The 57,671-nt window shown below is 44.2% G+C and carries 49 protein-coding genes, 1 tRNA gene and 2 pseudogenes; 30 read left to right on the top strand and 22 right to left on the bottom strand.

Features of this window, described 5'->3' with window-relative positions:
• The first annotated feature begins 27 nt into the window (after positions 1-27).
• From QUA74_RS06040 to QUA74_RS06015, 6 genes are all read left to right on the top strand, one after another.
• Positions 28-636 (top strand): Uma2 family endonuclease, encoded by a 609-nt coding sequence (locus tag QUA74_RS06040; RefSeq protein WP_333326106.1) that lies wholly within the window; start codon positions 28-30, stop codon positions 634-636.
• Between the two features lie 657 nt (positions 637-1,293).
• Positions 1,294-4,842: a PAS domain S-box protein gene (locus tag QUA74_RS06035; RefSeq protein WP_333326104.1), complete on the top strand. Its 3,549-nt coding sequence runs from the start codon at positions 1,294-1,296 to the stop codon at positions 4,840-4,842.
• A 124-nt stretch (positions 4,843-4,966) separates the two neighbouring features.
• Positions 4,967-5,040, top strand: a tRNA-Val gene (locus QUA74_RS06030).
• Positions 5,034-5,228: a hypothetical protein gene (locus QUA74_RS06025; protein ID WP_333326102.1), complete on the top strand. Its 195-nt coding sequence runs from the start codon at positions 5,034-5,036 to the stop codon at positions 5,226-5,228. Before QUA74_RS06030 ends, QUA74_RS06025 begins: the two co-directional genes overlap by 7 nt.
• Before the next feature lie 68 nt (positions 5,229-5,296).
• The gene (locus tag QUA74_RS06020) at positions 5,297-7,549 is read left to right on the top strand and encodes an AAA family ATPase (RefSeq protein WP_333326100.1); all 2,253 of its coding nucleotides are present in this window, start codon (positions 5,297-5,299) and stop codon (positions 7,547-7,549) included.
• A 328-nt stretch (positions 7,550-7,877) separates the two neighbouring features.
• The gene (locus tag QUA74_RS06015) at positions 7,878-8,084 is read left to right on the top strand and encodes a hypothetical protein (protein ID WP_333326098.1); all 207 of its coding nucleotides are present in this window, start codon (positions 7,878-7,880) and stop codon (positions 8,082-8,084) included.
• Here QUA74_RS06015 and QUA74_RS06010 read toward each other — a convergent pair.
• Both QUA74_RS06010 and QUA74_RS06005 read right to left on the bottom strand, forming a co-directional pair.
• Positions 8,052-8,213, bottom strand: a complete 162-nt coding sequence (locus QUA74_RS06010; RefSeq protein WP_333225806.1) for a hypothetical protein — start codon at positions 8,211-8,213, stop codon at positions 8,052-8,054. The two genes, QUA74_RS06015 and QUA74_RS06010, sit on opposite strands and share 33 nt — an antisense overlap.
• Positions 8,214-8,220: 7 nt before the next feature.
• Positions 8,221-9,219 carry a hypothetical protein gene (locus tag QUA74_RS06005; protein WP_333326096.1) on the bottom strand — a complete coding sequence of 333 codons (999 nt, stop codon included), beginning with the start codon at positions 9,217-9,219 and terminating at the stop codon, positions 8,221-8,223.
• Between the two features lie 360 nt (positions 9,220-9,579).
• On the opposite strand from QUA74_RS06005, the gene QUA74_RS06000 reads away from it, so the two are divergent.
• The 3 genes from QUA74_RS06000 (at position 9,580) to QUA74_RS05990 (ending at position 10,958) form a co-directional block, all read left to right on the top strand.
• The gene (locus QUA74_RS06000) at positions 9,580-9,861 is read left to right on the top strand and encodes a helix-turn-helix transcriptional regulator (RefSeq protein WP_333326094.1); all 282 of its coding nucleotides are present in this window, start codon (positions 9,580-9,582) and stop codon (positions 9,859-9,861) included.
• 230 nt (positions 9,862-10,091) lie between these two features.
• On the top strand, positions 10,092-10,364 hold the full coding sequence (locus tag QUA74_RS05995; protein WP_190732404.1) for a helix-turn-helix domain-containing protein: 273 nt from the start codon (positions 10,092-10,094) through the stop codon (positions 10,362-10,364).
• A 294-nt stretch (positions 10,365-10,658) separates the two neighbouring features.
• Entirely contained in the window at positions 10,659-10,958 is a 300-nt protein-coding gene (locus tag QUA74_RS05990; protein ID WP_333326091.1) for a helix-turn-helix transcriptional regulator, read from the top strand.
• A gap of 241 nt (positions 10,959-11,199) precedes the next feature.
• Here the strand turns inward: QUA74_RS05990 and QUA74_RS05985 are convergent, their stop codons facing one another.
• The 5 genes from QUA74_RS05985 to QUA74_RS05965 all read right to left on the bottom strand — a co-directional run bounded on the left by QUA74_RS05985 (position 11,200) and on the right by QUA74_RS05965 (position 20,606).
• Positions 11,200-14,031, bottom strand: a complete 2,832-nt coding sequence (locus QUA74_RS05985) for a PAS domain S-box protein (RefSeq protein WP_333326089.1) — start codon at positions 14,029-14,031, stop codon at positions 11,200-11,202.
• 42 nt (positions 14,032-14,073) lie between these two features.
• Positions 14,074-15,150, bottom strand: coding sequence for a BMP family protein (locus QUA74_RS05980; RefSeq protein WP_333326087.1), 1,077 nt, complete (start codon positions 15,148-15,150; stop codon positions 14,074-14,076).
• 131 nt (positions 15,151-15,281) lie between these two features.
• Positions 15,282-17,456, bottom strand: a complete 2,175-nt coding sequence (locus QUA74_RS05975; protein WP_333326085.1) for a glutamine synthetase III — start codon at positions 17,454-17,456, stop codon at positions 15,282-15,284.
• Between the two features lie 902 nt (positions 17,457-18,358).
• Positions 18,359-19,609 (bottom strand): alpha/beta hydrolase, encoded by a 1,251-nt coding sequence (locus tag QUA74_RS05970; RefSeq protein ID WP_333326083.1) that lies wholly within the window; start codon positions 19,607-19,609, stop codon positions 18,359-18,361.
• A gap of 151 nt (positions 19,610-19,760) precedes the next feature.
• Entirely contained in the window at positions 19,761-20,606 is an 846-nt protein-coding gene (locus tag QUA74_RS05965; protein ID WP_333326081.1) for a GIY-YIG nuclease family protein, read from the bottom strand.
• Positions 20,607-20,833: 227 nt separating this feature from the next.
• Here QUA74_RS05965 and QUA74_RS05960 point away from each other — a divergent pair, with 227 nt between their 5' ends.
• Entirely contained in the window at positions 20,834-22,615 is a 1,782-nt protein-coding gene (locus QUA74_RS05960) for an SWIM zinc finger family protein (RefSeq protein ID WP_333326079.1), read from the top strand.
• 57 nt (positions 22,616-22,672) lie between these two features.
• On the opposite strand, the gene QUA74_RS05955 is transcribed toward QUA74_RS05960, so the two are convergent.
• Together QUA74_RS05955 and QUA74_RS05950 are read right to left on the bottom strand one after the other, a co-directional pair.
• Positions 22,673-23,284, bottom strand: a complete 612-nt coding sequence (locus tag QUA74_RS05955) for a 2OG-Fe(II) oxygenase (protein ID WP_333326077.1) — start codon at positions 23,282-23,284, stop codon at positions 22,673-22,675.
• Between the two features lie 115 nt (positions 23,285-23,399).
• Positions 23,400-23,564: a hypothetical protein gene (locus QUA74_RS05950; RefSeq protein ID WP_333326075.1), complete on the bottom strand. Its 165-nt coding sequence runs from the start codon at positions 23,562-23,564 to the stop codon at positions 23,400-23,402.
• 10 nt (positions 23,565-23,574) lie between these two features.
• Between QUA74_RS05950 and QUA74_RS05945 the strand changes: the two genes are divergently transcribed.
• From QUA74_RS05945 to QUA74_RS05915, 7 genes are all read left to right on the top strand, one after another.
• Positions 23,575-23,757, top strand: a complete 183-nt coding sequence (locus QUA74_RS05945) for a hypothetical protein (protein WP_333326073.1) — start codon at positions 23,575-23,577, stop codon at positions 23,755-23,757.
• A gap of 413 nt (positions 23,758-24,170) precedes the next feature.
• A complete protein-coding gene (locus QUA74_RS05940; protein ID WP_333326071.1) occupies positions 24,171-24,962 on the top strand; it encodes a DUF3050 domain-containing protein in 792 nt (263 codons plus the stop codon).
• Between the two features lie 143 nt (positions 24,963-25,105).
• Positions 25,106-25,468: a hypothetical protein gene (locus tag QUA74_RS05935; RefSeq protein WP_333326070.1), complete on the top strand. Its 363-nt coding sequence runs from the start codon at positions 25,106-25,108 to the stop codon at positions 25,466-25,468.
• 247 nt (positions 25,469-25,715) lie between these two features.
• Complete coding sequence (locus tag QUA74_RS05930) at positions 25,716-28,052, top strand: glycoside hydrolase family 31 protein (RefSeq protein WP_333326068.1); 2,337 nt, start codon at positions 25,716-25,718, stop codon at positions 28,050-28,052.
• A gap of 158 nt (positions 28,053-28,210) precedes the next feature.
• Complete coding sequence (locus QUA74_RS05925) at positions 28,211-28,357, top strand: hypothetical protein (protein ID WP_333326066.1); 147 nt, start codon at positions 28,211-28,213, stop codon at positions 28,355-28,357.
• 160 nt (positions 28,358-28,517) lie between these two features.
• Positions 28,518-32,426, top strand: a complete 3,909-nt coding sequence (locus QUA74_RS05920) for a WD40 repeat domain-containing protein (RefSeq protein ID WP_333326064.1) — start codon at positions 28,518-28,520, stop codon at positions 32,424-32,426.
• 207 nt (positions 32,427-32,633) lie between these two features.
• Entirely contained in the window at positions 32,634-34,499 is a 1,866-nt protein-coding gene (locus QUA74_RS05915) for an ABC transporter ATP-binding protein (RefSeq protein WP_333326062.1), read from the top strand.
• Positions 34,500-34,538: 39 nt separating this feature from the next.
• Here the strand turns inward: QUA74_RS05915 and QUA74_RS05910 are convergent, their stop codons facing one another.
• Positions 34,539-34,961: a hypothetical protein gene (locus tag QUA74_RS05910; protein ID WP_333320833.1), complete on the bottom strand. Its 423-nt coding sequence runs from the start codon at positions 34,959-34,961 to the stop codon at positions 34,539-34,541.
• A gap of 290 nt (positions 34,962-35,251) precedes the next feature.
• Here QUA74_RS05910 and gnd point away from each other — a divergent pair, with 290 nt between their 5' ends.
• Positions 35,252-36,706 (top strand): decarboxylating NADP(+)-dependent phosphogluconate dehydrogenase, encoded by a 1,455-nt coding sequence (gene gnd / locus QUA74_RS05905; RefSeq protein WP_333326059.1) that lies wholly within the window; start codon positions 35,252-35,254, stop codon positions 36,704-36,706.
• Positions 36,707-36,772: 66 nt separating this feature from the next.
• Here gnd and QUA74_RS05900 read toward each other — a convergent pair whose 3' ends face one another.
• Positions 36,773-38,251 carry an alpha-amylase gene (locus QUA74_RS05900; RefSeq protein WP_333326057.1) on the bottom strand — a complete coding sequence of 493 codons (1,479 nt, stop codon included), beginning with the start codon at positions 38,249-38,251 and terminating at the stop codon, positions 36,773-36,775.
• Between the two features lie 345 nt (positions 38,252-38,596).
• Between QUA74_RS05900 and QUA74_RS05895 the strand changes: the two genes are divergently transcribed.
• Complete coding sequence (locus tag QUA74_RS05895; RefSeq protein ID WP_333326055.1) at positions 38,597-39,067, top strand: restriction endonuclease; 471 nt, start codon at positions 38,597-38,599, stop codon at positions 39,065-39,067.
• A 72-nt stretch (positions 39,068-39,139) separates the two neighbouring features.
• Positions 39,140-39,553 carry an alternative ribosome rescue aminoacyl-tRNA hydrolase ArfB gene (arfB, locus tag QUA74_RS05890; RefSeq protein WP_333326053.1) on the top strand — a complete coding sequence of 138 codons (414 nt, stop codon included), beginning with the start codon at positions 39,140-39,142 and terminating at the stop codon, positions 39,551-39,553.
• A 240-nt stretch (positions 39,554-39,793) separates the two neighbouring features.
• On the opposite strand, the gene QUA74_RS05885 is transcribed toward arfB, so the two are convergent.
• From QUA74_RS05885 to QUA74_RS05875, 3 genes are all read right to left on the bottom strand, one after another.
• Positions 39,794-40,510 (bottom strand): GUN4 N-terminal ARM-like repeat domain-containing protein, encoded by a 717-nt coding sequence (locus QUA74_RS05885; RefSeq protein ID WP_333326051.1) that lies wholly within the window; start codon positions 40,508-40,510, stop codon positions 39,794-39,796.
• A gap of 232 nt (positions 40,511-40,742) precedes the next feature.
• On the bottom strand, positions 40,743-41,315 hold the full coding sequence (locus QUA74_RS05880; RefSeq protein WP_333326049.1) for a hypothetical protein: 573 nt from the start codon (positions 41,313-41,315) through the stop codon (positions 40,743-40,745).
• Positions 41,316-41,588: 273 nt separating this feature from the next.
• Positions 41,589-41,798, bottom strand: a complete 210-nt coding sequence (locus tag QUA74_RS05875) for a hypothetical protein (RefSeq protein WP_333326047.1) — start codon at positions 41,796-41,798, stop codon at positions 41,589-41,591.
• A 974-nt stretch (positions 41,799-42,772) separates the two neighbouring features.
• Between QUA74_RS05875 and QUA74_RS05870 the strand changes: the two genes are divergently transcribed.
• From QUA74_RS05870 to QUA74_RS05830, 9 genes and pseudogenes are all read left to right on the top strand, one after another.
• Complete coding sequence (locus QUA74_RS05870) at positions 42,773-45,406, top strand: AAA-like domain-containing protein (RefSeq protein WP_333326045.1); 2,634 nt, start codon at positions 42,773-42,775, stop codon at positions 45,404-45,406.
• Between the two features lie 66 nt (positions 45,407-45,472).
• On the top strand, positions 45,473-45,727 hold the full coding sequence (locus QUA74_RS05865) for a type II toxin-antitoxin system RelN family antitoxin (protein ID WP_333326043.1): 255 nt from the start codon (positions 45,473-45,475) through the stop codon (positions 45,725-45,727).
• Positions 45,717-46,079 (top strand): type II toxin-antitoxin system RelE/ParE family toxin, encoded by a 363-nt coding sequence (locus tag QUA74_RS05860; protein WP_333326041.1) that lies wholly within the window; start codon positions 45,717-45,719, stop codon positions 46,077-46,079. The genes QUA74_RS05865 and QUA74_RS05860 overlap by 11 nt, the downstream gene beginning before the upstream one ends.
• A gap of 18 nt (positions 46,080-46,097) precedes the next feature.
• On the top strand, positions 46,098-46,721 hold the full coding sequence (gene ruvA, locus QUA74_RS05855) for a Holliday junction branch migration protein RuvA (RefSeq protein ID WP_015174486.1): 624 nt from the start codon (positions 46,098-46,100) through the stop codon (positions 46,719-46,721).
• A gap of 150 nt (positions 46,722-46,871) precedes the next feature.
• Entirely contained in the window at positions 46,872-47,141 is a 270-nt protein-coding gene (gene rpsO, locus QUA74_RS05850) for a 30S ribosomal protein S15 (protein WP_333326039.1), read from the top strand.
• A gap of 94 nt (positions 47,142-47,235) precedes the next feature.
• Positions 47,236-47,709 (top strand): PAM68 family protein, encoded by a 474-nt coding sequence (locus tag QUA74_RS05845; protein WP_333326037.1) that lies wholly within the window; start codon positions 47,236-47,238, stop codon positions 47,707-47,709.
• 212 nt (positions 47,710-47,921) lie between these two features.
• Complete coding sequence (aroF, locus tag QUA74_RS05840; RefSeq protein WP_333326036.1) at positions 47,922-48,983, top strand: 3-deoxy-7-phosphoheptulonate synthase; 1,062 nt, start codon at positions 47,922-47,924, stop codon at positions 48,981-48,983.
• 180 nt (positions 48,984-49,163) lie between these two features.
• Positions 49,164-49,724 (top strand): Uma2 family endonuclease, encoded by a 561-nt coding sequence (locus tag QUA74_RS05835; protein ID WP_333326034.1) that lies wholly within the window; start codon positions 49,164-49,166, stop codon positions 49,722-49,724.
• Positions 49,725-49,908: pseudogene (locus tag QUA74_RS05830) on the top strand (3-deoxy-7-phosphoheptulonate synthase); the annotation flags it as partial.
• 299 nt (positions 49,909-50,207) lie between these two features.
• Here the strand turns inward: QUA74_RS05830 and QUA74_RS05825 are convergent.
• The 7 genes from QUA74_RS05825 to QUA74_RS05795 all read right to left on the bottom strand — a co-directional run bounded on the left by QUA74_RS05825 (position 50,208) and on the right by QUA74_RS05795 (position 56,857).
• The gene (locus QUA74_RS05825) at positions 50,208-52,211 is read right to left on the bottom strand and encodes a hypothetical protein (protein ID WP_333326032.1); all 2,004 of its coding nucleotides are present in this window, start codon (positions 52,209-52,211) and stop codon (positions 50,208-50,210) included.
• 253 nt (positions 52,212-52,464) lie between these two features.
• Positions 52,465-52,581, bottom strand: coding sequence for a type II toxin-antitoxin system PemK/MazF family toxin (locus tag QUA74_RS05820; protein WP_333326030.1), 117 nt, complete (start codon positions 52,579-52,581; stop codon positions 52,465-52,467).
• Positions 52,575-52,775 (bottom strand): DUF2281 domain-containing protein, encoded by a 201-nt coding sequence (locus tag QUA74_RS05815; protein ID WP_333037627.1) that lies wholly within the window; start codon positions 52,773-52,775, stop codon positions 52,575-52,577. Before QUA74_RS05815 ends, QUA74_RS05820 begins: the two co-directional genes overlap by 7 nt.
• Before the next feature lie 50 nt (positions 52,776-52,825).
• The gene (locus tag QUA74_RS05810; protein WP_333326028.1) at positions 52,826-53,032 is read right to left on the bottom strand and encodes a DUF433 domain-containing protein; all 207 of its coding nucleotides are present in this window, start codon (positions 53,030-53,032) and stop codon (positions 52,826-52,828) included.
• A gap of 69 nt (positions 53,033-53,101) precedes the next feature.
• Positions 53,102-53,821: a DUF2786 domain-containing protein gene (locus QUA74_RS05805; protein WP_333326026.1), complete on the bottom strand. Its 720-nt coding sequence runs from the start codon at positions 53,819-53,821 to the stop codon at positions 53,102-53,104.
• Positions 53,822-54,004: 183 nt separating this feature from the next.
• Entirely contained in the window at positions 54,005-55,219 is a 1,215-nt protein-coding gene (locus QUA74_RS05800) for a DUF790 family protein (RefSeq protein WP_333326024.1), read from the bottom strand.
• 99 nt (positions 55,220-55,318) lie between these two features.
• Positions 55,319-56,857 (bottom strand): DEAD/DEAH box helicase family protein, encoded by a 1,539-nt coding sequence (locus QUA74_RS05795; protein WP_333326021.1) that lies wholly within the window; start codon positions 56,855-56,857, stop codon positions 55,319-55,321.
• Positions 56,858-57,288: 431 nt separating this feature from the next.
• On the opposite strand from QUA74_RS05795, the gene QUA74_RS05790 reads away from it, so the two are divergent.
• Positions 57,289-57,597 carry a hypothetical protein gene (locus QUA74_RS05790; RefSeq protein WP_333326019.1) on the top strand — a complete coding sequence of 103 codons (309 nt, stop codon included), beginning with the start codon at positions 57,289-57,291 and terminating at the stop codon, positions 57,595-57,597.
• Here QUA74_RS05790 and QUA74_RS05785 read toward each other — a convergent pair.
• Positions 57,567-57,671 (bottom strand): annotated as a pseudogene (locus QUA74_RS05785) (IS5/IS1182 family transposase); the annotation flags it as partial. The gene QUA74_RS05790 and the pseudogene QUA74_RS05785 overlap by 31 nt on opposite strands.

Raw genomic sequence — 57,671 nt, 5'->3', positions numbered from 1 at the left:
TGATATTAGAGCATTGGAGACTTTACCATGACTCAAGCGATATCGAAGTTAATGAGTTTTGATGAATTCCTGGAATGGAAACCCGAAAACGGACGCTATGAATTACATAACGGAGTTATTGTTGAAATGCCAAATCCAACTGGTAAACATTCAGCGAGCGCGGGTTTTCAGGCGATCGAATTAGGTTTAGAAATCAGGCGATTACAACTTCCTTACTTTATTCCGAAGGAATGTACAATTAAATTTAACGATAACTCTGGCTACGATCCAGATGTGATTGTATTAGATAAACAAGCCGTAGAAGCCAATGAGTCTCGATGGGAAAGAGAATCAGTTATTACTCAGGGAAATTCGGTTAAATTAGTTATTGAAGTTGTCAGCACAAATTGGCGTGATGATTATGCACACAAAATGATTGATTATGAAGGATTAGGCATTCCTGAATATTGGATTGTAGATTATTTGGGTTTAGGGGGTAGCCGTTATATTGGTTATCCGAAACAGCCGACTTTATCGGTTTATCAGTTAGTAGATGGTGAGTATCAAATTAAGCTGTTTCGGGGAGAGGAAAGGATTGAATCAGTGGTGTTTCCCGAGTTGAATTTGACCGCTAAGCAAATTTTTAACGGTGGATAAGTGATCAGGCGATCGCATAGCTCCGTTAGTTAGAGCACTACAATGCCATTGTAGGGGTCACTTGTTAGAGTCCATTTCTGTCCATAGCTAAAACCCGCCCCCAAAGCGGGTTTGGTTTTTTCTACAACCAAACTGGTAGATTTGGCATTCTCAATTAGGAATGACAGAATATGTCTAGCCAGAGATTTAGTACAGTCGCCACGTTTCGTCGAGGCTGTTGCTGAGCAGTTGCGTAGTTTGCATGAGTTCGCTGTTAAAGAAACGCTAGCTTGATTCTCGTAGACACCATCCCCATCCGTGAACAAAGCGCAAGCAAGCAGAACAAGAAAGAGAACAACTGTGAGAACGCGATCGCCTTGCACTGTCCCAAGCAGAAGCCGCTAACCGGATTAAAGACGAATTTTTAGCGGTGCTGTCCCATGAGTGGCGATCGCCCGTTTGCTTAAACACTGAATGGCTGAGGTTTTGGGCATACTATATATTAGGACTTACGCACCAAAAGCCTAAAACCTCGATCGCCCCTAGCCCCCTTTTTTAGGGGGGGGAACAGTCAAAGTCCCTTTTTTAGGAGGCTAAGGGGAGCTCTGCGTAACTCCTGTATATCTTGATTCCCTAACAATAGCTGGCATAATAGGTAAATAGGCAGGACTAACCGCAATGAATGTAGAACGTACACCCTCCTTGAATGATCGAGAAGAGCTTACTGTAAATTTTCCTCAAGAGCTATGTACGGACTGCAAAGCACTCGAAGCACGACGATTTGCGGTAATAGTCGATCACATGGCTGAGGCCTTTATTTCTATTAATTCAGAGTGGCACTGCACCTATGTCAACCATAAAGCAGAGCAGCTTTTAAACAGGAAGCGGCAACACCTGATAGGCAAAAATATATGGACTATATTTTCGGTCGATCTTACCTCTGAGCTATATAAGTATTGTCATCAAGCGATCGCAACGCCAACTGCGATCGAGTTTGAAGAACACTACCCCTCACTCCACAAGTGGTTGAGAATTCGCCTCATCAAGAGTGAAGATGGCTTACTTATTTACTTTCAAGACACGACTGAAACATCTCAACTCGCTCGACAATTGAAAGCCGAAATCACAAAGTGCCAGGAGGTAGAAGCCACTCTTCAGAAAGAACAGGACTTTTTGAAGGCAATTTTAAACAACGTTCAAGCTGGCATTGTCGCTTGCAATGCCGATGGCATATTGACGGTATTTAACCAAGCAGCTAAAGATTTTCATGGATTACCTCAGCAGCCAGTTCCACCGGAGCAATGGGCCCAGTATTATAACTTGTATTTGCCCGACGGCAAAACACCAATGAATACAGAGGATATTCCCCTGTTCCAGGCATTGCAAGGACAAAACGTTCGTGATGTGGAAATGATGATTGTTCCGCAGCAGGGAACTGCGCGAATGCTGTTAGCAACTGGACAGCCAATTATTGCAGCCAACGGCGAAAAACAGGGTGCTGTTGTCGTGATGCACGACATTACACAACGCAAGCAGGCAGAAACTGCTCTGCGTGAGGGTGAAGCGCAATTATCCAGCATCTTCCAAACTATTCCTGATGGCATCACTATTCTAGATTCTACCGGACAGATTATTGCCGCAAATAAGGCAGCAGAGAGGATTTTAAGATTAACTAGCAGCGACATTGTGGAGCGAGGCTATAACGATCCATCCTGGTTCATTACAACCGTGGAGGGTCATCCTTTCCCAGAAGATGAACTGCCGTTTGCGAGGGTTATGCAAACAGGTGAGCCTGTTTATGGTATTGAACATGGCATTAGCCATGCCGATGGAACTCGCAGGATTCTCTCGATCAATGCTTCCCCTTTGTTTGACGCAGAGGGGCAAATTATCAATATCATTGCTGCTTTCAGCGACATTACGGAACGCAAGCAAACCGAAGACGAACGAGTACAGCTTGTTCAAGAACAGGCAGCCCGTGCTGTAGCAGAGAATTCTCAGGAAAAATCAGCATTTTTAGCCCAAGTGAGTGCTGTCCTTTCCTCTTCACTAGACTATGAACAAACTCTCCAAAGCGTTGCAAAGCTGGCAGTTCCTTATTTTGCAGATTGGTGTAGTGTTGATCTGCTGAATGACGATCACACAATTGGTCGGGTTGCAGTGGCTCATTCAGATCCCGAAAAAGTGAAGTTTGGCTGGGAGTTGGCTCAACGCTTTCCCAGACATCTCGATGATGGGTATGGCATTGCTAAAGTCATGCAAACAGGACAGGTTGAAATTGGGATTGAGATTACAGATGAACAGTTAGTTGCCACAGTGCCGAATGGTGAATACCTGGAAATCTTACGTGGAGTTGGGTTAAAGTCCTGCATCATTGCACCGCTACAGGCACGCGGGCGCGTGTTGGGTAGTATTACGTTTGTGTTTACTGAATCCGATCGCCACTATCGCCTAGAAGACCTTGCCCTGGCTGAAGATTTGGCTGGGCGGGCAGCGATCGCCATTGATAACGCTCGTCTCTACAATGAAACACAACAAGCGAAATTAGCCACCGAACTCGCTGCTAACCGGACGGCTCGACTGCTGGCGGTGATGACGGCTTTGTCTGAATCGCTAACCTCGGCTCAAGTGGCTCAGGTCATTATTGAACAGGGAATGTCCGCACTGGGAGCAAGTTGTGGTTTGGTTGCGGTATTAAACCAGGAGGCAAGCGAACTGGAGATTATTCAAGCGATCGGGTATGAGCACGTAGGAGAATTTCCGCGCAGTTTTTCGATTCATGCACCCTATCCTCTGGCAGAAGCTGTGCGAACTGGGCAACCTGTTTGGCTAGAAACTATCGAAAACCGAATTGCCCGTTATCCTGATTTAGCCCAAGCTTATGCCAAGGTTGGTTCAAAAGCCTGGATTTCAGTGCCATTGTTGATTGAAGGACAAGCCGTTGGTGGACTGTCGCTGAGTTTTTCGACTGTTCCCCAACTTTCCGAGAGCGATCGCGCTTTCATTTTGGCGCTGGCACAGCAGTCGGCGCAGTCGATCGACCGAGCACGGCTCTACGAGTCAGAACGGCAAGCACGGGCACAATCCGAAGCAGCTAACCGAATTAAAGATGAGTTCTTAGCTGTCTTGTCGCACGAATTGCGAACTCCGTTGAATCCGATTCTGGGTTGGACTCGACTGCTGCGAAGGGGAACCCTAGATTCCAGCAAGACGGCGGTAGCTCTCGAAACCATTGAACGCAACGCCGAGTTGCAAGTTCAACTGATTGAGGATTTGCTGGATATTTCTCGCATTCTGCAAGGCAAGCTGAGTTTGAACTCTACTCCTATTAATTTGAAAACAACTCTTAAAGCTGCGATCGAAACAGTTAGTTTAGCCGCCGAAGCGAAAAAAATTCAAATTAAAACTCAGCTAGATCCCAACGTCGGCGATGTGTTAGGAGATGCTACCCGATTGCAACAGGTTGTCTGGAATTTGCTCACCAATGCCATTAAGTTCACCCCAACTGGAGGTAGAGTTGAAGTTGAGTTGAAAACGATTGATTCCTCTGCTCAAATTCAAGTCAGGGATACAGGAAAAGGGATTAAGCCAGAATTTATTCCCTATGTATTTGACACCTTTCGACAAGCCGATAGCAGTATTACGAGAACCTTTGGTGGGTTAGGGCTGGGATTAGCGATCGTGCGTCACGTCGTTGAGCTACATGGTGGAACTGTCAAAGCCGAAAGTTTTGGAGAAGGACAGGGAGCAACATTTACTGTCACACTTCCCTTATTAGCCAGAAGCAATGAGGTAAACAGTGACCAGCCGGACAATCTATCACTCAAGGCTCACACTTCACCCTTGGCTAGATTATGTATTTTGGCAGTCGATGACGAACTAGACAATTTAGAGTTAGTTCAATGTATATTGGAGCAAGCGGGAGCCACAGTGATCTCTGTATCTTCCGCAACAGATGCGCTACAACAACTCAATGAATATAAGCCAGATGTTTTGATTGCTGATATTGGAATGCCACAAATTGATGGCTATATGTTGATTCGTCAAGTCAGACAACTATCCACACAGGAGGGAGGAGAGATTCCCGCGATCGCCCTGACAGCGTATGCAGGTGAGACAAATCAACAGCAAGCACTAGCAGCCGGATTTCACAGGCATCTTCCCAAGCCTGTTAAGCCTGAAACGTTAGTGGAGACAATTGAGCTATTGCTTCATCAAATAGAGTAAGGCAGAGTATTAGACATCTGTGGAAATTAAGATTCAGCTACCTCGGTACAAAGATTTCAAGTTGATTATTGGAGATGTCTTTTGAGTATAGTCTGGGAAAATGTCATGAATTGAAGTGATTAACAGACGCATAGTTCAGTTGGTTAGAACACTACGTTGACATGGTAGGGGGTACTTGTTCGAGTCGAGTTGTGTCAATCAAAGAGTTTACGAGTCCAGTTTCGGCGGAGCGGTTTATGGTATGGTGGGATTTAAAAGGGCGATCGCTCGATCTGGTAGAGTTTGATAGGTCAAAGGCGATCGCATCCCTAAACTCTGGCGAGCCTGTGATTCGGGTTTGGTGCGATCGGATACATCAGCGTTTAACTAAAACTTTACGGGAATAGAGAAGCGATGTATTATTGTCAATAATGGTTACCAAAACTGCATCAGAAGCATTATAGGGAAAATCCTCATGAAACTAGAGTCTGTCTATATATCAAAATTCCGAAGTATTAAAAGTGTTGATATCATCAAGTGTGGTGACTTCAATGTTCTTATTGGCAAGAATAATTCTGGCAAGTCAAGTATACTTTCAGCTATAAATTCTTTCTTTAATTGTATTCAAGATGGTAACGTCGTTGCACTCAACCCACCCATCGGTAAAGAAATTGATTTCTTCAACAAAGAAACACATGAATCAATAGAAATTACTCTGACATTTTCGATGTCATCCCCAGATATAGATGGTTTAGTACAAGATATCGTTACCGAAGCGCCACAAATGAAAAACGCTGTAAGTGTTCTCGATCCAGCACTACAAATTTTTATATTTCTTTGCATTACTCCTCCCCCAAAAAGCTTTAGTTTTGTTAGGAAAATTTCTCTAGGCAAAACTCCTATCTCTAATTCATCTTATCCTGAAGCTGAAAGAGTTATATTAGCTGTTTCTAATGATGCTGCTGTAGAACTTTATGAAAATTTATCCAGCTATAGCCAGCAGAATAGTGATGCAGAGGATCTGAGCAAAATACTAAGCAAGATAATAGCTAATTCTAGACTTCGCAGAGAATGGAAGTCTGGGCGAGAATCAGGAATACCATTTATTTATTATAGTGACATTATTTCTGGTTCTGTTCGTACTCGTATAAGCCCTGACCTTCTTAAAGAGCTTGAAGATAAATATAGTGAAGCAGCTTCTTTTGATGAGTTTATAGAATTAGTTCAAACCCTTGCCGAGAAAATGAAAGAAGAGGCGACCAAAGTTCAAGAAAAACCTCTCAAAAGAAAGATTGATACGTTCACTGGTGAGGGTAATTCCCTACCAGATTATGCGAAAAAACTACTACAAAGAGTTTCTGAAATGAAAGTTCTTCACCTTACAGAGAGGCGTAAACCAATAGGTGAAGAGGAAGCAGAGCGGCTTCTTTCACTAAAAGTAAAGCGAGGAGGTGAAGAGGCTCTTGGTAATATAAAAGAAACCGTCTCGTCATTATTAGGAGTTCGTATAGATGCCTTTCAAAGTGAATCACCACAAGGAAGAATTGCTAAAATTGCGGAATTAGATGTTGATAACTTCTTGGTAGAAGTTAATGGTTCTGGAATTAAAGAGTCTCTAAGATTAGTTCTAGATGTAGAGTTTGGCAATCCCAATATTCTTCTTGTTGAAGAACCAGAAATTCATCTTCATCCCGCTCTTGAAACAAGTATGATGCGGTATCTAAAACGTCTTAGCTCACGCTGCCAAGTATTTTTAACAACTCATTCTACTAATTTTTTAGATACTGCTGAAATGCAGAATGTTTATTTGATATCCAAAGGGGAGTCAACTCAAGTTAAAAAGTTAAACATTGAGGAAGCAGAAGCTAAAATTCCCAAGGAACTAGGTATTAGATTAAGTTCTGTATTTATGTTTGATAGACTTGTATTTGTAGAAGGTCAATCTGATGAAGATATCCTTCGTGAATTGGCATCTACCTTAGAAATTAACTTCAGCCAAGCTAATGTAGGTTTTATTCCTATGGGAGGAGTACGTAACTTTGCTCACTTTGCCACAGAGGAGATTTTATCATTCTTAACTAAGCGTCAAGTCAAAATGTGGTTTCTCATGGATAGAGATGAAAAAGAAGACTCTGAAGTTTTGAAACTTCAAAATCGTTTGGGGCAAAAAGCCATCTTACAAGTTTTAAGGAAAAGAGAAATAGAAAACTATCTAATCTGTCCTAGAGCTATTATAGAGCTTATAAAATTTAAGAGACAATATTCACATGATTTAAATAATAATGAATTACCAACAGAAGCTGAAATTAATGAAAAAATAGAAAAATGTGCTGAAGAATTAAAGCAGTTAGCGATAGAAAAGCGCGTAGTAAAAGTTTTATGTCAACCAATTTATCCATCTAAAGATATTTGTGAGGGTGATGGCACTAAACCGGGAATTACTGACAGGGTAAAAGGAGAAATCGAGAGAATAATTAATCAGTTGGAAGCCGATAAACAAAAAGTGGAGTCAGTTTATCAAGAACAGTTGGAACAGGTTAGTAATTCTTGGAAAAGTGATAAACTAAATATGGTTCCTGGTGACATTTTAATTGATCTGGTGTGCCAAGAATATAATGTTCGTTTTAAAAAAGAAAGAGATGGCTCTCGATTGGCAGCGTTTATGAAAAAAGAGGAGATTGATCAGGAACTTAAATGTATGGTTAAGGACATAGGAACTTGTATTTAAATTTTGTAAATTTTCAAGGAAGGGACAATTAATTTGCCAAATGCTGACTATAGCTCGCTAATGCCATGCCAAAGCCTGATCGCACTTCTCGGGGTCAAGAGTGCAAGCCACAGCTCTGGCTTGCTACAATCCAGCTAGAAAAAGGGATTGCTGTGACAACTGCCGCCCCACGCGATCAACAAAAAACACGATTACCGAACTATTAGATCAGTCGCTTCCTATTGAAATCGCCACCAGGATCAAAAGCCGAGCTAAAAATTGCTTTGACAACGCTTGTAAGGCAGCCTTAGCTATTGAGGGGGCGCTATAAGTCCAAGGCTTTTTGGCGGTGCCCAGAGCGCCCTACAAGCCGATCGCAATCGCAACTAATGTCGATCGCCCCCTGCATCCCCAAATCATCTCAAATCCGATCGCCCACAGCCCCTTCCGGGACACGGCTGTGATGCCGTGTCCTCACCCGCAGCACTACTTGAGATGCTACAGGGAAAAACCCCCTGATAACTTACCTGCGACAGCCTTGGGCGATCGCCCTTAACACCGCTAGCCGCACTTCTGGATGAGATTTCTCAAGCCCGTTAGCCCGAAAAACCCAGTGTCCGCCGCCCGCGTGCTCGATCGCAATTTTCTGACCGTCAGGCAAAACTATTTGCCACCAATTCAACACACTGGCTTTAATAAGGTGGCACTGAATTTCGTTCAGTTGAACCTCCATTAATTTCAGTTGACGCATGATTGGATTTTGGGCAGATGACTTCATGATTTTTCTCATTAAATGAATTCGACTGTTTCTCGGCTTTGATTTCACTTTGCCGATTTTTGAACTTAACTTCACCTTCCGAAGTTTTTGGCTTAACTTTCCCTTCCGAAGTTTTCGCCTTAACTTCCCTTTTACCACCTTTAGGCTCAACTTTGACTCCAAAACCTTTAGACTTAACTTTTCCTGGGGCCGAAATTGAAGTCTGTTCCGTGGCCGGCTTCTTAAACTCCGCGTCTAATTGGTCTAAAATCTCCTCTTGTTCGGGAGTATGTTCCGCTGGCTGCTCTAAATTGCTGGGATTGTATTCGCCAACCAACCTTGCCAAGAATTCCGAAATTGACAGTCCGGCTGCGGCTGCTTTTTTTGTTAAAAGGGCGTAGGTGTCGGTTTTAATGCGAATTTGTTTGAGCCGGAGGTTGGGATTGTTGTCAACTGTTTCGGCAATAGTTACTGCGGTAATCCTTTCTTTGGGTATGACATCAACAACTTCTTGCCACTTTTCCTGTAAACGACAGTCGCCATATTGGTCGGTAATTGCGTGTTTGAACAAAGGAACAACTTGAGCAACGCAGCTAGGCAAAATCTCAAATCCTGCTTTAATTAAGCGCAGGCAAATACTCGCAGCTTTGATAATTTGTGTGCAGTAAAAATATTGCCTGCCTAATGCTTGTTCGCAGTAACTTTTAAAAGTTTTGAACTTGTCTTTGTACAATCGCAGCTTTCGGATCGCGTCCAGCATGATTCCTTGACGCACGTAGTCTAGGAATCCCCTTTTAATTTCGCCTGTCAGGTAGTCTAAATCGTGAAAGGGAGATTGATTCTGGATTTCTTCTTCAAAGTCTAGCAGCGGGCCTGCAAAGTGAAAGTTGGAGGCGACATCGCCTAGGTAGAAGTTGTCAATTGATGTGGACATGATCTGGAATGGTTCGAGAAAGGGCACGATAGCACGGAAGTTGTGCGATCGCAAAGTAGAAGTTTTGGTCTGGATCTTTGATACAATCTTGAGTTGGGCACTCTTGTGAGGTCGATCGACCTTTTACATAGCACCACCTCCTCGGCGTTGAGAAAAAAGGGGCTTGAGGTATGCGCCCTTGCCCCAAAAATACGCTTGGGTATGCAAGCACAATTGATAGACACTACAACTAAGGCGGTTATTCAAACCTGGACGTTTTGAATGTTCGGCTCGCCCGGCCGCCTTCTGTCATGTCCGTCACTTACAACTTTAGTTGGATAATTCATCTTTGTCAACTAAAGTTGTATAACTTTAGTTTAAATGAATCAAGATATAGACTATCTCAAACCAGAAACTATTCAAGAAGCTATCCAATTGGCTGAAGCTACTCAGGAACAACTAGCCCGAAACTTAGGAGTTTCTCTAAATACAGTGAACTCCTGGGTTAATTGTCGGAAAATGCCACGGGCGGATAATTTCTTCGCCCTATGCCGGGAGTTAAAGCTTTCGCCCAAAACCGTGGCTAGATTGCTAGGCATCGATATCTCCAACATCCCTGACGATATCCCTTTGATCAGATCGCCCTCGCGCGAGGACAACTAACCGACAGGGGTTCGTCCATGTAAGAGAGAAAGGAGCTTGAGGTATGCGCCCTTGCCCCGAAAATACGCTTGCGTATGCAGGCACAATTGATAGACACTACAAATCAGGCAGTTCTTCAAACCTGTATTTTGACCTTGGAGGCTCGCCCAACTGCTTTGCTGTGTCCATTTGTCGTAGTTTAGTCAGGCTTACTGCTTATGTCAAGGGTAAACTACGGAATATTCTGCACCATGAATCAAGAAGTACGGGATTTATACGAAATGAGCCTTGCAGAAATTAGAGAATACAGGGGCTTTAGTCGCCGAGAGCTTAGCCAGCAACTGACGGGGAAAGTCTCTGAAGATACTTTGTATTCAATAGAAAAAAGAAAACAAAAACCCAGAGTTGATACTGCAATAGCCATCTGTACAGCCCTAAATATTAGCTTGAAACAGTTCTGTCACTCGATCGGGCTAGATGTTTCAGGACTGGTTGATGATTACGTTCCGCCGAGGAACAGCTAACAAACAGAGCTAAATCATGGTCTTGATATTTGATACAATTTTAAACTGGGCTGTGAGGTCGATCGACCTTTTACATGGCACCACCTCCTCGGCGTTGAGGGAAAGGAGCTTGAGCTATGCGCTTTTGCCCCAAAAAAAACGCTTGGGTATGCAGGCACAATTGATAGACACTAAAAAATAAGGCGGTTCTTTAAACCTGCATTTTGACGAAAGTAGGCTCGCCCGGCCGCCTTTGTGTGGTCGCTCTACATGAAGTGTACTTCATCAAAACAACCAAGTCAAGAGGTTAGCTTCATGAAACAAACTTCATGTACTGTGCAAGAAAATTTGCAAGAAAAGGACAAGTCTCCATTAAGGCTTCTCAGAGAAAAAGCTGGGCTAACCCGCCCTCAAGTCAAACAACATATCGGCGTTTCTGAGCGGATGCAAGCTGACTGGGAATCAGGAAAGTCCATGCCAACAGTTGAAAACGTAGCTGCACTGGCTAACCTGTACCAGGTTTCTCTAAAAACTATGTTTGAGCTTTTAGGATTAGACGTAACCAAAATTCCCGATGACTTACCAAGTCTCGCGCCCTCACCGAACGAGAACTAACAAGCACAGCTAAATCATGGTGTTGACATTTGAGACAATTTTGAGTCAGGCTGTGAGGTCGATCGACCTTTTATATCAATTCCCGTTGCACCGGAATGATATAACAGCCCTCTCAAAACCCACAATGCCGTTCATCAAACCCTCACGAAACCTGTTCGATAAACTATCGCAGCGCGATTTGTAGCTAGCTTCATAGGTGTCTATCATGAGAAACGCTATATATAGAGGAATGTGATAGCAGTTATTTACCCACGAGTGCTACAGCACCGCTTTGCAAAACAGGAATTTCAATTAGGAACTCTGTTCCTTGATGGGGTTGAGAGAAGCACTCGATGGAGCCACCGTGCTTATCAACTACAATTTGATAGCTGATGGATAGCCCTAATCCAGTTCCTTTACCAGTTGGTTTTGTGGTGAAGAAGGGATTGAACACGTTTTGTCTAACAGTTTCCGTCATCCCAGAGCCATTGTCTTGAATTTGAATGACCACATTTTTTGAATGACCGGGCCCAGTTTCGTTTGTGACTAGCTTAGTCCGAATAGTGATGCGACTGGGATTCTTTTGGATGTCTTTTGGGGAACGCTGATTGTCATAGTTTTCTAAAGCATCGATCGCATTTGCCAGAATATTCATAAAGACTTGGTTCAACTGTCCGGCATAGCACTCTACTAGCGGTAAGTCCCCGTACTCTTTGACAATTTCAATAGCAGGATGAGCCGGATTTGCCTTCAGTCGATTTTGCAAAATCATCAATGTGCTGTCAATTCCTTCGTGGATATCAACAGGCTTCTTTTCTGCCTCATCCAGCCGCGAGAAGTTTCGCAGCGACAGGACAATTTGACGAATGCGATCGGCTCCTACCTTCATTGAAGTCAGGATTTTGGGCAAATCTTCACTAATGTAGTCCAGATCGAACTCTTCAATTTTTTCCTGAATTTGGGTATTAGTTGGATAGGTTTGCTGGTAAAGCTGAATCAACTTTAGTAAATTTTGCGTATAGTCGGCAGTATGGCTCAGGTTGCCATAGATAAAGTTGACTGGATTATTAATTTCGTGAGCAACACCAGCAACCAGTTGCCCCAAACCTGACATTTTCTCTGCCTGAATAAGCTGTGCCTGAGTTTGCTGTAAGGTTTTGAGTGCAACCTCAGCTTCCTCTTTGGCTTGCCTTAACGCAGCTTCGGCTTGCTTGCGCTCAGTAATATCCAGTGCCAAGGATGCAACTCCAACAATATTTCCACCATCCCCTACTAAAGGCGTATTGAACCATTCGCAAATAATGGTTTTGCCGTTTTTTGTAAAATTTTCATTGACGCTGTAGATTCCTTGGCTCTGCATCAACAGGTTGTTCATAATTTGATCGACGACATTTCGGGCAGATGCAGGCACAACTAATTCTGCGGGATGGTGTCCGATCGCCTCTGTAGCCGTGTAACCAAAAATCTGCTCTGCCGCTGGATTCCAGGCAGTGACTTTAAAGTTTAAATCCCATTCCACAACTGCCAGTGAAGTTTTACGGAATATAAAAGATAGCCGCTGTTCCGACGCTTTGAGTTCTTCTTCTACCTGTTTCCGTTGAGTAATGTCAATCCCTGTTTTGATGATGTACTCAATTTCACCTCGATCATCGACTAAAGCAGTATCTGACCAGGCAATGAGTCTGAGTTGTTGATCTTTGCTCACCCAACTGCCTTCATACTGCTGGGGAAAATTACCAGATTGTAAAGACTCAAAAGCAGTTTTGGCTTGTCCAGCTAAGTCTGAGTTCGGGAACAACTCCCAAATGTAGCGCCCCTTCACTTCACTAAATGAGTAATCAGTCATTTGTTCGCAAGCTCGGTTAAAGCGAACGATTTGTCCCTGCGGGTCGAGCACAACTACCAGCGCACCTGCAATTTCAAGAATTGCTGAAACAAAATTGCGTTCCACTTCAACTGCTTTAATCAGTTCCTCTAACTGGGTTGCCATATTGTTAAAGGCGATCGCCAATGTCCCCAATTCGTTTTGGCTATCACTGTTGACCCGCGTCTCTAATTCCCCCGCACTGAGTTGAGTAGCTGCCGTGGTTAAGCGCTGGAGCGGCACCACAATTTGCCGAATAAATAGATACCCAATGCCAACAGCGACGATCGTGACCAGCGTCAATGAGCCTCCCATAACTGAGAGCATTTGGTAAACTGGAGCATACGCCTCAGCCGTTGGCAGTTCTACCACCACATTCCAATTCACGCTCCGAACTAAGGCACTGGCTCCCAATACTTCTACCTGGTTTAGACCTTGATAAACGTTAAGGTGTTTAGTATCTTCGGAGGCTTTCAAAAATTGAAATAAGGATCGCTTAGAAAGATCTTGAATTTGAAACTTTTCTGGGTTACTACCCTTTTGAGCAATGAGAAAATTACGCTCATCAACTACATAGACATAACCCGTTTTGCCCACCTGCGTTTGGGAAACAATAAACCAGAGAAAGTTGAGATTTACCTGCGCTAATAGCACCCCATCCACCTCATCTCGCTCATTCCGAATCGGAACCGCCAGAATGGTGGTTGGTTGGTGAGTTTTAGGATTAATTTCTACAGGACTGACATAATCTTCCTGTTGTTTGAAGGCACGAATAAACAGTGGCGAAGTGGCGGGATTTTCTAACTTGAGCGGTTCGTAGGGTGAAACTGACGCGACAACTTGTCCCTTCCGGTTCAAAATGGCAACGGCTTCATAAGCATCATTATGACGAGTCAACCCTTCCAACAGGCTCTGCTGCGCTTGAGGTTGAAATTTTGTGAGTCCTTTGACCCTAGCTAAATAGCTCAGTTTTCGTTTCAAGTCATCTAGATAATTATCAATCTGCCCTGCTGCTGTCTGACTGCGCTCTTGTTGGAGCGATCGCGATTGCTGGATCTGCGCCTGAAAGCTGAGGTAGATCAGCAAGCCACCTGTGGGCAGTAAGCTCAGGAGAACCAAAAATATCAAACCATAGCGGAGCTGATTTGCAATAGAAAAGAAGCGTTGCCAAGGATGAGAACGGGAGCTTCTGGCAATCGGCAGAACGCGCTCGTTGCGTTGATTTTGCATCGGACTTAAGGATCAATATTGGTAAATCAATTAATGCGCGCACTAAGGAGACACATCAATTTTGCCAGTCGTCACAGCTTCTCGGATGGTCTTGAAAGTGTCCTCTTCCTGAGACGTGAGACTACCACGGAAAGGGGCAAAGTCGTAGATCTTTTCCTTGAGCCCAAACTTGTAAAGTTTTCCTTCCCAGCGACCTTGCTGGGTTAACACTGCCACATTTAGCACCAGATTGGGAATGTCCTGCAGAACGCTAGTTAGGACTTTGCCGGGAGCCACTTCGTACTGATCCTTTGTCCTACCAATCACCAAGACTCCTGGCTTTTGCGAAACGGCTTTTAGCGCGGCTAACCCTGCCTCACCCGCGTTGAAGGTCAAAACATCTACTCCAGAGGCAACCATATCCGTTGCAATTTTGGTGGCTTTTTCGGTATCAACCCAAGAATCGAGAAAAGCAGTCGAGGCTTGAACAGAGGGATTCGTTGCCTTGACTCCCCGCCTAAACAAGGCTTCTTCTTCTTGGTAAACCGGATAAGGTTCACCCACAATATAGCCAACTTTATTGGTTTTGGTCTTTATCGCAGCCAAAGCGCCTGTGAGGTACCCCACCTCACCCGATCGAAAGGCAACAGCCCCCAAATTTCTGTTATTCCCTGGATGCGTTGTAATCAGGGCAAATTTCGTTCGCGGAAATTCTTTAGCGACCTTTTCGGCAGTTGTGGAATAGGCACCACTGGCTGCAATTACCACGTCATAGCCTGACTGGGCATATTTGCGAATGGTAGGTTCACTATTTTCACCGTCAATACTGTCAGTAATGTCTACCTCAGCATTAAATTTATTTTTGATTAGATTCAATCCTTCAAAGCAAGCTTGATCCCAACTTTGGTTGTCTTTGGCGCCTGTGGTGAGCATTGCCACTCTAAAGCTGCTAGAGGTGCTGGCTTCCGGGGAAGAGTTTACGTTCGGAGTCGATCGGCTGCAACTGATCGCAAAAACCAGAGCTACAGCCGCCAGAGTCATTTGTTTCAAGAAAGATTGAATTCGCATAAGAGCTTTTCGCAGCAAGGTTACTTTTTCTACCCCCAAGAAATTTTTGAAGGGTATCTCAACAATTTTCACAACTCTTACTCTCGCTCGCATTTAATGACTCTGACAGATTCAGCCTAACACTCATTTCAGCCCAAAAACAAGTAAGGACACAGCACTGCCGTGTCCTTACAACTCTAACCTGCAATTAACCGAATTTTCGATTACTTAACAAACAGCATTTCTTGATAAGTAGGCAGTGGCCACAAATCATCAGCCACTTCACCTTCCAGAGCATCCGCATACTTGCGAACCTCATCCATCAAAGGACGAATTGTTTGCGAAGCATACTGCATATGGTCTTCTGTCGAAGCAAAATCGTGCTTGCTCAAAGCATCACTCAACTTGCTCGCAGTATCCATCATGGACTTAACCAGCACCGCTACTTTTTCGGCACTTTCCTTTTCCAGTTCAATCCCAATCTCTTTCAACTTAGAAATCGTGCCGGAAAGTTCAGCTAAATACCTCACCGCTGCGGGGTAAATAATGGTTTTTGCCATGCTTATTACCAGTTTTGCTTCGACTTCAATTGCCAGCAAATACTGCTCTGCATAAACATCGTAACGGCTTTCCAATTCAACGGGAGTCAGAACACCTGTCTTTTCAAACAAGTCTTCAATGTATCCTGCCTTCAACACGGGCAAAGCATCTGCCGTAGTCCGCAAGTTAGCTAAACCTCGTTCCTCAACAGCCATTTTGTGCCATTCTTCCGAATAGCCGTTGCCGCCAAATACAACCGCACCGTGCTCGTCCATCACTTCTTTGAGAAGTGTTTGGATGGCAGCATTCAGTTCAGTTCCGTTAGCCAAATCGCTTTCTAATTTGTTAGCAATCCAGTCCAAAGAATCTGCCAGAATTGTATTCATCGCCACCAGCGGCCCGGAAACAGACTGACCGGAACCTACTGCACGGAATTCAAATCGGTTTCCCGTAAAGGCAAAGGGCGAAGTCCGGTTTCTGTCTCCAGCATCCTTCATGAAAGTAGGCAGTGTTTCTACACCTAAGTTCATAATTCCCCGACATTTAGAGTCCTTAACTTCTCCCCGGCTAATTTGCCCGAAGATCTCTTCTAACTGCGAACCCAAATAGACAGAGATAATTGCTGGTGGAGCCTCATTTGCACCCAATCGGTGGTCGTTGCTAGCAGTCGCAACTACCGCGCGCAACAGGGGGCCGTATTTGTGAACTCCGCGAATCACAGCGCCGCAGAAAACTAGAAATTGTATGTTCGAGTGCGGTGTATCGCCTGGGTCTAATAAGTTTCCTTGGGTGGCATTGCCGACCGACCAGTTGACGTGTTTGCCAGAACCGTTAATGCCGGCGAAAGGCTTCTCGTGCAGCAAACACATAAAACCGTGTTTCTTCGCTGTGTTGCGGAGAATTGTCATGGTTAATTGTTGGTGGTCGCTGGCGACGTTTGCAGCTTCAAAAACAGGTGCAATTTCAAATTGACCGGGAGCTACTTCGTTGTGGCGGGTTTTGGCAGGAATTCCCAGCCGGTACATTCTTTCTTCTACTTCCTGCATGAAGACTTGAACGCGCTCTGGTATCGCTCCAAAATAGTGGTCGTCAAATTGCTGACCTTTCGCAGGAGGTTTGCCAAACAGGGTGCGACCTGCTAGCAGTAAATCTGGGCGGCTGTTGGTGAAATTGGCATCTACCAGGAAGTATTCTTGTTCGGAACCGCAACTGGAATTTACCGGAGCAATTTCGGTATTTCCTAATAGCTTTAACACTCGGGTTGCTGCTTTGTTCATTGCGGCAATGGAACGCAAAAGCGGCGTTTTCTTGTCTAAGGCTTCACCTGTCCAGGAGATGAAAACAGTGGGAATGCACAATGTCATGCCGTTGTCTGTTTCCATGACATAAGCAGGGCTGGTGACATCCCAGGCTGTGTATCCGCGAGCGGCGGCAGTGGAACGGATGCCGCCGTTGGGGAATGAGGAGCCATCGGGTTCGCCTTGTACGAGAACTTTGCCTGCAAATTCTGAGATGACGGAGCCATCGCCTTGCACTGAGATGAAAGCATCGTGCTTTTCGGCGGTGCTGTTGGTTAGCGGGTAAAATACGTGGGCGTAGTACAGGGCTCCTTTGGAAATAGCCCAATCTTTCATTGCTGCTGCAACTACATCAGCTACGGAATCATCTAGTTTTTGGCCGGTTTGAACGGTGTTTTTTACTGATTTGAAAATGCTTTTGGGCAGACTTTCTTGCATCTTGCTCAGACTAAAAACGTCTGTTGCCCACATATCTTCTAACCGCTTGGGAGGCTGGGCAGGCATCTGTTTGCGGTTGACGATTTGAGAAATTGCTTGAACGCGCGATTGGTTTCCACTCATGGTTATTTTTATTGGGATTGCAGGACGAGTAGTTGTGAAAAAATAGATGTTAGCAAAAGTTTAACGATTGACGAATATGTTGGATTTACCCAAGATTTTTTGTCAAGGCTAACTTTTGGGAGAATGCCTTTTTTGGCAGGCTCTAAAAGATTGGAGGAGCGAGGCTCAATCACTTCGCCGTCCATCAGGCGTGACAATCCAGTGTGAGATGCGGTTGGATTTCGATTATTAGCAGCAATAAAATAGATGACAAGAGTCTGTACTAACTTGAGTCAACATGATAGATGTCTGCGCTGCACAGATTTAGTAACTAATCTTCACCCTGGTCAGCTCAAAAATTTTGTGCGAATCAATTCCGATGAATTCAGGTCAAAACTACTTATGGTTTTTAACGGTTCGACGATCGATAAATCGCAGTCCAGCAAACAACGCACTCGTTTAGGGGTTTTGGAGAATTATGGAGAGTACACAATCTACACTTGGAGAGTTTAAACAATCATTAACCAAATAAATGTATCCTAGGCTACAGAAGTTTAGGTTTTTTTCAGAAAGGTCGATCGCACCGATCGCACACAACGGTAGGATTTCAGTGTAACAGGACGTTGGGCGCTGAAAGTGAGGGCGATCGTACATTTACAGGACTTATCGAGGGATACTATATATACTGTGCCAAGAAAAGGATCTCACTTTGGCGTTGCTGAATTCGGGTATGAAATTTGTAGGGGCAATCCCCCCATGGTGGCCGCACCGCTGGCGGAGTCAACTTTTATTCAGCAGCGCCACAAAACTTTCCCGGCGCAGTAATGGGGATTTCTAGGAATTTAAAATAAACAGATTTAGAGCAATAGTTTAGACAGTTTGAGACGGCGTTTAGTGAGAATAAATGAGTAAAATTTAAACTTTTATTTAACTCGTTGGTAATCCGAAGACTTCAGAGTATGAGCCAAAAAGCGTTCTGTGTAGTACAAAGCTAATTGATTGCTCGGGCCATTAAAAACTGCATCAAAGGCGTGTTCAGCCCAAGGAATTTCGAGCAAAATAGCCCGATCGCCCGTGGCTTGCAATCGTTGGTAGAGCGATCGACCAAACTTGGGCTGAACGATATGGTCGCGACCTGCATAAACCAGTAGAGAAGGGGGAAGATTGGGTTTAATATAATTTATGGGAGAAGCCCGACGGTAAAGCTCGTTGAGTTCGTCTGGCGTTCCTCCCAAAAAGGCACGCAAGACGGCTCGAACATTTATGGCATCAGGAAAAGGTGGGTCATTGTATCCCCGGAGCAGGTCATTTGGCCCGTAATAGTTCACTACTGCTCGAACTGGAAGCACACTTGAATCATAAGCAGTTAGCATTGCTAAATGGGCACCTGCAGACCTTCCCATCAAAGCAATTCGATCGAGATCGATTTCCCAATCACTAGCATGAGTTTTGATATAGGAAAGAGCGGCTTGTACGTCCTCAAGCTGAGCAGGAAATCGATACTTGGGAGCGTGGCGGTAATCAATTGCAACCACACAATAGCCTTGGGCGGCCATATAGCGGCTGAATTCCTCATTGGAATCGGGATTGCCTCTCTGCCAAGCTCCCCCGTAGAGGGTGATAATCGCCGGATATTTGCCAATTTGCATCGGCCGGTAAAGGTTTAGTTGCAGTGAAACTCCGTCAGGGTTGGCAAATACAATAGCCCGATCGATCCTAACGTCTCTAATCGGAATTCCTCGGAACGCATCTGCGAGGATAAACGGTTGAGGGCGTAGCTGCGCGCGATCGGCTTGAGGAACGGCTGCTAAATAGTTTTCCCCTAAAACTGCTTGCATTTGGGTAGCTATGGCTGCATTGGCTACGGGGAACTGAATCAGGGGAAGCAGGCCCAGGATTAGGCCGAACAGGTTACAAATCAGTAAAATAATGTAGACTTTGCCTTGATGCCGTCTGAGCAGGTTCAGCAGAAGGGCGATCGTATTGATACCAACCAACCAAGGACTGATTTCTGGTGCTCCCACCGCCAAAGGGTACAGGAACATGGTGGGTGCTGGTATGATGACCCAGAGACTGAGAAATAGGGCGATCGTACTCAGGAACCAAGAAATAAATGGCGAGACTAAGAATGCTGCCAATAAAGGTAACTTTTTGCGGTTCTTCTTGTGGATCATCGGATTTTCGCAGCCTAATTTTTAATCAGTTTAAATTAATCTGGTGGTTTTTATTGGTGAGTCGATCGCCTCTGGCCTTTTACCAAAACGGCAGCTTCATTGACTCCGACATCCTGCGTCGATCGAAAATGCTTTGCATCGTTGGGTGGCTTTACAAGTTAACCCAAAGCAGGGGAACTGGATCGCTTCTGAAACAACATAATCCAGATAATTCATAATTACTATTTTTTGGGGCCTCCGCAAACACCTCTTCTGTGATTGCACGAAAATTTACTCCCGCTAGTTTGGTCACTTGAGTTTTTTCTTTATAGTTCCGATAAAAATGTGTAGGGGTGATATGAATGACAACACCATTACAGGCAAATTCCCAGTGGTTGTTGTATGACCGATGTTGCCGGGCCATTGTTCGCTGCGCTCTACTACCTGGACGAAAAGTTTCTCCTGCGAAGCAATTGAATTTACTATATATATGACGCTTAAAATTTAGGCTTGTATTTGTGTTTTGGTTTTGTTTGATGTAGTCTTTTATCTTAGCTGCTGTTCCCTGAGAAGACAAATTTTGCCAATCATATTTGAGATGGACTTTGAGGAGCGTGTCAAGAGCTTTAGGTTCCATACCGAAAATAATTAGCCGTCTTGAAAAATTTTTTAGAAAATCTCTTAACACAATTTCTGATGGGATGACAGCAGGTGTTTCAACTTCTGTATTGTTCAGCAAAGGCTGGAATCTTTTAATTAAGCCTTTTTCTGCTTCACCCAAGTTTTCTTCATTCCATGCTTGCCAAGCCAGTCTAACAGGAAACTCTTGGTCAATTTCTTCTAACTTATGGATGCGGTGATGATTTCTCCATCTTGCCACCAAATTCTTAGCTTTCCCTATATAAAGAACTCTATTATTTGCATCTATCGCAAAATATATAGCTGCACATTCAGGTAACTGCTTGCGTTCAGATAAAGGAATTGAGGGTAACTGCAAAGGATTAAGCATACTGGACATTTGATGATTCTTAGCTAAGCACTAATTATAAATTAATAATAAACTATTGCCAATATTTTTTGTGTCGAGTGCTACTCGTTTTCCTTTGTAAGGAACCTCCTCAGTGCTTGCTTTACAGATTTTTGAAATTTAGGGAAACCTCAAATCGGGACGCAATTAAATTGTAGACCAAGTGTATTTCTGAGGTAAAATCGAGTCTCATCCTTTAATTGCTGAGGCATAGTCTCATGGTTATTCCCAAACTCAGTGAAACAACGATCGAGCTTCACACGTCTGCCCAATCCCTCAAGCGGGGTGAAGCTTACTATTTAGCTGGCAATGTTACTAGGGCAGTCCGGCGTGGTAATATCGTGCAAGCAGTAGTGGAGGGTTCCGAAGTAGAACCCTACCGTGTTAGCCTGCCCTTTGATGATGCCGGATTAGCCTCTACATTATTCTGCACTTGTCCTTACGAGAACGGTGGGTGGTGTAAACACATTGTGGCGACGTTGTTACTGTGTCTGCGGCAACCAGAAATAATTGAGCAGGGCCCGACACTGGAACAATTGCTCGATCGCCTCAACGATGTACAAACCCAGCAATTAATACAGCATTTAGTACAAAAAGAACCATCACTCATTGATGCGATCGAACAATACATTAACTTAAGTGCTATTCCTGCACCTTCAAACCAACCTACCAAAGCACCGCGCCACGCCTCCATCGATCCTGCTCCCTTTCGACACCAAGTACGACGAATTTTGCGAGAGGGTGTTCGTTATTTCGAGGATGGATGGGAGGAAGAAGACCCGATTACAGAAGAACTTTTAGATGTAATTCAGCGAGCCCAGGAATTCAGCGCACAGGGGGATGGCAACAACGCCTTAGTAATTTTAGAAGCCATAACCACAGCCTGCGTTGAAGATTGGAATGATGTAGAAGAGTTTGGCGCTGAAAATTATGAGATAGCTAACGCTTTGAATGAAGCTTGGACAGAAGCAATTTTGACGGCTCAACTAACTGCTGAAGAAGAGATTGATCTCCAGGTGATGTTAGAAGCTTGGCAAGATGAATGGGATTGTGATTTCAGTATGAGCTTGGAAGCTTTACGCCAAGGTTGGGATGACCCCCTACTCCAACAGGTACTTGAAGGCAATATTACTGGGCAAGGAGTTTGGGCTGGTGACGCACCAGACTGTGCTCACGACTTAACATTGATTCGCTTGCAAATCCTCGATAGCCAGGAACGCGATCAAGAATACTTATACTTAGCCCAAGCAGAAGGTTGTACTCAACAATACTTGACGATGTTAACTCGTTTGGGGAGAGTAGAAGAAGCAGTGGAAGCTGCGGCTACTGAGATGCAATCAGCGGAAGATGCTTTTGCTCTTGTTCAAACTTTAAAGCAACAGGGAGCCTTAGAACAAGCTCTGAAAATTTGTCAAGCTGGGTTAAATTTGTCAGGTCGTTGCCATTACCAACTGGCAATCTCGATGAGTGAGCTGGCTGTTGAGTTGGACGAAGACGAAGTGGCGTTAAATGCTAGAATCCAGATATTTAAAATCAAACCGTCTTTTAGCGATTATAGTTTAGTGAAGGAGTTAGCAAGAGATAGTTGGTCAACTTTGAAAGCAGATTTGTTAGCAACTCTGAAAAGTAATGAAAGTTGGAATTTTACTGACGCGAAGGTTGATATTTTTCTGGATGAGGGAATGATTGAAGATGCGATCGCCCTTGCTGATGGCTTGAGTTATTACCAATCAGCACTGATTCACCGAGTAATGGGGGCTGCTATTAGCCACAGCCCCGATTGGGTAATCGCCAATGCTTGTCGGCGTGCTGCATCGATTATGGATCAAGGGAAATCAAGCGAGTACAATCTTGCGATTAAGTGGTTGGAAAAAGCCCGCGCTGCCTATTTACACACAGGGCAAAATCTTCAGTGGTCTGCTTATCGTTCTCAACTGATGCAACTACACAGTCGGAAGCGGAAGTTGATGGAAATGCTCAAAAGTCCCGCTTTAGATTGAGCCTTAAGTTTACGGTAAACCCAAGTGAAAGCGACCAAACCCAGGATCGAATAAACCTTACTTAATTTTTGCTTTCATGGCCCTAGATTCCACTGTGAATCCTGGAATATCTTGCAGTTCTGTTTCGCTCAAACTGTACTGTTCGCAAACCAAACTCAAACGAGTTCCGGTACTTTTAACGGCGTTGACAGAGTGAGTCAAATCTCCTTGAAAATAGATCAGCGAGTTGGCTTGCGGCTTAATCTGCCCGACTTGCTGTTTGTTGCGCCGCAGTATCAACTCTCCCCCTTGCAAATTCGGCGGCACTTGCACGTATAAAACGCTGACGGCTGCGGGAGGTTCAACTGTTTTGCAGTACGATCGCAAAGATCGATCGATATGCGGATCGACGCGGGAACCTTCACCTAGCAACAAAGGGTTGAGGTAAAAAGCATTGCATTCAGGCTGTAATGCTTGGTCGAGATAGGGTTTGAACAAAGGGAACCGCCGTTCTACTTCGGCGATTTCCGAACGTTGAAACACGACGGAAAACCCTTTGGTGCCAATGAAATCGCGGTTGAGGTTGTTGATTGCTAGATAAGGGGAGGCTAGAATTGCTCCTCGCAAGTCGTTGAGGTAGTCGATCGAGAAAGCGTTAGGATGTTGGCTATAGTATTTCAAGGCACTCAAAAATCATCAAAGTTTAAGGAAACAGCAGATAGAAATGCAGCAATCGCTCAGACTTGGGATTGCTTCGTTCCTCGCGGAGGACATAATAATCTTGATTTCAGTCCGCGTACTTAAGTCAAAGGTTTTTCTTAACTGCGGGCGATCGCCCGGAAGTGTCGCAACCGACTAGCAACTGCCAAATATTACTATACAGGCGATCGACTTTCGCCACTCGTCGTTGTGATTCGATTATATTTGCAATTCCATTATACATGATGCCGCTCAGCAGGCGATCACCCATTTATTTTAACTTGTGGAATTGCAGGGGCGAGCCTAATTTGGGCGATCGCATCCGGCCTCTGTTTGCTCACCGATTTCTTGAGTTTGCTAGCTGGAAAACAGATGCGTGTTGGCGCTGTGTAGGAAACATCTTGCTAAAACAAGCACTCCCTGCATTAGGTCAAAATGCTGGGAGGGCGATCGACAATATCTAACGGGCGATAGAACGTTAATAAAGTTTACAAATAGAGGGTGGTCTAAAAAATACCAGCAGTCACAACAGTTACTAAGTAATTATTTCAGATTAAATTAATATTTCACGGGTGGAGAACAGCAAAAGTGCCAGCTATAATTAACCAGAGTAAGTAAAAAAACAACAACTCGCTGAAACGATAGGCCAACAACATTGTACGAAAAAATGGTTGGAGAACCAGCCATTAAAGAGATAGGGGATGATTTTTACCGCGATGTTTTGGCTGACGAGATACAGCACTTTGCTTAACGATTAGGTAAAAGAGTAGAGTGCAATGTTATTTTGCTCATTGCTGTTAATGTACCTCTTAGTCAGGCAAAGTGCTGTATCACGGTGTAATTCGAGCAAATCGCCAACAATACTCTGGAGTAAAGTATGAATCACCATCAAATTTCAGAAACCTTAGATCCATACATTCAGTTATTAGCACAAACCTCCACAGCCCGCAATGCACTACTCACTCACTCAATTTATCAGCAAGTCAATGACTTGAAATCTCTACAAGTGTTTATGAAATCTCATGTTTTTGCTGTCTGGGATTTTATGACACTTCTCAAAACGCTGCAACGTCGATTGACTTGTATCGAATTACCTTGGGTTCCTCCAATAGATATCCATTCGGCGCGATTAGTTAATGAAATAGTTTTGGCAGAAGAAACAGATGAAATTTCTCCAGGTTATTACTCAAGTCACTTTCATCTCTACCTAGCGGCGATGGAAGAAGTTGGTGCAGATAGCAAACCAATTCGGAGTTTTATTGCTGCAATTCAACAAGGTTTTTCTGCTAATGAAGCTCTGGCAAATCTGCCTATCTCCGAAGCCACTAAAACTTTTGTAATGACCACATTAAAAGCAGCAAGCGGATTGAATCACGAAGTGGTCGCAGTTTTTCTATTAGGTAGAGAGGATGTGATTCCCAAGATGTTTCAACAAATCCTTACCCAACTAGAAGATGCTCAAGGTATTGCCTGCAATTCGTTTCGTCTTTATCTGGAACGACACACCCATCTTGATGAAGAGCAACACGCACCAATGGGACAGAAACTATTAAGAAACATTTGTGACAATGACTCTCTAAAATGGATGCAAGCTCTAACTGCTGCTAACAATGCTCTGCAAGCACGCCATTGTTTGTGGGATGGCATTACTCAGTCGATTCAACAATAGTTGAATCGGAAATGAGCGCGTTAGCCCTTCCTTTTAAATTGAAAGAGCGATCGCATCTAGCCTCATCTAGCAATCCCAGGCAATCTTACAGCACTTGGCTTAACGATTAGGTACCATAGTAGAGGTGGCAAGAGGGAGAAAAAATGAAACCCTACTCCCTAGATATGCGTCAAAAGATTATTAAGACCTACGAAGCCGGTAATACTTCTATTCGTCGGCAAGTGGCAGCAAGATTTCAAGTCAGCACAAGTACGGTACAGAAACTACTCAAACGAAAAAGAGAGACAGGAAAATTCTTCCCTGGTCAGGCAAAAGGGGGTAAACCGAGTCAACTATTTGGTCAGGAACAGGGGTACAAAATTTACGACTTGTGCAAGGATTGCTATAGTAGCGGATTTAAGTTATTTCTGACATCTCGCACCCTTATCAAGAACAGGCAATATGCCTGTTCCACAAGAAAATTTAGTCTTTGTGGAACAGGCATATTGCCTGTTCCTAAAGCCTGATTTAAAATGAAAAATGGTGCAAAGCGTCAGTTATTTTCCACTTAATTTATGGATAGCTGTTTCATTTTTTATAGTAGCTTATTCGGCTAGCCACGGTATTGCTGAAGTATATTTTAGCGCCTTTGTTAATTTACTTGAAAGGCTGACAAGTTGTATTCCTCCTTTAGCTAGATGACGGCAGTCAAGTGCGGCTTGCACGATCGGTTTACTAATTGCAAATTACCAATTACTAATTACCCAATCGTATATGCCGCAATACTTCGGAAAACTCCAAATTACTGAACAGCCTTGGTCAACAATAGGCGCGGTAGAGTCCATAAATAAAACCGATCGCACAATTCACTTTAATTGCGGCGAAACTTCCCTAAACATCAGCATCCTCGCACCGAATTTAATCCGAGTGCGAATGTCCCCGACAGGTGAATTTAACAGCCGATCGCACTCAATAACTGTCCCTGACGAAGAGTGGGAAATTATACCATTTGAAGTGCGAGAAACAGACGAAAAAATAGAAATTGAAACAGCACAAATAACGATTTCAGTCAAGCGCGATCGCACTTCCATGGAATGCTTTGACAAATCGGGAAAACCATTTGCTAGCGACTGCGATCGCAGTATGGGATGGCGCACCGGCGCAACCGCAGGCTGGAAACGCATCGAAGCAGACGAACACTTCTACGGTTTCGGACAACGCACCGGCTTTCTCGACAAACTCTCCGAAGTCAAGACAAACTGGACAATAGACGCGCTTGACTACAATTCCCTCAGCGATGAAATGTACCAGGCGATCCCATTTTACATCGCCCTGAATCCCGATCGCGCTTACGGCATCTTTTTCAACACGACATTTTGGAGTCAATTCGACATCGGCGCCCAACAACCGGGAGTTTTGCGGATGGAAACCAGAGGCCCGGAACTCGATTACTACATCATTTACGGCCCGGAACCCGCCCAAATTCTCGCCACCTACACGCAGTTAACCGGCCGGATGCCGCTTCCGCCAAAATGGGCGCTGGGATACCACCAATGCCGCTGGAGCTACGACTCCGAGGACGTTGTGCGGGAGTTGGCGAAGGAATTTCGCGATCGGGCGATTCCCTGCGATGTCATCCACCTCGACATCGACTATATGGACGGCTACCGCATTTTTACCTGGAGCCCGAAGCGTTTCCCCGATCCCGCGAAACTGATCGCAGACTTGAAAGCAGCCGGTTTTAAGATTGTCACGATTGTCGATCCCGGTGTCAAGTATGAACCGGAAGGAGATTATGAAGTATTCGATCGGGGTGTGGAAAACGACTATTTCGTCCGCACTGCAGAGGGAAGGCTATTTCACGGTTACGTTTGGCCCGAAAAAGCGGTGTTTCCCGACTTCCTGCGGCCAGAGGTGCGCCAGTGGTGGGGCGAATTGCACAAAAACCTTACAGATATGGGCGTTGCGGGGATTTGGAACGACATGAACGAACCTTCGATCGCAGAACGGCCTTTTGGCGACGGACACCAACACATCTGGTTTCCGCTGGATGCACCGCAAGGCCCGGAATCCGAGGGCGCCACTCACGCGGAAACGCACAATTTGTATGGGTTGATGATGGCGAAAGCTTGTTCGGAAGGGTTGCAAAAAGTGCGATCGGGCGAGCGATCTTTTGTGCTGACGCGATCGGGTTTTGCGGGCGTTCAGCGTTACTCCTCGGTATGGATGGGCGACAATCAATCGCTGTGGGATCATTTAGAAATGTCGATGCCGATGCTTTGCAATATGGGGCTTTCCGGCGTGGCGTTTGTCGGTTGCGACATCGGCGGTTTTGCGGAGAATGCAACCGCTGAACTTTTCGCGCGGTGGATGCAGATGGGAATGCTGTATCCCTTGATGCGCGGTCATTCGGCGATTAGTACGGCGCAGCACGAACCGTGGGTTTTTGGTGATCGCACTGAGAAGATTTGCCGCGAATACATGAATTTGCGCTATCAGTTGTTGCCTTACATTTACACGTTGTTTTGGGAAGCTGCAACGACGGGAACGCCGATTTTGCGACCGCTACTATATCAATTTCCGCGCGATCGGGCAACTTATCACCTTTACGATCAAGTATTACTCGGCCCGTCGCTGATGGCTGCACCTGTTTACCGCCCTGGAGTTGAGCATCGCGCTGTGTATTTGCCGGAGGGTACTTGGTACGATTGGTGGACGGGTGAATGCTATCAGGGCCCGATGCACATTTTAGCCCACGCACCTTTGGAGAAAATGCCGCTTTACGTGCGGGGAGGGGGCATAATTGCGATCGCACCTGTGAGGCAATTTGTCAGCGAAGAATCGCTTGATTCATTGAAAATGCGAATTTGGCCCGGAAGCGGTGAATGGACGCTTTATGAGGACGATGGACACAGTTTTGAACATGAAAAAGGTGTTTGGGCAACGACTAATTACAAGGTGTATTTGGAAGGGGACAAAAGTATCGTTGAAATTGCCGCGCGGGAGGGTCAATTTTCGATTTCTGAACGCGAAGTTATTGTGAAAGTTGTTGGCGTTGGCGAACAGCGATTTACAGATGATGGTACGGTGCGGCGTTTGACATTTGGATAACTTTGGCATCAAGCGGTTTATCCTATGGTGGCATTCAGGGCGATCGCTCGATCTGGCAGAGTGTGAGATGGAAAGGGCGATCGTATCCTGAAAATCTGTTCAGCCTGTGATTCCGGCGTGGTGCGATCTAATTCATCAGCAATGGGCGGGTAGGTTGAATGGGTAGGTGCGCTCTCCAAGAGTGTGCTTCCCGCAGGGTGCGCCTAGATAGAGAGATTAATATCATCAGCTTTTTCAGTTTGATGGTGAAAAATGTTCGTTATGTTAGAGATTTGGCGGTGGTGGGTTACGGCACGGCAAATTAATTATTTGTTTTGACGCTCTCCGTTATTGCCCCGTGCCTAACCACCCCAGTTAAATGAGATTTTATGAGCACCACATTTACGGGAGAACCCTATCACCTAGCTAATTTGTTGCTTGTGGCTGCCCAAAAATCAGAAAGTTAATGATTGGGAGAGAAATAGAATGTCTACAAGAATTGAAGAAGTTAAGAAGCAGTTATCTAGTCAAAGTGAGCAAGAAAGACTTGCTGCTTTATCAGAAACTCTCAATTATGGTCAACAAGGTTTAGAACTATTGATTGAACAGTCAATCAAAGATCAATCAGACAGAGTTAAACAATTTGCCTACAGAGTTTTTCGGGGTGATAATTCTTATTTGAGGGGAAATACACCCGAAAACTTAACAACTTGCCCAACAGATGTTATTACTTGTCTAGCAATAAGTCCAGGCAATACTATTTTAGTAGGAGGGAGTTGGAAAAAAATTTGGGTATGGGATTTGCAAACAGGGGCACTGATTCGTAGTATTGAAGGACATTCGCACTGGGTTTTGTCTGTGGCTATTAGTCCGGGTGGAAGTATATTAGTTAGCGGAGGTGCAGATAAAACTATTAAGGTATGGAATTTAAAAACAGGGCAGGTTATTCGGACGCTCAATGGTCATTCTAGTTGGATTACTGCTGTTGCTATCGCTGCTCACGGCAAAATTGTTAGCGGTAGCGCAGATAAAACCATCAAAATATGGGAGCTAAATACAGGTAAGCTAAGTAAAACCATAAAAAATGAAAAGGAACTATTTTGTGTTTTGAGCTTATGTATTAGCCATGATGGAAAAGTCATCGCTTGTGGAAGCACTAATAATATAATTACATTATGGAATTTAGATAGCGGTCAACTCATACGCAGTATTGAAGGACATTCGGATTGGATTCAATCTTTAAGTATTACTTCAGGCAACACAACCTTAATTAGTGCAAGTCGTGATGGGGTTATCAAATTTTGGCAATCCAAAACTAAAGAAGAGTCTTCAAATCAATCAGGTTCAGTTTTGGGTAAAGGTTTAGTAGATGTAGCAGCTACTATAGCAGGATTTTCATTAGGAGGGCCTATAGCTGTAGGGGCTTGGGTTTTAGGTAGGATTATTGTGGCCGCCGCAGATAATGGAGATGCTCCTGTACTACCTCTTCTAAATTTAGAATGCACCAATACTTACTCTCACAATCAATCAATTAATTCTCTAGCTTATCATGTTAATCAAAATATACTTGTCGTAGGCTTTTCCCAAAACATTAAAATATTTGATTTACGAGATAATTATAATAAAATCATCTATAATTTACCAGAAGAGTCTGGTTTTATTAGCTCTGTAGCAATTAGCTCTAATGGGAAAACTCTTGCTGTTGCAGGTAAAGATTGGGTAACATTGTTGGAGGCAGAAACCGGAAAACCACTTCATGCTATTAAGGGATGTTCTTATCCTAAACTAAGCAAAATTGTTATTTATGAAACTTTCTCAGCACTCTTTTGTGGTCAAGAGCAGCATTTTATTGTTAAAGCTTTAGATCAGAATAATAGAGAGATGAACTTTAACGATCAAGATATTACATGGGAAACTACTGGTGGTAAAATCGAACAGGGTTTATTTACCGCAGGTCAAAGAGAAGGAAAATTTGAAGTTAAAGCAAATATAGGCATTTTTCAGACTTCTGTCACAATTACTATTATTCAGCCTCCTAGAATCACTGATATTTCTTTTGCTCCCTCTAGTATTACTTTAGAGTTTGGTAAAACGCAACAATTCACAGCACAAGTTTTAGATCAACGCAGAAATCCCATGCAGGAAACTGTATTATGGGAAGTAAGCGGAGGGGGAAAAATTGACCAAAATGGCAATTTTATAGCTGGAAGCAAACAAGGTAAATTTGAAATCATAGCTTCAGTTAGTTCAATTCGTCGAGTTATTCCAATTACGATTATTGAACCTCCGAGACTAGCAAAACTAATTATTATATCTTCAATACCTCAATTAGAGTTTGGTCAGAGCTTTCAGTTTCGAGTTAAAGGAGTAGATCAGTATGATAACAACAGACAAACTGGGAAAATTACTTGGTCAGCAAGTAGCGGAGGTGGAACAATTAACCAAAATGGCAATTTTATAGCTGGAAGCAAGCAAGGAAATTTTGAAATTATCGCTTCAGTCCGTTCTCTTCGTCGAGTTATCCCAATTACGATTATTGAACCTCCGAAGCTAGCAGAACTAATTATTACATCCTCAACATCTCAATTAGAGTTTGGGCAGAGTTTTCAGTTTCGAGTAAAAGGTGAGGATCAGTATGGTGACAACATAAATATTGGACAAATAGCCTGGAGTACAACGGGCGGGTCAATTCAGAATAATGGAATGTTCCGCGCTAGTTATCAAGAGGAGAAAATAACTGTTACTGCTACTCTGGGAGAAATAAGCGTTTCTGCTGATGTCACTATAGTTGAACCACCAAAACTAACGACATTAGTAATTTCACCAAAGGAAGTAAAAATAAAGCCTGGACAGCATCAACAATTCAAGCTTCATGGTCTAGATCAGTGGGTTCGTGAAATCGCAATTGGGCGGATAGTTTGGCAAGCAACAGGTGGTACGATTGACCAAAATGGCGATTTTATAGCTGACATAAATGCTAAAGGTAAGTTTAAAGTAACTGCTACTTCCACGGAATACAATGTCAGTACCTTTGCTGATATTACAGTAGTTTCTGTATTGATATACTTTTCTATTTTTCCCAAGGAAGTAGCACTTAAACCCGAAGAAAATTTTACTTTTGATGTTATAGGATTTGATCAACAAGATGAACCCATACAGGTTAATCAAGTATATTGGCAATGTACTCAAGGAGGAAGAATTAAGGGAAATGGAACTTTTATAGGAGGTTATGAAAAGCGTGAAGTTACGGTTAATGCTACAGTCGAAGGAATTACTCAATCAGTTACAGTTACGTTGCTCCCAGTTTTAAGACGATTAGAGATTTATCCTCAAAAAGTAGTAAAGCTCAAGCCTGGTGAATGCCAAAAATTTACAGCAGTAGGCTTAGACCAATATGGCAATCGAATAGATACTGGAAAAATATCTTGGGAAACAACAGGTGGAAAAATTGACCAAAACGGTAATTTTACTGCCGATAATAATGCGAAAGGTACATTTAAGGTAACAGCTAATGTTACTGAAATATCGGAATCTGGGGTAAGGGCTAAACTCTTAATCTTGGGAATATACATGAGGCTTTTATATCGTGTATTTTCATTTGTTAATTCTACCCCAAGTAATTTCATCCTCAAGTCGGCTGTCGAGCTTATAAAAAGTAATTTTACGACTGGTAAACAAACAGAACAAGCAGAAAATACAGAAACAGATTTTACAACTGAAGAAACCGAGATCCTGGGTTTTGATATAGAAGCGTGGTTACATAAAAACATCTTTAAGATTGTCGCTCGGATTCTAGACTTGGCGGGTGAACTATTTATTAATGCAGCTAAGATTAGTGCTTCTGTTGAAGTTATTGTAGTTCCTGTATTGAGGCGATTAGAAATTTATCCTAAAGAAGTACAACTTAAGCTTAATCAGAATTTAACTTTTCGTGCTAAAGGATTTGATCAGCAAGGGGATCTGATGATGCCTGGGAATATCATCTGGCGTGCAACAAATGGCAATATAAATTCAAATGGTAAATTTATAAGAACAACTATAGGTCAAGTTACAATAACTGCCAATTTGGGAGAGATTTATGATTCTGCATTTATAAATGTATTAACATCTCTACTTGAGCCCAGCCCTATAGATAAAATTGATCCGGATGATGAACAAGATGATGAACAAGATAATGATTTTATTGATCCGGATGATGAACAAGACAATGATTTTGATGAGAATTACTTTGATGAGAATTATTTTGTGGAGGATACCGATCTCTTCAGTTGTAACTCTATAGTGTTAAAGGATTATTATGATTACGATAAATTTTTTCCGAATAAAATCGAGGAGTGGTTTTACAGAAGCCAGCTTTTTTACTACGATGGTTATAGTATTAATGATGTACTTTGATTATGATGATTATTTAAATTAGATGGATGCTAGGAACTTTTTCGAGTATCTAATGGAGTAATGAAAAATTAATTGACGAATAAAATACCATAATTAACAGATTAAACTAACTAAGGCATTTAATTTTAAATGCTTGGCAAACAGTTAATAAATACTGTTATAATATACCGTCCGGGGATGAGTAGACCCGACACCTACCCACAAACTATGCAACCCATCCAAATTACCACATTCCAAGCTTTGTGGCGCAGCTTGGGCCTGATAATCAAAGCCGCACCAATAGAACTCCGCAATTTAATATTACTCAACATTATTCGCGGTGCTGCCCCATCTGCCGTGCTATTTTTAGATAAATTAATCATTGATGAAGTATCTCGGTTGCTGTCGCAAACCCAAACAGCACAGCCCTTTGCTTTGATGCTTTCCAGGCCAATATTGCTGTGGAGTATTGCCGGAGTCTTAAGTCTCAAGTTAATCGGCGACTCTCTCGAAACAATGAGCTCTTTTGCAGCGACATCTTTGCGCGATCGCGTTCAAGGATTCGTCGAAGGAAAAGTCCTGGAAAAAGTCGCCAATTTCGACGATATTGCCCTCTTTGAAAACCCCGAACTATTAAATATAGTAGAACTCGCAAAAACCGGAGTCTCCAAAATACAGCAACTAGCATTTACCCTCAGCATGACCATCACGGGAATTTTTATATTTATTCCCTCTATTAGCCTTGCTGCTACCATAGCTTGGTGGGTCCCAGTGCTGATGCTGATTTCAGCATCTCCCTCAATTTACATTCAAAGAAAATATAGCAGAATCATCTGGAGAGTTCAAAGAAAGCAAGCTAAAATCAGCCGCGAAATGAACTTATCCGCTAGAGTCTTGACGGGCGAAGAATATGCTAAAGAATTGCGTTTGTTTGGCTTGCAGGAACTTTGGCTCAAACGCTGGCAGGGTCAGTTTTTGCAGTTTTTTAGCGAGATGCAGCAAATCCGAAAAAAAGGAGCAATTGTTGTACTTTTCTGGTCAGTGTTTAGTAGAGTAGGAGTAGCTTTGCCATTTGTTTATGTGGTAATGGGAGCTTTGGGAGGGCGCTATACTTTGGGAGATTTGGCGCTGTATTCGGGTTTGATTGTTCAGGTGGAGCAAAGTTTGGAATTACTTATAGGCAATTATACTAATTTGTACGATATTTCCCTCGGCGTTAGTCCGATTTTTCAACTTTTGGAACTCAAGCCAGAATTGCAGTCTCCGCTTGTGGATGTAGCATCTCGCCTGCCTAGTTTACCAGAAGACGGGCAAGATTCCCGCCCCACAAAAGATAAAATTGGCATCGAGATTAAGCATCTATCTTTCTGCTATCCCGGTAGCAATAAAAGCACGGTTGAAGATATCAACTTAACCATTAATCCGGGTGAAATGCTAGTGCTTGTTGGTGAAAATGGCGCGGGTAAAACCACCCTTGGCAAACTCCTCGGCCGCCTGTACGACCCGACAAGTGGTACGATCGACTGGAACGGCAAAGATTTGCGATCGTACTCTCTAGCATACGTGCGATCGCGCATCGCCGTCGTCATGCAAGATTACGCCCGTTTCCCCTCCACAGTCCGCGAAAACGTCGGTTTCGGTGACTTGCTTTCACTGTCAGATGACACCGCAATTAACGAAGCCATTTCCGAAGCAGGAATTAGCGCCAAAGTCAATAGTCTTTCCGCAGGTTTAGAGACACCCTTGGGGAAACAATTAGAAGACGGCATAGACTTATCGGGGGGACAGTGGCAAAGAATTGCGATCGCCCGCGCCTTAATGCGGCTTTCTACAGCCGAAGTGCTAATTTTTGACGAACCAACCGCCGCCCTCGACCCCAAGACAGAACACGAAATTTACAGCATCTTCCGCCAAATAGCCGCCGGGAAAACAACAATAGTCATCAGTCACAGATTGGGATTAGCAAAAATTGCCGATCGCATCGCCGTCATGGAAAACGGTAAAATAGCCGAAATAGGAACTCATGACGAATTGATAGCATCAAACGGAATTTACTGCTCAATGTTCACCCGTCAAGCTAGCAGCTATATTTAGTCAACAGTCAACAGCCAACAGTCAACAGTCAACTGTTGACTATCTCCCCGTCAGCGTATCCGCATAAGGATCAGGCAAAGCTTGCTGCACCTCCAAAAGAGGCAAAGGATCTCCAGTCAATGGTTGGCTAATCAAATTTTTTTTTAGCCCATCCCCCTTGCGATCGCGCTCTTGCAACTTCAGCAATTCCTCTTGATAAACCGCAACAATTCGCCCTAAACTCAGCACCAAATCATCCCAATTATCATCTCCCACCAACTTCTCAGAAATTCCCTCAAATAACTCTCCCGCTTGCCTTTTTTGAACATAAGCTTTCAAAAGCTTCCCCGACTTTTGCAAAACGGCCTGATAAATATCCCCATCAGACCACCACAGCCCCTGTTGACTCAGCAGCCAAGTCAAAATATACTCGCGAGCGTGTTGCTCCTTCACCCAGGCCGCGAGATACTGCAAATCTTCCATAGTTATACTCTCCTAACTTTTATCCCAAATTTCGGCTAGTTTGTATCTACCGTTACCGCGATCGACATAATACCTGCCTTATCATCACCTGCCCGCGTCATTAATATCCCTTAAATCTTAAAAAAACCCTACTGATTTACCAAACAGCAATTCTGAGAATATAAAAATAAACCTAAACCTCCTAGGTCTATTGTCCAATACTTTTAGTCCACCGGAAAGCGGTACACCCCGCCTCGCTTTCCTCTCTCGCAAATCTATCCTCAAGCGGGAACAACCAGCGGGTTATTAGCATGACAAAGCAAAATTTTGGTTTAATCGGTCTAGCAGTGATGGGCGAGAACCTCGCGCTCAACGTCGAAAGCAGAGGCTTCTCCGTGGCTGTCTACAACCGCACAGCAGCTAAAACCGACGAATTCATGGCCAAACGCGCCCCCGGCAAGAACATTGTAGCCGCCAAGACTCTGACAGAATTCGTCGATGTCCTAGAAACCCCGCGCAGAATCTTAGTCATGGTGCAAGCTGGGAAACCCGTAGATGCAGTCATCGACCAGCTCAAACCCATGCTGTCACCGGGCGACATGATTATTGACGGCGGCAACTCGCTCTACGACGACACCGAACGCCGCACCAAAGATTTAGAATCGATGGGACTGGGATTTGTCGGCATGGGCATCAGCGGTGGCGAAGAAGGCGCCCTCAACGGTGCTAGCTTGATGCCCGGTGGCACCCGCACTGCTTACGGCCTACTAGAGCCAATTCTCATCAAAATTGCGGCTCAAGTAGATGACGGCCCCTGCGTCACTTTCATCGGCCCTGGTGGCGCCGGCCACTACGTGAAGATGGTTCACAACGGCATTGAGTACGGGGATATGCAGCTCATTGCTGAAGCCTACGATTTGCTCAAAAACGTTGCCGGATTGGAGGGCCAGCAGTTGCAGGAAGTTTTTGCCGAATGGAATACCACAGACGAACTCAACTCGTTTTTGATTGAAATTACGGCTAATATTTTCAAGTACAACGACCCGGAAACTAAGCAACCCTTAGTTGAGGTAATTATGGACGCAGCCGGTCAGAAAGGCACGGGCCGCTGGACTGTAATGAGTGCTTTGGAATTGGGCGTGAGCATTCCCACAATTATCGCTGCTGTGAATGCCAGAATCATGTCTTCTTATAAAGCAGAGCGCGTCAAAGCTTCCCAGGAACTGACGGGGCCTACCGGCAAGTACGAAGGCGATACTAAAGAGTTTGTGAACAAAGTTCGGGATGCGCTTTACTGCTCGAAGATTTGCTCCTACGCGCAAGGCATGGCGTTGTTGAGCGCGGCCTCGAAGTCGTACAACTATGACTTAAGTTTGAGCGAAATTTCCCGAATTTGGAAGGGTGGCTGTATTATTCGGGCTGGATTTTTGGACAAGATTAAAACAGCTTTCAAGGACGATCCCACGCTGCCGAATTTGCTGTTAGCGCCGGAGTTCAAACAGAGCATTCTCGATCGCCAATCGGCTTGGCGAGACGTGTTAGCTACTGCTTGCCAACTGGGGATTGCAGTGCCAGCCTTTAGCGCGTCGCTGGACTATTTCGACAGCTACCGGCGCGAAAGATTGCCGCAAAACCTCACGCAAGCTCAGCGTGATTATTTCGGGGCTCACACCTACGAACGCACCGACAAACCGCGCGGCGAATTCTTCCACTCAGAGTGGACGCAGACTGCTAAAGAATCGCTGCAAACCGGTAGTACGGACTAATTAATTTTTGTAGGGTGCGTTTCGGCGCACCTTACAGATACACAATGAGATTACTGCCAACAGATGTTATTCCTGAACCCACACCGATACTGAACCGCCTTGACAGCGAAACTCGCCCCAACCCCACTCGTTAGTAGAAATAGGTTCCTTAATATGCCCTGTTAAATCCACAAACTTAGCATGAGGTTTACCAACTTCCATCCACTTGAAACCCTCCGGGCCGTCACTCATAATTACTGCCATTGCTTGTGGATGTTTCCGATTGCCCAATCTCGTCCAGCCAATGGTATTCCAATGATCGAAATAGTCATATTGAGGGCCGTAGGCGAAGTGTTTGCGAGCATGGAGAAACTTGTCAATTAGCGATCGATGAGAGGGCAAAACAATCTTATACCGATTGCCATCACGCCCCCTATCTTCATATTCTGCACCGTAATAATCGCCGTAGAAAACGCAGGGATAACCTTCTCTTCGCAATAGAATAATCGCATAAGCAAGAGGTTTAAACCAGGATTCTACCACAGATTCAAGTGCTTGCAGCGGTTGGGAGTCGTGGTTTTCGACAAACGTTACTGCATGAGCCGGTTGCTGCTGCATCATTGTACCGTCTAAGATGCGCCGCATATCGTAGTTACCGCCCTGTTGGCTGGCGTAATGAAAGTTGTAATGCAGCGGCACATCAAAAACTGACATTTTGCCCTTAACTGAACCGACATACCAGTGCAGGATATCGATATTTGGTGCCCAATATTCACCGACAACAAACAAATCTTTGCCGACATATCGCTCCATTTCATCCAACCATTCCGGAAAAAACCAAGACGATATGTGCTTGATGGCATCTATACGGAAACCGTCGGCACCTGTTGTGTCGAGATACCACTTACCCCAGCGTGTAATTTCATCTCGTACCCATTGATCCTGGAAATCCAGATCGCACCCCATTAAATATGCAAAATTGCCATTTTCTAGAGCAACATAGTCATCAAAAATTTTCCCTTCTATTAAATAGACTGTACCGCGATCGTCTCGATTGTAATCATTGTAGTCTACTGCGTCAAAATGCCACCAGTGCCATTCAAATTGGGAATATTTACCTTTGCGTCCGGGAAAGTTAAAATTGGTGTAGCTTTTGATTTCTTGCAATCCACCTTTGGGATTTAGCCGATTGTTGTGAGGATAAGGAGTTGCCTTAAATATCTCTGCGGCATCTGCACCCATTTTGTGGTTGATAACTACATCGGCATAGACTTGGATCTGAGATTTGTGCAGGGCTGCGATCGCATCCAAATATTGCTGCTTAGTACCATATTTGGTGCGTATTGAATTTTTTTGGTCGAATTCTCCCAAATCAAATAAGTCGTAAACCCCATATCCAACGTCGCTTTGCCCGCCACTTCCTTTGTAAGCTGGGGGCAGCCACAGTGCGGTAAAACCCGCATCTGCCAATTCTTTCGCTTGATTTTTCACCTCATCCCACAGGGTTCCTCGATCGGGAATGTACCAGTGGAAATATTGCATCATCGTGCCGTTGATATCTGCCATTTTTCACCCTTGCCTTGAGATGATATTGACAATTTAAGGCGATCTTAGGCTACAGCATTGCCCATTGTCACGGTATCCGCATTAATTTTTTCTAAAACTCCGGTTTGGGGGTGATTAAAGTTTTGTTACATTTCTCAACTCTAAAATCTTTTGACTTTCGCCTGACTCTTTGAACCATACTTGAACTTGAGTGCAGACAAAAAGCCCCAGTCCCAGGTCGGGAATCTAAAAAAATCAGTAAGTAAGATCACAATGTGCTTGTGATCTTACTTGCGGTCTTAGTAGATAAATATACTGAGCAAATCTGCTACCATCATAACTACTCCTTTTAAAAAATGTAATTTTATGAAATCTTTTATTGTAAGAGCCGCTGCCGTTTTCGGTGTGATTGCGACATCGGTATTGGATACATTGAAAGAAGAAGAGGAAAAAAAACGTTTATTAGACAGTGGTATTATAGAAGTTGATGAAATGACGGGAAAAGAGTTTGAAAAATTTCTAGAGGTTCATTTTAGAAACTTGGGCTATACTGTTACTTTAACTCAAGATAGTCAAGATTATGGGGCGGATTTAATTTTATACAAAGATGGCTCAAAAACTGTGGTTCAAGCGAAAAGAAGCAAAAATCCAGTTGGTATTAAAGCAGTTCAAGAAGTAGCAGGAGCCGTCAGACATTACAAAGGAAATAAAGGAAGAGTCATCACCAACAACAGATTTACCGAAAATGCTTACAACCTTGCTGAATCTAACGACATAGAGTTATGGGATAGAAAAAGACTCATCGAATTCATTCTGACAGCTAAGAAGTGTAAATAATTGATCTACCAAAGTAAGCTATATATAAAAGATGCACTGCTTTCCCAGTATCTTTAATCTCACTGATGAATCATGCTACAAATTTCTAATACAGTGTTCCTGGACGATCGCGAAATCGAGATTAGTGCCATTCGCTCTCAAGGCGCGGGGGGGCAAAATGTAAATAAGGTGGCGAGTGCGATTCACTTGCGCTTTGATATCCCAGCTTCCTCATTGCCCGATCGCTACAAGGAGCGTTTGTTGCAAATCAACGACCAGCGCATCACCTCCGAAGGTGTGATTGTCATCAAAGCCCAGGAACACCGCAGCCAGGAAAAAAACCGGGAGGAGGCTTTGAGACGGCTGCAAGAACTGATTAAAAGTGCGATCGTCATACCGAAAAGGCGCAAACCCAGCAAAGCGACTCGTAGTTCCCAGCGCAAGCGTCTCGACAGCAAAACCAAGCGAGGGCAGATTAAAGCTCTGAGAGGGAAAATTACCGATTGAGCGATGAAAGGTCGATCGGGCTTTTTGACTTTTTATTTTGTTCGGTTCGTTGATAATAAGTATATCGAGAGTATGGATTTCAGAATATGGCTCAAGCTCAACGACTTGCTGGCTTTGGTCTTAACACACCCAAGGAATTATTTAGAATGAAATAGCCCTGAGATCCAACACCCCCTCACCCACAAATTTCGGGCCGAACATCCAGCCGGCCCCCACATTCTCCAAAAGCCCCAAAACCATTCACTTCAACCAGGCACGGTGAGCCATCAAAGCGGCAAAAGGCTGCACTCCCCGCAACTGATTCGACAGCGGCAAATGACCCCTAGGCGCGCTCAAATCCCAAATAAACTCTTGCGGATACCGCGTCCAATTATTCCCCTTCTTCCAGCCAATTAGCGGCCACAACTTATCCCAATTCTTGCCCGAACCGAGCCAAATTTCCCGCTGCACCGAAAAGCCAAATTTGCCTTCGGAATGAACTTTCCACAGCGTATTAATTGTTTGCAAATCCGCCACCGGCAAACTCTCAACTTGCGTAAAATACAGCCACTTTCTCATGGAAGCTGTCTCACCCGCTAATTCACAAAGCTTCTCTAAAGTCAAGCGATCGGCTTCTTGAAATTCCTGTAACGCCAATAATTGTTGCAGCGGAGTGTAATCAACGTTAGAGTCCGATCGCAGCGGCACAACCCCAGTTGGAAAATTCGCTTGCAAAAACTCCGCCGCTCTCGGAGAATTAGCACTGTAAAGAATTTGGTAAGCCTTACCCATTACTGCAGTCGGTGCATCCGACTTGCGCTCTAATAAAAATTCCATCAATACATCCCAACCGGAATCTGCTATTTGTTGTTGCAGCAGTTGCAGTTGAGTTTTTTCCGAACCAGACCTCAACTGAGAGCGGAGTTCGGCTGTATCGGCCGCCGAGTCTAGAGGAGAAGTAGAAATCGAGTCAGTCATGAGAAACTATCAGCTATCAGCTATCAGCTATCAGCTATTAGCTGAAGCCCTGGTTTTCCCCCATTGTACAATGGTACTGACTCCGATTTACTTCTCTGTAGTCGGATGCCTGCGCGCAACGCCACCTAGTTTAGCCTCACGCCCGCCAACTCTTCGTCAATGGCAGCAAGAGCAAATCAGTCTACCATCTGAAATTTACGATCGATGCCATGTCAAAGAGTTTTTCTTAAACCTAGTCGTCCACGATCGAAACCCATGCAGAGAACGAAGGCGGAAAAAAGTTTATATCATATTCCGACTCTTCCCATTCTTTGACCCACAGCGGGACGGCGCCGGGGCGAGGAGTTGCTGCAAAGGTGCGTTCTTTGACTTCGATCGAGTGAAATAGCTGTTTTAAAGTATCTCCCCGATCCAAAGCTTCGCTGAGGATGTCGTCCAAGTCAGGATCGACCCGTTTGACGCGGTTTTTGTCCTCCTCCAGCCACAGAAGTTTCAAAGACTTCAGATCTCTCGGACTGAGGATGCTCTTGTAGTACACGCGCTTAAGGGTCGCTACGGGTTCCAATGAGCGTTCGATCCGGCGAATTTGCTGAACTCGCAAGTAGTGCCATTCCGCTAAACGCTTGCTTTCCGAAGGCGGGAGGGTACCCTTCCCCGCTGCGTGTTTGTAGTCGTATTTAATCAAACTGCAAGCCATATTGGCTAGCAGGTGTATCAACTGTTTTTCTTTGGGTGTTGCCTGACGCCGTTCCTGGGTTCTTGTCAATACGCGCTGTCTGCGGGTAGTTTCGAGAGTATTTTCCATTGGGTTTTTACGAGATGAAATACGATTGTGCCAGATCCAAATCCCGAACATCAGAAGGTAAGGAAGTTGACAGGCGGGGAAACTCCACCGACAGACTCGCCTTACCTATTTATTTTCCCATCCACAGTTCTCTGAAACTGATCCCCACCCCTGGGATTAGGTAGACTGATCTTGGGATCGAGTTTTAACCGCCTCGATCAGAGGCGGTTGGGACAACAAGCACCACAACTACAACCACAACCGCATCAGAGCGAACCACACTCCGGGCGCCAATTATTTCCTGCCTTTACGCGTTTTTACCTCTTCTTGCTCCCCATCCTCATTCGTTCCAGTGTAGTTAAAGTCGGGACGACTCTCCCAAGCCGTCAAACTGCTGGCTGATGAATGTTGTGGGGCGATGGCTGAAGCGTTGGCGCTGCCTGCCTGGAAAAAGCCGAAGCCAGCCGAGGCAATTACCCCTAATACTAAGATGCTGTTTTTCATGTTCGATGACCCTGATTTGCGTAGATTGACACTTTTTGGCTAACCCGATCTGTCAGAAATGGGTTGATGCAATAGCCCACTTGTCTTCTGATAAATCTGCCTGCCATAATCAATTCAGACAGGCACACCCGCTTGCGATCGGAAACGCCGGAAGTGACGTGTTACTAATGTCCACGATCATCCATCAACCCGAATCTTTTGGGTAGTGGAGCGAAAGCCATCAGGGCGTCGATCCATCAGGGAGTTATGCCATCAGGGTGCTAATCCATCGGGTAGTTAAGCCATCAGGGCGCATCTTCTACAATTAGTCACAGACTTAACTTTTATAGTTGAGTAAGTGGTTAGCCTGGTACTGACAAAGCCTTTAAGAATTAAACTTTTTGTGGATGCATCCTGAAAAGTTTGTTCTTAGGAATCCCCAAACGCGAAAGCCCGGGGAAAGTCAGCAGCATGGAATTCCATGCAATCTAAGTCAACTAAAAAAACGCAGATTAACGATATCTCCCACTCAAGCAGTCCTCAGCAAAACGCTGGGGTTTTTTATTGGCAGCCATTGCGAGGGCGTTTTTCTCCGGCATCCGGCAGGCGGATCTGAAGGCAGAAGGTTGACGGCGCTGTGGTTAGGAGTTTCCCTGCCCACATCATACCACCGGGTGAATTTTAAAGTATTATTGTAAAAAAATGTGAAAAGAACGACGTTTTAGCGTTCTCAATCCGATCGAGTGAAAATTCATCTAATAATTATGTGAACGAGTGTAAAAAATCAAGTGGCGGGCTACGATTCAGCCGATCGTAGGATTTGGGGCGAACGCGTGCAAAGATACGGTAAAGATTGACAAGGAGAAAGCTGAGCTAGTAGACAATAGAGAAAGAGGAACAAAAATTTTCCACCATAATAGTAAGCTGGCAATAATTACAATTTGTAACCTTTCGATCCCATAGCACAGGGGCGCAGCATCTTGATGAATTCGCAGATGACAGTAGAAGTCAACTCAACCTACCAATATCAAGTCGGAGGATATTTGCCTGCCGGCGCGCCCACCTATGTCAGGCGATCGGCAGACAGCGATCTCTACGAAGGACTCAAAGCCGGAGACTTCTGCTACGTGTTGAGTTCGCCGCAAATGGGAAAGTCCAGCCTGCTAGTGCAAACGGCCAAAAGGTTGCAAGCCGAAGGTACAGTTTTTGCCGCCATCAACTTGAGAAGCATCAGCAGCCCAGATATCTCCCCCCAAAAGTGGTATGGCGGAATCATGTACCGCATGGCAAGCAGTTTACACATCACAAACAGGTTTGATGCCATCAAGTGGTGGAACGATCGCGAAGTGCTATCGCCGGTGCAGCGATTGGAGATATTTATCGAAAAAGTTTTGCTCAAGTCACTTCAGCAAAATCTGGTAATTTTCATAGATGACATTGACAGCATCAGCAGCCTAAATTTCAGTACCACCGATTTTTTTGCTTTGATGCGGGCTTGTTACTCCAAGCGGGCAGAGCAACCGGAATACGATCGCCTGACTTTTGCTGTTATGGGAGTAGCAGCCCCCTCAGAATTGATCCGAGATCCAAGATCCAACCCTTTTAATATTGGACGGCAGATTCATTTAAGTCGATTCCAACTGCACGAAAGTTTGCCGCTAGCAAAAGGGTTAGCCCTGAAAGCTTTTCGCCCCCAAAAAGTGCTCCAAGAAATATTAGCTTGGACGGGCGGCCAACCGTTTCTTACTCAAAAACTTTGCCACTTGGTACTTGAATACGGGCCTTTTATTGGCAGAAATTCCGAAGTTCAGCAGGTTGAAAAACTAATCAAACACAGAATTATTAAAAATTGGGAAGAAGAAGACGAACCCCAACATTTGATACCCATACGCGATCGTATTTTCCATAGCCACTGCGACCTCACGCGGCTGTTAACCGTGTACCAGCAAGCTTTGCAACCTGTCAAGGCAACAAAACCGGGGGAATCGCAGGGACTACCAGCAGAATACTCTCCCGAAAAAATCGAATTGCAACTGTCAGGACTGGTGGTTAAATCTCACGGTAAATTAATAGTTTCTAACCTAATTTATCAGTCAGTATTTAATCGATTCTGGGTAGAAAAAGAGCTAGGAAAATTGGCTCCCTACCGCTCCGCGCTAGCAGCATGGCTGGCTTCAGACCGCGAAGATGAATCGCTGTTATTGACAGGGGAAAGTTTGCAGTCAGCTTTGGATTGGGCGGCCAACAAACAATTAAGCCAAGAGCACTATTGGTTCTTGAATCCCGATCAAACTTTTGGGGAACAACCGACAGTCGTTGTCGCAGAAGTTGCAGACAGCAGCGTAGACACAGATGCAGACAGCATCCTCACCCCGCCCTCACAGACGGTTCCAAGTGGCAGCAACGAACAGAGATTGTACGATCACATCGTCTCCTGCGTGGAAACAGAATCCCCCGCACAGGTGATCGAGCGGTTCCGAAAGCTATTTATCGACGGCATGGGCTATCCCGATCGAGAGATTGAAGCAACTTTGTACAGTATAGTCTCCGTCAAGCGATTGGATCAGCACTTTAAATATATCCTCCACCGCTGCTGCTACATCCCGATCAACCGCTGGCAATTGCAATCACACAACCAGTTCGCGATCGCAAATTTAGTAGCTTTATTTAAGCAGAGTTCTCCCCGATTCGGGACGGAATTTTACATAGTCAAGCGCTTGCAAGAACAAATAGCTTTTTTTACTAAAAGTGAAGAATTTCAGACCCTAGAGCGCTTAGTAAAAGCCCTAGATAGAGAGGCGGAGCAGCAGCAACAAGATACCGATTATCCTTTGGGCGAATTGATATGTCGGTATCCTTATTTGTACGGGTATTCTCTGCTGAGCAAGGGCAGCATTGAGGAAGACCAACAAACCATTCAAAAACTGGCATTTCAAAGACAGCGACAATTTGAAACACATTTGTCTCAATATTTAAATTATTTGGTTGAGCCGAGAAATACAGAAATAGGAATTGTGCAGCGAGCGGCTAATCCCACACTTTTGAACGATGCAGAACTACACTTAGCGGTAAGGGAATTTGCGGGAAAAGTAGCAGGCGATCGCAGCTACAAAGAAGAGGCTCAATTTTTCCTGAGAGATGCCAGACAAACTCCATCTTACGCCTCATTTAAAGTGGATTTATATGAATATTTAATATCTTCGGTAGAACCAGAATACGGCGGGCGTCAATTTAATGACCGTTTGTACAAACAAATCAAAAATACATTCCGAGAAAATGACTCGGTGAAATTCAATAATATATTGTTAGTTGGGACTTGCCACCAGTTGTTCAACTTCTTAGTAGTGGAAAATGCCCAACATCCCAGCCACTACGTTTTTTACGACTTGGTGTACAACCTCGGCGCCAGCAGGACAATGGGTTTATTGCTCAAACTGGTACTGCTTTCGGGCAAAGTCAAACCAGAGTTGGAAAAGCGATTTTCTATTTTGTTTAATCACTATGAAGGTAAAGCTTCTAATGAAATTATGTGGTTTGTCAAATCCTTGGAAAATTTCAATGTGGCTTTGGTTGTGAATTTTGGTAAGACGGATTTGTCTTTGGTTAAACAGCAGCTTATTTTGACTTGACAACAACAAAACCGATCGGGCTGCCTTATATAATAGTATTAACTCAAAAAAATTACGGAAAAACACATGAAAGCCTTTGAAGTCACAGGAACGATCGACGAAAAAGGTCAATTAATTCTCGATCGACCTTTAACACTAGACACTTCGGGCCCCGTGCGAATTATCGTCCTTCTTCCCGAACCTACAGATGAAGCTGAAGACGACCCCGACGATACTCCAGTTGAAGAAGTAAAAGCCAGTCTCAGAAGAGCGTTGCAGCAAGCCAAAGCCGGACAAACCCGACCAATCTCTGAACTGTGGGAGAGAATCGATGCCGAATGAAGCCGAAACAATCATGATCAGATTTGCGGATGACTTTGAAGCAAATTTGTATGCCCTCGCGAAAAGATATCGCAGTATCCGCAATGATGTCCAGCCGGTAATTGAACAAATACAGGCTGGCAATTTTATTGGCGATCGCATTCCCGGAATGGGGGAAGATTATATCATCTTAAAAGTCCGGGTGAAAAACAGCAACATCCAAAAAGGAAAAAGTGCAGGATATCGCATGATTTATCAAGTCGAATCGCCGTCGATCGTACTTTTGTTAACCATTTACTCAAAATCCGATCGAACAGATATCAGCCTCAACGAAATCCGCAGCATCATAGCCGAGTTTGATGAAAGCCAATAGCGGTGTATTATTAATTCTATGATTAGCTATCTCAAAGGCACAGTAGCCGATATCGCCAAAGGCAGCAACCGCGTCATATTGACTCTGGAAGTCAATCAAATCGGCTATGAAATCCAAATTTTGCCCCGTGTGACCGGTCAATTGCCAGCATCCGGCGAAGTCGCCCAAATTTTTACCCACCAGCAAGTTAAGGAAGACCAAATCGTATTGTACGGTTTTGGCAGCGCGGCCGAACGCGATTTGTTTCGGCAGTTGACGAGTGTTAGCGGTGTCGGTGCTCAACTGGCGATCGCACTTCTCGATACTTTAGGATTGCAAGATTTAGTCCAGGCGATCGTCGGCGGTAACACCCGCATCCTCGCCAAAACCCCGGGCGTCGGTACAAAAACCGCAGAACGTCTCGCCCTGGAACTCAAAAGCAAACTCTCGGAATGGCGCCAGCAAGCAGGTTTGACAACTTCAGTCGCCGCCGGAGTCCCCCCAGCTATTCAAGAAGAAGTCGAGATGATCCTGCTGGCGATGGGATACACTGCGGCTGAAGTCTTGCAAGCGCTGCAAACCCTTAGTCAAGACAGCACTTTATCCGCCAAAGGTAATGCGGATGATTGGATACGTGAGGCGATCGCCTATTTGAGCCGATAATCGCCTACCACATCCAGAAACCGGGAATAAAAACCAAAATTCTGCCGGGCCAACAAACCCATCTGTGGCAAAAATTTTATCGTTGTTATGCTTCCGGTGTGATAACATAGGAGATTGTGACAATCGTACAAAAAAAACTAAAATCAATTCATGGCTCTTACACAACAGCGCAAACAAGAAATCATGGGCGACTTCCAAACCCATGAAACCGATACCGGTTCAGCAGATGTCCAAGTCGCCATGCTGACCGATCGCATCACAAAACTCAGCGCCCACCTGAAAATCAACCAAAAAGACTTCGCCTCCCGGCGCGGTTTGATGATGATGATCAGCCGCCGCAAGCGCCTGCTAGCCTACATCCAAAACGAAAATGTCGATCGCTACAAAGCATTGATTGCCCGTCTAGGCATTCGCGGCTAAACACCAAAGCCAAAATTTGCGACAATATTCTTTAATCTTGGACAAACACCAAGACATTGAATAAATGTTCGAGATTTCAGGTTAGAGATAAAATATGTCCTCCGAACCACCCCGCAAGCGCTTGCCCTTTGAACCGGCAACAAATCGTAAAAAAACGCCTAAAAAGCCCCCAGAACCCCAAGCAAGCGTAGCCTTAGAGTCGGATTCTGCCGACAAGCAGCCGAAAGCTAACAAAACCGGAAAACAGGCGCAATCCATCCCAGAAGTAGTCAGCCAACGCATGATATCTCGCATAGCGGTATTCTGCGGCATACCTACCCTATTGGGAATTTCCACATTTTTTGTGAGTTATTTCGTAGTCAGCAAGGGCTTGTTTGATTTGCCCAACACAGCAGTATTGCTGGTAAGCATGGGCTGTTTTGGTCTAGGCGTTCTGGGATTGAGCTACGGAGTCCTCTCGGCTTCCTGGGATGAAGAAATTTCAGGAAGCACTCTGGGGTGGGAAGAATTTAATACCAATTTTGGACGGATGCGAGAAGCGTGGCGCGCGGCCAAACCAAAAAGTTAGTCATTAGTCATTAGTTATTAGTTATTAGTCATTAGCTAAAAACTAAGCTGTTAACCATCTAGAATTTGTTTTTGGGGAGGGAACAAGAACCCGCCCCACAACAATGCTAAAAATACTGATATAAATAGATTCTCGATCGCCATTGCATCTATTTTTCTCAGTGCATCAGAGTCATCATCCGTTTCTAGCCCAACTAAGAAGGCAAAAAAAATATGATTATTGTAATGAAAGCCGGCACTCCAGAAGCCGAGATTGATCGACTAGACGAAGACCTCCGCACTAACTGGGGTTTGATCCCAGAAAAAATCGTCGGCCGTTACAAAACCGTCATGGGTTTGGTTGGCGACACCGTTGAGCTCGAACCGATGCAACTGCGCGAAATGAGTACCTGGATTGAAGAAGTGCTGCGCGTGGAAAAACCCTACAAACGCGCTTCTCTGGAGTACCGCCAAGGAGAAGCCAGCGAAGTAGCGGTTGCTACTCCTTTAGGAACTGTAATGATCGGCTTGCATCACCCGATCGCGATCGTAGCAGGCCCTTGCTCGGTCGAAAACGAAGAAATGATTGTGGAAACGGCAATGCGCGTCAAAGCTGCTGGAGCTCATTTTCTCCGTGGTGGCGCGTACAAACCAAGAACTTCCCCCTACGCTTTCCAAGGCCACGGCGAGAGTGCTTTGGGATTGCTAGCTGCGGCGCGGGAAGCTAGCGGTTTGGGAATTATCACAGAAGTTATGGATGCGGCCGACTTAAGTGCGATCGTAGAAGTAGCCGACGTGATCCAAGTCGGGGCGAGAAATATGCAGAATTTCTCACTGTTGAAGAAAGTAGGAGCTCAAGACAAACCTGTTTTGCTGAAGCGTGGCATCTCCGCAACCATTGAAGAATGGTTGATGGCTGCTGAGTATATCATGGCTTCTGGCAATCCGAACGTGATTTTGTGCGAGCGCGGAATTCGCGGGTATGACAGGCAATATACGCGCAATACGCTTGATTTGTCGGCCGTACCAGTATTGCGAACTCTGACTCACTTACCGATTATGGTTGACCCGAGTCACGGCACCGGTTGGGCGCAGTTTGTACCGTCGATGGCCTTTGCTTCGATCGCCTCTGGTACAGATTCGCTGATGATTGAAGTGCACCCGAATCCGAAAAAAGCTTTGTCTGACGGGCCACAATCTTTAACACCGGATCAGTTCGACAAGTTGATGGAAGAATTGGCGGTGATTGGTAAAGTCATGGGACGTTGGCCGCAGCCCGTGCCAGTTTTGGCATAGAAACAGGCGAAACGCCTAACCTAAAATGCGATCGCGGTTAAATCCCCGACTTTTTAAAGAAGTCGGGGATTTTGTTATTCTGTTTTTGGAATAGAGGCCCAGGGGCGATCGCACTTCTAGGAATGTTGGGAAATTTTGTATAATTGATATTTGAATTAATTAGCGAGAGGGCTGGGAGTCATGGTAGGCATCGGAACCAAACTCACTTTAGCAGAATTTCTAGCTTTGCCCGACGGAGATATATATTGTGAGTTTGTAGATGGTGAAGCAGTTCCTAAAGTGTCTCCAAAATTTTTTCATTCCAGTTTACAGGGAGCTTTGTGTGACCTGATTCGTGTATGGTGTAAAGGACGCGGGCGAGTGCTTCCAGAATGGGCCATTTTGTTAAAACGTCAGGATAAAGATTGGGTACCTGTTCCCGATTTAACGTACATTTCTTATGAACGTCTGCCGAAAAGTTGGCGGCGAAATGAAGCTTGTCCCGCAATTCCTGAACTGGTGATTGAGATTATATCGCCGGATCAAAGTATGAAGGAATTTGAAGAGAAGGCGAAAGATTATTTGGCGGCGGGAGTTCCGCGAGTTTGGGTAATTGCTCCAGAGGCTATTTTAATTAGAAGTTTTTTGACCGATGGTTTGAGTCAAGTTTATACGGATAATACACCGATTGTGGATGAGTTGCTGCCTGGTTTGGAGTTGACGACTAGACAGATTTTTGAAGAAGCGGAATTGATTGATTGATTGAGGGCGATCGCCTCTGGTACTGATTCGCTGATGATAGAAGTGCGCCCCAATCCCAAAAAAAGCTTTGTCTGACGAATCGCAATCTTTAACACCGGATCAGTTCGACAAGTTGATGGAAGAATTGGCGGTGATTGGTAAAGTCATGGGACGTTGGCCACAACCGGTGCCAGTTTTGGCGTAAAAACAGGCAAAACGCCTCAAGTGATATGGGTGAGTAACTTTTTGCTAATCTCGACCCCTATTTAGACTAAACAATCCTTTAGTTTGGATTAATAAAATATCCAGAAAGTTGAGGGCAAGCTAAGTTAAAGTTAGCTTGTCTTTTACTTTTGGTTAAAGAAGCAGTCCTGGAGGCAAAAACTGCTTTGCAACACTACTATTAGCGGTAAGGTGCGTGTGCTTCGCCCTACAGATAGAGTTTATGCGTAAGTCCACTCCAACAGGGTTGTTGGGCTGCTGCCGGTAATAGCAATCTGATTTTTATACATGGGAATCAATCAGGCGCTTCAGACTGTTGCTGTACTTATCATCGAATTGATTAAGTTTATCTCGAAAAGATATCCAATAAGGCTGCACAGAATTACTAAGTTTTAAAGACTTATTAAATAGTGCTTCCATTCCCCCTAAACAACTATATGAACAGTAAAGTTGATCGTTTTGAAAAAAAGATTCTAAAATATTTTCCCATTGTATTGAGCTCAAGTATTCAGCAATTTTAATTAGTAACCTAGTGTTACTGCCAGCAGAATCAAAAGTGCTAGAGTTTGCAAACTTATCAATTATTGCTGAAACATTATTTTGCAAAATGGGTTCAAGCAATTTATCAGAAATTTCATCCCAATATCCTCTTTGTTTAAGCAAATCATCGAAAGAAGCGATCTTAACTTGCCGAGTAATAAATTCGTCAAGCAACTCAAGTATCTTATCTTTTGGTTCATCTATCGATTTGTATGTTGACTTTGCCGCAAGTAAATCGTCTAGGTTTGCAGTAGAAATCTTTTCCTCTAAGTCAGGCTCAATTAAATCGATAAAAAATCTATCTTTATATCCTTCCATTAATAATACAATTTTCTGTAGTGAGGTGGTTTCTATTTCTTCTTTTACCTGTTGAGCAATAAAATTGTCGAATAATTCAAAAATTTTAACTTCTGGTTCATCAATTGATTTATATGCGGATTTTGCTTCAAGTAATGTTTCTAAATTTGCAGTAGGGATCTTCGCCTCCAAGTCAGACTCAATTAAATCAATAAGCCCTCTATCTTGATGCTTGGATGCTATCGAAATTAACTTGATCAACGAGGAATCCTTAATTTTCTCTTTCGTATAGACTTGAATAGCCTCGTCCGATTTCAGTAAAGTCTCGGTTCTCATTGAAAGTAGCTCGTCTAAAGTAGCTTGCGGAGACAATTCCAGCAAAACAGGAATAAGTATTTTTTCCTTAAAAAGGTCATCTTTACAAGTTTCTCTCAATGAGAGTAAGTCCTTCACAGGAATCAGAAGCTTCTTGGTTACAGATTTTCTCAAGAAACTTATATGAGATGCTTTCACTAATATAGAGATAGCCTCTTGTGAAAGTCGTTTGACGAATCTGTTGTGTATTTCAAATATCTCAACTTTATTAATATAAGCTTCTGCTTTTATTCTACATGGTTCACTGATACTATCCCAAGCAGCAATAGTTCCAAGATAAATGATAGCTTTATCCCAATTTTCATCCATAAGTCTATTGATAATAATGTCAGATAAATGACTATTCAATATCTCTCTTGTTTCTTGAGGATACATACTTGATACAGCATTCAGGGCTGAAAACTGACGTAACCTCTCATCTTCGGGACGCTCTTCTATTAACAAATTTTTCGTTAAGCCGATAACAATATCTTTAATCAAAATATATCGCGCACGAGCCAATGGGCTTTTTTGGAAATACTTTATTGCTAATTCAGGATCTATTGGAAAGTATTCAGATTTAATGTCCTGAAAAATTCTCTTGCTGGCAGCGCGTCCTTGAACAGGCGGACGCTCTAAAAGATGTGTTACTGCACTTCTCAAGTGATAACGTGCTAGCTCGGCTGTTGCTTCAAATGGCTCCTCTAAAGAAGTCATGGAAGGATGAGCACATCGGCTTCGATCTTCAAACAGTCTTTGAATATCAGATTTCTCTACCGTCGAGATTAGTTCAAATTTCGTGAGTGCAATCTCAGGAATATTAGACTCAAATTGCCAAAGCTCTTTAAACTGTTTACCTGAGCTTCTCAACTTATCAAATTCTTCTAGTAATTTCGCAGCTTCTTTATCTTCCAAAAGTTCTAACTCTCTCAGCTTGTGGAGAAAATCAAAAACTACTGCGTTCCATGTTGAGACAATACAGGAACGAAATGCGCCAGAGCGATAGCAAGAAACTGCCTCTTGGATAAACTTTCTCGACAATTTATCTCTGCATCGTAATATCAGTTCATCTAGATCGATAAAGGCTTCGTACATATAGTAATTGAGGAAGTTCAGATATGGATTGCATGAATCCTATTATATCGCAACTGCGGTATAATACCCTATATAAGTGTCAACTACGGCGCTCGCCGATTCTATAATTTTTCCTAATCTTACTCTGTGCTTATTTCCTGAGCGCCCTCTGCGCCTCTGGGATTAATTCATTAGAACGTAAAAGAGCGCGACGAATCTTTGTAGTAAACGGTGCAATAATAGTATGAGGACTTACTGCATTAGCACCGTCAATCTATAAGATGACAACAGGTCTTATACCAGCTTGCTCTGTACCAACTACCGGATTCAAATCGCATAACACGACATCTCCTCTTGTATATGTTGGATTTACTGATGAAGCTGCTACCATTGAATCTCTCCACGGGCCAACTTTTCTTCGTAGGCTTCTAAATTCTTTAAATAGTCAGAAAAGTCTGATTCAGTAAGCTGTGGTAATTCACTGTTGTATTTGAGGAGCAAAAAGTCTATAAAATCATTCACCTCTTGAACAAGTGACTCTGGCAGTTGGCTAATTTTAGCAATAGTTAGATCGTAAACTGTCATGTTTTTACCCTATGTATCTTATTCACTTAACTATAACGCTCTCGATCCAATTACCGTTTAGCGGCGAAACTCAAGCAAGCTAAAATATCCGGTTGGGTGAGATAGGGAAAATCATCTAGAATTTCTTGATAAGTCATCCCAGAAGCAAGATATTCCAGCACGTCATAGACTGTAATTCTCATGCCTCGAATACAAGGTTTACCAAGTCGTTTACCAGGTTCGATCGTAATTATATTAGCGATATCTTGGTCTGACATGGCTTCTTCTGTTAGTTTCTGTTTTTAATCCTAACCTAGGAAGCTGATTTTCACGATCGCACACCCTACTCAAAGACATTCATTAAGTTGTTTCATATCCCCTTGCGGCTGCACTTGCTTGTGCAAACTAATTTTGTCGCCCACTTCATACCCCGAATAAAAACCCGCCGCGCTGCTGACTTGAGAACCACTTCTGGTTTTAACTTTAGCCCCTCGGCCCTCTAGATAATCCGCGATCGCCTGTTGATTTTTCTCAAACATCGATCGCACTACAATCCCTGGAGTCACCGCCACATCCCCCGAACCCGGAATCCCCGACTCTTCCATCTCCTGTTTTTGTTCCAACAATCTTTGTCTCAACCTTGTCGCGCATCCAACCCGAAAAGCATTCAGATACGCCAACCCCCTGCCGTTTCCTTTGCGGTATTTAGCCCTTTTTTCAATCGCAGAACTCAAATACTCGTACAGATGTTTGCAAACAATCAGGTTTGTAGAAGTTCCCACCAAAAACATACTGCCATTATAAGTGTTTCGCATGGCAGTGCAACCGTTAGCGTCCGCAATTCCCGAAAGCAGCATCATTTTCCAAGTGACAAATTTCGATGTTGTTTCAACTGAGTTTTCGTCAATCTCTTCTTGGTGATTTGGCCCTAAATCCGCGAGGCTGAGATTGTACTGTGCCAGTAAAAGGGAAGCTTTTTCGGCTGCTGCCGTCGATTCGTTTTCATTAGATGAGGTGGCTAGGGCTAACAGCTTTTTGATTCTTTCGACAATACTTGTGTCTGCCATTTTTCAATCAGTTTTAGGGTGAGACTACGCGGTGGCAAGGATTTGGGTGAATTCCCATTTTAGTATAGCGTGCTGCGATATTTTTTGAGGATGATTTCATTTATAGAAGAGGATTTTTTTGAACCGCAGAGGGCGCAGAGAGAGAGAAAGAAAGAAGTTCTTAACTGATGCGCCGATTGGTTACTATTCGAGGACTTCCAGGACTGATTTGGGCAACAATTTATCTTTAAACCAAACTACTTTTGCTGGCACTTCATTTACATTCACCCCGGCTTTTTCTAAATTCAGCCGTTCGGAAATAGCTAAAATCAAGTTATCGCATTCAGATTTCTGTACTTGTGCAAATTTCTTTTGCAAATACTCCGGCCGCCAATAGCCAACTATTTCTAATAAAAACACTCGCCCGTCGGGATGCACTAACCGAAAGTCGGGAATCATCACACTACCTGGAATCGGAATTAAATCAACTTCTCGCTCTAGTTGCCACTCGGTTTTTGTGGAATTCCATCTTTCAGCAAATGCCGCTTCTAACATACTATCATAAGGCTTGCCAGGGGGATAGTGGCTGACTAAACCGCAGTCGGAATTTAAGGTAAATTTACCTGTTTTCAAAACGCCACTAAAAGGGTCTTTTGTGTGCAGTGTCGAGTGCATACTCCATTTGGTGACGTGCAGCAGTGCGGGCAGCATTTTCGCGAGGGCTAAGCCGTAGCGGGTGCTGGGTTTAAACAAGCTTGTAGGGCCGTCTATTGTCAGTGTAAAACCGTGGTCTGCATCGCCTTCGATGTAAGTCATTAATTGAAATAGTTTCAGATAGCGAAATAAGAGTTTGTATTCTCCTGGATCGTTGCGGTGGGCGGTTAATTGGACTTGACTTGCTCGGTAAAATATGCCTTGAACTTGAGAAAGATTGTATTTGTGAAGCAAGTTTTCGGGTGTTGGTGCATTAAACTCTGTGAGGATTTTGTTTTCGTTTAAATCGGCGTATAAACCTGTAGTGATTTCGTGAGGCAAAACTTCTCTGTTTAAGTCTTGGCTGAGTTCAGTTGCTACTTTTTCCAGGGTTAATTGGGTGGATTGAGGGCTGGGAGTCGATCGCGCGGACAATGCAAAAACCCGCTGTCTCAACTCTGAGGGTTCTAGGGGACTGATGACTTCCAAGGTACAGAAACCGCCTTTCAGCAGGTGCGCTAATCCCCGTTTCAGCCGATAATCCGGGCTGTCGCCTTCTAATTCTAGCAAGCGTCCGTCGAGTTCGCCTTGGGTTTTGCCGATCGACTCCTGAAAGCAGGTGATCATTTCCCTAGCTGCTTCTAAGTTTTTAGCATCTATCTTGAGGCGTAGCGGGATGATTGATTCTCCGTTTTGGCGGTGACTTAATAAATCAGTGGGTAGCATTTGTTAATAGTTTTTTATTTTTAACGAACCGCGAAGAGGCGAAGAACGCGAAGGGAAGAGAGAGAAAGAAAGAGAGTGTTCAGAAATAGTTTAGGCTTGCTACCAGGGAATTTCATCATTATCTTCTCCCCATTTTGCGGGTGATTCTGCTGCTTTTTTGGTTGTCTCTCGGTTGACTCCGTAAATGGGTGTCGGTTTGACAGTTTCTAATTTCTGATATTCTGGCTTTGGCGGTTCTATTTGTGTTTGTGGTTGGGGTTTGTGAGGCTGCATTCCTCCTCGACGGCGTTGAGAAGTTCTTTCTTCGCTGGTGTCTTCGGTGACGACTTCGTAGAGAATTGCTAACTTATTTACATCGCTGCTTTTGCGGAGAACTCGACCCAATCGCTGAATGTATTCGCGTTCGCTGCCCGTACCTGACAATATGATAGCAATTCTGGCGTCGGGAACGTCCACTCCTTCGTTGAGGACGTGGGAGGCGACGAGGGTTTTGTATTCGCCGCTGCGAAACCGATCGAGGATTTCGTGGCGTTCTTTGACAGGGGTTTGGTGGGTAATTGTGGGGATGAGAAATTCTTGGGAAATTCGGTAAACTGTGGCGTTGTCTCCGGTGAAAATTAGGGTGCGCTGGGGAGAGTGTTCTGCTAGTATTTGGGCTAAAATTCGCAGTTTTCCTTCGGTACACAGGGCGATTTCTTTGGCTTGCCGGTGGGCTAGCATGGCGCGCCGTCCCAAGGGCGATCGCGCGCTTGCCATGATAAACTGTTTCCAACCTTCGAGGCTGGATATTCTGATGTTAGACTGTTTTAAAAAGTCGTTGCGAATGTTGATTAATTCGGCGTAGCGGTCGGTTTCTTCTGTTGACAGTTTTACCATAATTTGAACTATTTTATGGTCGGCTAAAGCATCGCCTGCCAAATCTTCGGGTCTTTTGCTAAATACTGTCGGGCCGATCAGGAAATGCAAATCGCTGTGGCGGCCATCGGTGCGATCGGGTGTAGCTGTCAGTCCGAGTCGAAAAGGCGCGATCGCATATTCGGAAATTACTCGATAAAAGTCCGTTGGCAAATGGTGGCATTCGTCAAAAACCAGCAAACCGTATTTATTGCCCAAGGTTTCTGCATGAATACTTGCACTGTCGTAGGTTGCCACTAAAATTGGCGTTTTGTCCCGCGAACCTCCGCCCAACAATCCGATTTCGATGTCGGGAAAAGCTGCTTTTAAATTAGCATACCACTGGTGCATTAAATCGAGAGTTGGTACTACAATTAATGTACTGCGACCAGTGACTTGCATGGCTAATTGTGCCAGATAAGTTTTGCCGGAAGCGGTGGGGAGGACGACTACTCCTTGGCTTCCTGCTTCCTGCCAAGCTGCGAGGGCTTGTTCTTGATGTGGGTAAGGCTGCATTTCCACGCTGGGTACGAGTTCGAGTAGTTCGTATGCCCTAGCTTCGTCGGTGAAGTGAATGCACTCGGCTTGGAGGCATTCTACCAGCGGGCGGTAGTGAATGGCTCGAATGCGGAATTTTTCCACGCGATCGTCCCATGTCGCAAAGTCCACCCAGTCTCTGCCTTTGGGCGGGGGGTGTAGGAGGAGCGTTCCGCGATCGAATGTTAAGGTAGGTATTCGTGGCATTTGTTTTGAGACCCGCTGAGTGCAAGCCTGTTAAATTATAAGTGACCGATAAAATATATTGACAGCAGACTCTCTCTCAGCTATTATTTAATCACATCTATTAAACCCTGGTGTATTTTAATCTAAAATAGAGTTAACTTAAAATTAAATACTAATCCTTTTAGGATTTGTCAAAGTCAATATTTGTTTTTTTTCTCCTTCTATAGACCATCAGGGGTTGCTCTACAAAAAATCTCGTTCACAAATCAAATAGGATTACCCTAGGATTTTTTGTAGCAGACCCAATTGCCCAAATGTCAAAAAAATAATGTAGTAGGTACTTTAGTCATTGCTTCTGAAGTGGCAAAAAAACCTAGGCACTGACTACAAAATGCTTGGTATTGATTAGATATTTTCCCCTGGGCTTCGAGTTCAATTATCATCGCAATAATATGTTTGATTTTATCGAATACAAAAAAAGATTTTTACAAGCGACTAAGGGCTGGGATAACAAGAAATGGAATAATTTGGATGACAATCCATTGGTGCTTTCGGCCCCAAAGCTTCAAGATTGTCACATTAAGAATTGTCGCTTTGTTGAAAGTCGATTAAAGATATTGGAATATCTGCCGAAAGATAGTGTGGTGGCTGAGGTGGGAACTCAATACGGGCACTTTGCAGAAAAAATTAGACCTCTTGCAAAAAAAATCTATGCTATAATAGAAGGTTTTCAATTTAATCCCCCTAGAGCTAACTCATAATTATAAATTGCTGATAATAAATTACAACGCAGACCATAACGGCGACGACGATTCCGATAACGACTCGACAAGAT

Source organism: Microcoleus sp. LAD1_D3 (genome assembly GCF_036702135.1).
Taxonomy (GTDB): Bacteria; Cyanobacteriota; Cyanobacteriia; order Cyanobacteriales; family Microcoleaceae; genus Microcoleus.
Note: the sequence above shows the minus strand (reverse complement) of the source record. Positions and strands in the feature narration are given on the sequence as shown.

What these genes read in the sequence shown, in the direction of transcription:
- QUA74_RS06040 (WP_333326106.1), top strand. Translation starts at nt 28, where the DNA reads ATGACTCAAGCGATATCGAAGTTAATGAGTTTTGATGAATTCCTGGAA.
- QUA74_RS06035 (WP_333326104.1), top strand. Translation starts at nt 1,294, where the DNA reads ATGAATGTAGAACGTACACCCTCCTTGAATGATCGAGAAGAGCTTACT.
- QUA74_RS06020 (WP_333326100.1), top strand. Translation starts at nt 5,297, where the DNA reads ATGAAACTAGAGTCTGTCTATATATCAAAATTCCGAAGTATTAAAAGT.
- QUA74_RS06005 (WP_333326096.1), bottom strand. Translation starts at nt 9,219, where the DNA reads ATGTCCACATCAATTGACAACTTCTACCTAGGCGATGTCGCCTCCAAC.
- QUA74_RS06000 (WP_333326094.1), top strand. Translation starts at nt 9,580, where the DNA reads ATGAATCAAGATATAGACTATCTCAAACCAGAAACTATTCAAGAAGCT.
- QUA74_RS05995 (WP_190732404.1), top strand. Translation starts at nt 10,092, where the DNA reads ATGAATCAAGAAGTACGGGATTTATACGAAATGAGCCTTGCAGAAATT.
- QUA74_RS05990 (WP_333326091.1), top strand. Translation starts at nt 10,659, where the DNA reads ATGAAACAAACTTCATGTACTGTGCAAGAAAATTTGCAAGAAAAGGAC.
- QUA74_RS05985 (WP_333326089.1), bottom strand. Translation starts at nt 14,031, where the DNA reads ATGCAAAATCAACGCAACGAGCGCGTTCTGCCGATTGCCAGAAGCTCC.
- QUA74_RS05975 (WP_333326085.1), bottom strand. Translation starts at nt 17,456, where the DNA reads ATGAGTGGAAACCAATCGCGCGTTCAAGCAATTTCTCAAATCGTCAAC.
- QUA74_RS05970 (WP_333326083.1), bottom strand. Translation starts at nt 19,609, where the DNA reads ATGATCCACAAGAAGAACCGCAAAAAGTTACCTTTATTGGCAGCATTC.
- QUA74_RS05965 (WP_333326081.1), bottom strand. Translation starts at nt 20,606, where the DNA reads ATGTCCAGTATGCTTAATCCTTTGCAGTTACCCTCAATTCCTTTATCT.
- QUA74_RS05960 (WP_333326079.1), top strand. Translation starts at nt 20,834, where the DNA reads ATGGTTATTCCCAAACTCAGTGAAACAACGATCGAGCTTCACACGTCT.
- QUA74_RS05950 (WP_333326075.1), bottom strand. Translation starts at nt 23,564, where the DNA reads ATGGGTGATCGCCTGCTGAGCGGCATCATGTATAATGGAATTGCAAAT.
- QUA74_RS05940 (WP_333326071.1), top strand. Translation starts at nt 24,171, where the DNA reads ATGAATCACCATCAAATTTCAGAAACCTTAGATCCATACATTCAGTTA.
- QUA74_RS05935 (WP_333326070.1), top strand. Translation starts at nt 25,106, where the DNA reads ATGAAACCCTACTCCCTAGATATGCGTCAAAAGATTATTAAGACCTAC.
- QUA74_RS05930 (WP_333326068.1), top strand. Translation starts at nt 25,716, where the DNA reads ATGCCGCAATACTTCGGAAAACTCCAAATTACTGAACAGCCTTGGTCA.
- QUA74_RS05925 (WP_333326066.1), top strand. Translation starts at nt 28,211, where the DNA reads ATGGGTAGGTGCGCTCTCCAAGAGTGTGCTTCCCGCAGGGTGCGCCTA.
- QUA74_RS05920 (WP_333326064.1), top strand. Translation starts at nt 28,518, where the DNA reads ATGTCTACAAGAATTGAAGAAGTTAAGAAGCAGTTATCTAGTCAAAGT.
- QUA74_RS05915 (WP_333326062.1), top strand. Translation starts at nt 32,634, where the DNA reads ATGCAACCCATCCAAATTACCACATTCCAAGCTTTGTGGCGCAGCTTG.
- QUA74_RS05910 (WP_333320833.1), bottom strand. Translation starts at nt 34,961, where the DNA reads ATGGAAGATTTGCAGTATCTCGCGGCCTGGGTGAAGGAGCAACACGCT.
- gnd (WP_333326059.1), top strand. Translation starts at nt 35,252, where the DNA reads ATGACAAAGCAAAATTTTGGTTTAATCGGTCTAGCAGTGATGGGCGAG.
- QUA74_RS05900 (WP_333326057.1), bottom strand. Translation starts at nt 38,251, where the DNA reads ATGGCAGATATCAACGGCACGATGATGCAATATTTCCACTGGTACATT.
- QUA74_RS05895 (WP_333326055.1), top strand. Translation starts at nt 38,597, where the DNA reads ATGAAATCTTTTATTGTAAGAGCCGCTGCCGTTTTCGGTGTGATTGCG.
- arfB (WP_333326053.1), top strand. Translation starts at nt 39,140, where the DNA reads ATGCTACAAATTTCTAATACAGTGTTCCTGGACGATCGCGAAATCGAG.
- QUA74_RS05885 (WP_333326051.1), bottom strand. Translation starts at nt 40,510, where the DNA reads ATGACTGACTCGATTTCTACTTCTCCTCTAGACTCGGCGGCCGATACA.
- QUA74_RS05880 (WP_333326049.1), bottom strand. Translation starts at nt 41,315, where the DNA reads ATGGAAAATACTCTCGAAACTACCCGCAGACAGCGCGTATTGACAAGA.
- QUA74_RS05875 (WP_333326047.1), bottom strand. Translation starts at nt 41,798, where the DNA reads ATGAAAAACAGCATCTTAGTATTAGGGGTAATTGCCTCGGCTGGCTTC.
- QUA74_RS05870 (WP_333326045.1), top strand. Translation starts at nt 42,773, where the DNA reads ATGACAGTAGAAGTCAACTCAACCTACCAATATCAAGTCGGAGGATAT.
- QUA74_RS05865 (WP_333326043.1), top strand. Translation starts at nt 45,473, where the DNA reads ATGAAAGCCTTTGAAGTCACAGGAACGATCGACGAAAAAGGTCAATTA.
- QUA74_RS05860 (WP_333326041.1), top strand. Translation starts at nt 45,717, where the DNA reads ATGCCGAATGAAGCCGAAACAATCATGATCAGATTTGCGGATGACTTT.
- ruvA (WP_015174486.1), top strand. Translation starts at nt 46,098, where the DNA reads ATGATTAGCTATCTCAAAGGCACAGTAGCCGATATCGCCAAAGGCAGC.
- rpsO (WP_333326039.1), top strand. Translation starts at nt 46,872, where the DNA reads ATGGCTCTTACACAACAGCGCAAACAAGAAATCATGGGCGACTTCCAA.
- QUA74_RS05845 (WP_333326037.1), top strand. Translation starts at nt 47,236, where the DNA reads ATGTCCTCCGAACCACCCCGCAAGCGCTTGCCCTTTGAACCGGCAACA.
- aroF (WP_333326036.1), top strand. Translation starts at nt 47,922, where the DNA reads ATGATTATTGTAATGAAAGCCGGCACTCCAGAAGCCGAGATTGATCGA.
- QUA74_RS05835 (WP_333326034.1), top strand. Translation starts at nt 49,164, where the DNA reads ATGGTAGGCATCGGAACCAAACTCACTTTAGCAGAATTTCTAGCTTTG.
- QUA74_RS05825 (WP_333326032.1), bottom strand. Translation starts at nt 52,211, where the DNA reads ATGTACGAAGCCTTTATCGATCTAGATGAACTGATATTACGATGCAGA.
- QUA74_RS05820 (WP_333326030.1), bottom strand. Translation starts at nt 52,581, where the DNA reads ATGGTAGCAGCTTCATCAGTAAATCCAACATATACAAGAGGAGATGTC.
- QUA74_RS05815 (WP_333037627.1), bottom strand. Translation starts at nt 52,775, where the DNA reads ATGACAGTTTACGATCTAACTATTGCTAAAATTAGCCAACTGCCAGAG.
- QUA74_RS05810 (WP_333326028.1), bottom strand. Translation starts at nt 53,032, where the DNA reads ATGTCAGACCAAGATATCGCTAATATAATTACGATCGAACCTGGTAAA.
- QUA74_RS05805 (WP_333326026.1), bottom strand. Translation starts at nt 53,821, where the DNA reads ATGGCAGACACAAGTATTGTCGAAAGAATCAAAAAGCTGTTAGCCCTA.
- QUA74_RS05800 (WP_333326024.1), bottom strand. Translation starts at nt 55,219, where the DNA reads ATGCTACCCACTGATTTATTAAGTCACCGCCAAAACGGAGAATCAATC.
- QUA74_RS05795 (WP_333326021.1), bottom strand. Translation starts at nt 56,857, where the DNA reads ATGCCACGAATACCTACCTTAACATTCGATCGCGGAACGCTCCTCCTA.
- QUA74_RS05790 (WP_333326019.1), top strand. Translation starts at nt 57,289, where the DNA reads ATGTTTGATTTTATCGAATACAAAAAAAGATTTTTACAAGCGACTAAG.